Annotated in this window: 25 protein-coding genes, 1 tRNA gene, 1 rRNA gene, 1 other RNA gene and 1 pseudogene; 9 read left to right on the top strand and 20 right to left on the bottom strand. The window is 66.9% G+C overall.

Annotated elements, in window-relative coordinates; genetic code table 11:
• Positions 1–164: 164 nt before the first annotated feature.
• Positions 165–1,696, bottom strand: a 16S ribosomal RNA gene (locus tag H623_RS0101110).
• A gap of 611 nt (positions 1,697–2,307) precedes the next feature.
• Positions 2,308–3,360, bottom strand: a complete 1,053-nt coding sequence (locus tag H623_RS0101105) for a zinc-binding alcohol dehydrogenase family protein (protein ID WP_022899103.1) — start codon at positions 3,358–3,360, stop codon at positions 2,308–2,310.
• A gap of 61 nt (positions 3,361–3,421) precedes the next feature.
• Between H623_RS0101105 and H623_RS0101100 the strand changes: the two genes are divergently transcribed.
• Positions 3,422–4,015, top strand: a complete 594-nt coding sequence (locus H623_RS0101100; RefSeq protein WP_022899102.1) for a TetR/AcrR family transcriptional regulator — start codon at positions 3,422–3,424, stop codon at positions 4,013–4,015.
• Between the two features lie 380 nt (positions 4,016–4,395).
• On the opposite strand, the gene araA is transcribed toward H623_RS0101100, so the two are convergent.
• The 3 genes from araA to H623_RS0101085 form a co-directional block, all read right to left on the bottom strand.
• Positions 4,396–5,919: an L-arabinose isomerase gene (araA, locus tag H623_RS0101095; RefSeq protein WP_022899101.1), complete on the bottom strand. Its 1,524-nt coding sequence runs from the start codon at positions 5,917–5,919 to the stop codon at positions 4,396–4,398.
• A 136-nt stretch (positions 5,920–6,055) separates the two neighbouring features.
• Complete coding sequence (locus H623_RS0101090) at positions 6,056–7,822, bottom strand: xylulokinase (protein WP_051143035.1); 1,767 nt, start codon at positions 7,820–7,822, stop codon at positions 6,056–6,058.
• A gap of 14 nt (positions 7,823–7,836) precedes the next feature.
• Positions 7,837–8,571: an L-ribulose-5-phosphate 4-epimerase gene (locus tag H623_RS0101085; RefSeq protein WP_026939776.1), complete on the bottom strand. Its 735-nt coding sequence runs from the start codon at positions 8,569–8,571 to the stop codon at positions 7,837–7,839.
• A gap of 461 nt (positions 8,572–9,032) precedes the next feature.
• Between H623_RS0101085 and H623_RS0101080 the strand changes: the two genes are divergently transcribed.
• Positions 9,033–10,055, top strand: coding sequence for a LacI family DNA-binding transcriptional regulator (locus H623_RS0101080; RefSeq protein WP_022899098.1), 1,023 nt, complete (start codon positions 9,033–9,035; stop codon positions 10,053–10,055).
• Between the two features lie 85 nt (positions 10,056–10,140).
• Here H623_RS0101080 and H623_RS0101075 read toward each other — a convergent pair whose 3' ends face one another.
• The 3 genes from H623_RS0101075 to H623_RS0101065 are packed head-to-tail and all read right to left on the bottom strand — an operon-like array spanning position 10,141 to position 13,220.
• A complete protein-coding gene (locus H623_RS0101075; RefSeq protein ID WP_022899097.1) occupies positions 10,141–10,926 on the bottom strand; it encodes an ATP-binding cassette domain-containing protein in 786 nt (261 codons plus the stop codon).
• 60 nt (positions 10,927–10,986) lie between these two features.
• Positions 10,987–12,096 carry an ABC transporter permease gene (locus tag H623_RS17125; RefSeq protein WP_169514883.1) on the bottom strand — a complete coding sequence of 370 codons (1,110 nt, stop codon included), beginning with the start codon at positions 12,094–12,096 and terminating at the stop codon, positions 10,987–10,989.
• A 14-nt stretch (positions 12,097–12,110) separates the two neighbouring features.
• Positions 12,111–13,220, bottom strand: a complete 1,110-nt coding sequence (locus H623_RS0101065) for a substrate-binding domain-containing protein (RefSeq protein ID WP_022899095.1) — start codon at positions 13,218–13,220, stop codon at positions 12,111–12,113.
• Between the two features lie 286 nt (positions 13,221–13,506).
• Here H623_RS0101065 and H623_RS0101060 point away from each other — a divergent pair, with 286 nt between their 5' ends.
• The gene (locus H623_RS0101060; protein WP_022899094.1) at positions 13,507–14,526 is read left to right on the top strand and encodes a LacI family DNA-binding transcriptional regulator; all 1,020 of its coding nucleotides are present in this window, start codon (positions 13,507–13,509) and stop codon (positions 14,524–14,526) included.
• Positions 14,527–14,629: 103 nt separating this feature from the next.
• On the opposite strand, the gene H623_RS0101055 is transcribed toward H623_RS0101060, so the two are convergent.
• Positions 14,630–15,643 (bottom strand): LacI family DNA-binding transcriptional regulator, encoded by a 1,014-nt coding sequence (locus H623_RS0101055; RefSeq protein WP_026939774.1) that lies wholly within the window; start codon positions 15,641–15,643, stop codon positions 14,630–14,632.
• A 214-nt stretch (positions 15,644–15,857) separates the two neighbouring features.
• Here H623_RS0101055 and H623_RS0101050 point away from each other — a divergent pair, with 214 nt between their 5' ends.
• On the top strand, positions 15,858–17,753 hold the full coding sequence (locus H623_RS0101050) for a glycoside hydrolase family 127 protein (protein ID WP_022899092.1): 1,896 nt from the start codon (positions 15,858–15,860) through the stop codon (positions 17,751–17,753).
• A 34-nt stretch (positions 17,754–17,787) separates the two neighbouring features.
• Here the strand turns inward: H623_RS0101050 and H623_RS17120 are convergent, their stop codons facing one another.
• The 9 genes from H623_RS17120 to ffs all read right to left on the bottom strand — a co-directional run bounded on the left by H623_RS17120 (position 17,788) and on the right by ffs (position 35,663).
• Positions 17,788–18,972 carry a S1C family serine protease gene (locus tag H623_RS17120; RefSeq protein WP_022899091.1) on the bottom strand — a complete coding sequence of 395 codons (1,185 nt, stop codon included), beginning with the start codon at positions 18,970–18,972 and terminating at the stop codon, positions 17,788–17,790.
• 168 nt (positions 18,973–19,140) lie between these two features.
• Positions 19,141–19,737 carry a recombination mediator RecR gene (gene recR / locus H623_RS0101040; protein WP_022899090.1) on the bottom strand — a complete coding sequence of 199 codons (597 nt, stop codon included), beginning with the start codon at positions 19,735–19,737 and terminating at the stop codon, positions 19,141–19,143.
• Positions 19,738–19,743: 6 nt separating this feature from the next.
• Positions 19,744–22,713: a DNA polymerase III subunit gamma and tau gene (locus tag H623_RS17115; RefSeq protein WP_022899089.1), complete on the bottom strand. Its 2,970-nt coding sequence runs from the start codon at positions 22,711–22,713 to the stop codon at positions 19,744–19,746.
• Between the two features lie 194 nt (positions 22,714–22,907).
• A complete protein-coding gene (locus H623_RS20805; protein ID WP_022899088.1) occupies positions 22,908–28,301 on the bottom strand; it encodes an IPT/TIG domain-containing protein in 5,394 nt (1,797 codons plus the stop codon).
• A 527-nt stretch (positions 28,302–28,828) separates the two neighbouring features.
• Positions 28,829–30,016, bottom strand: coding sequence for an acetate/propionate family kinase (locus H623_RS0101025; protein WP_022899087.1), 1,188 nt, complete (start codon positions 30,014–30,016; stop codon positions 28,829–28,831).
• 16 nt (positions 30,017–30,032) lie between these two features.
• Positions 30,033–32,162 (bottom strand): phosphate acetyltransferase, encoded by a 2,130-nt coding sequence (pta, locus tag H623_RS0101020; RefSeq protein ID WP_022899086.1) that lies wholly within the window; start codon positions 32,160–32,162, stop codon positions 30,033–30,035.
• Positions 32,159–34,861 (bottom strand): phosphoketolase family protein, encoded by a 2,703-nt coding sequence (locus tag H623_RS17105; protein WP_022899085.1) that lies wholly within the window; start codon positions 34,859–34,861, stop codon positions 32,159–32,161. Before H623_RS17105 ends, pta begins: the two co-directional genes overlap by 4 nt.
• 279 nt (positions 34,862–35,140) lie before the next feature.
• The gene (locus H623_RS0101010; RefSeq protein WP_157560852.1) at positions 35,141–35,326 is read right to left on the bottom strand and encodes a hypothetical protein; all 186 of its coding nucleotides are present in this window, start codon (positions 35,324–35,326) and stop codon (positions 35,141–35,143) included.
• A 240-nt stretch (positions 35,327–35,566) separates the two neighbouring features.
• Positions 35,567–35,663, bottom strand: an RNA gene (gene ffs / locus H623_RS21325) — signal recognition particle sRNA small type.
• 282 nt (positions 35,664–35,945) lie between these two features.
• On the opposite strand from ffs, the gene H623_RS0101005 reads away from it, so the two are divergent.
• Entirely contained in the window at positions 35,946–36,401 is a 456-nt protein-coding gene (locus H623_RS0101005) for a MaoC/PaaZ C-terminal domain-containing protein (protein WP_022899083.1), read from the top strand.
• Between the two features lie 121 nt (positions 36,402–36,522).
• A tRNA-Ser gene (locus H623_RS0101000) sits at positions 36,523–36,610 on the top strand.
• 358 nt (positions 36,611–36,968) lie between these two features.
• Here H623_RS0101000 and H623_RS0100995 read toward each other — a convergent pair.
• The gene (locus H623_RS0100995; RefSeq protein WP_157560851.1) at positions 36,969–39,086 is read right to left on the bottom strand and encodes a restriction endonuclease; all 2,118 of its coding nucleotides are present in this window, start codon (positions 39,084–39,086) and stop codon (positions 36,969–36,971) included.
• Between the two features lie 329 nt (positions 39,087–39,415).
• Between H623_RS0100995 and H623_RS0100990 the strand changes: the two genes are divergently transcribed.
• Positions 39,416–41,449: a HEPN domain-containing protein gene (locus H623_RS0100990; protein WP_022899081.1), complete on the top strand. Its 2,034-nt coding sequence runs from the start codon at positions 39,416–39,418 to the stop codon at positions 41,447–41,449.
• A gap of 109 nt (positions 41,450–41,558) precedes the next feature.
• Here the strand turns inward: H623_RS0100990 and H623_RS0100985 are convergent.
• A pseudogene (locus H623_RS0100985) lies at positions 41,559–41,807 on the bottom strand (transposase); the annotation flags it as partial.
• 570 nt (positions 41,808–42,377) lie between these two features.
• Between H623_RS0100985 and H623_RS17100 the strand changes: the two are divergent.
• Positions 42,378–42,815 carry a DUF3039 domain-containing protein gene (locus H623_RS17100; RefSeq protein ID WP_022899079.1) on the top strand — a complete coding sequence of 146 codons (438 nt, stop codon included), beginning with the start codon at positions 42,378–42,380 and terminating at the stop codon, positions 42,813–42,815.
• A 384-nt stretch (positions 42,816–43,199) separates the two neighbouring features.
• Positions 43,200–44,468 carry an IS256 family transposase gene (locus H623_RS0100965; protein ID WP_022899078.1) on the top strand — a complete coding sequence of 423 codons (1,269 nt, stop codon included), beginning with the start codon at positions 43,200–43,202 and terminating at the stop codon, positions 44,466–44,468.
• The last annotated feature ends 56 nt before the right edge of the window (positions 44,469–44,524 follow it).

Raw genomic sequence — 44,524 nt, 5'->3', positions numbered from 1 at the left:
CCCCCCGACCCGAACCGTTCCAGATCCCCGAAGGGACCGTACTAGGTCGCGCGCCGTTCAGCTACGCACCAATGTCCATGTTCCACCCATGAGCAACCAGCCGAAGACATCCGCTCCGGAACTGGCCTCTGGACACCCCCAACGGGATGCCACATGCTCCTTAGAAAGGAGGTGATCCAGCCGCACCTTCCGGTACGGCTACCTTGTTACGACTTAGTCCTAATCACCGATCCCACCTTCGACGGCTCCCTCCACAAGGGTTGGGCCACCGGCTTCGGGTGTTACCGACTTTCATGACTTGACGGGCGGTGTGTACAAGGCCCGGGAACGTATTCACCGCAGCGTTGCTGATCTGCGATTACTAGCGACTCCGACTTCATGAGGTCGAGTTGCAGACCTCAATCCGAACTGAGACCGGCTTTTTGGGATTCGCTCCACCTTACGGCATCGCAGCCCTTTGTACCGGCCATTGTAGCATGCGTGAAGCCCAAGACATAAGGGGCATGATGATTTGACGTCATCCCCACCTTCCTCCGAGTTGACCCCGGCAGTCTCCTATGAGTTCCCACCATCACGTGCTGGCAACATAGAACGAGGGTTGCGCTCGTTGCGGGACTTAACCCAACATCTCACGACACGAGCTGACGACAACCATGCACCACCTGTTCACCAGTGTCCAAAGAGAACCCCATTTCTAGGGCGTTCTGGTGTATGTCAAGCCTTGGTAAGGTTCTTCGCGTTGCATCGAATTAATCCGCATGCTCCGCCGCTTGTGCGGGCCCCCGTCAATTCCTTTGAGTTTTAGCCTTGCGGCCGTACTCCCCAGGCGGGGCGCTTAATGCGTTAGCTGCGACACGGAAACCGTGGAATGGTCCCCACATCTAGCGCCCAACGTTTACGGCGTGGACTACCAGGGTATCTAATCCTGTTCGCTCCCCACGCTTTCGCTCCTCAGCGTCAGTTACGGCCCAGAGAACTGCCTTCGCCATCGGTGTTCTTCCTGATATCTGCGCATTCCACCGCTACACCAGGAGTTCCATTCTCCCCTACCGCACTCTAGCCTGCCCGTACCCACTGCAGACCCGAAGTTGAGCCTCGGGATTTCACAGCAGACGCGACAGACCGCCTACGAGCTCTTTACGCCCAATAATTCCGGACAACGCTCGCACCCTACGTATTACCGCGGCTGCTGGCACGTAGTTAGCCGGTGCTTTTTCTGCAGGTACCGTCACTTACGAAAAGCTTCTTCCCTACCAAAAGAGGTTTACAACCCGAAGGCCGTCATCCCTCACGCGGCGTTGCTGCATCAGGCTTGCGCCCATTGTGCAATATTCCCCACTGCTGCCTCCCGTAGGAGTCTGGGCCGTGTCTCAGTCCCAGTGTGGCCGGTCACCCTCTCAGGCCGGCTACCCGTCGTCGCCTTGGTAAGCCATTACCTCACCAACAAGCTGATAGGCCGCGAGTCCATCCCCCACCAAAAAATCTTTCCACCCACAACAGATGCCTGTGCGGGTCATATCCAGTATTAGACGCCGTTTCCAGCGCTTATCCCAGAGTGAAGGGCAGGTTACTCACGTGTTACTCACCCGTTCGCCACTAATCCCCCCAGAGCAAGCTCCAAGGATCATCGTTCGACTTGCATGTGTTAAGCACGCCGCCAGCGTTCGTCCTGAGCCAGGATCAAACTCTCCATAAAAAATGATTACCCCCAACCAAGCAAAACCTGGAAGAAGGCGAGTTTGTCTGACTAGATCGAATATCAAACTGACATTCAAAATATCTAACCAAAAGGAATCTCGCACCAACAACAACCAAAAAAGGCCGCCATCAGTGCCGAGGTTAATTGGCATTGAACATTGTGCACGCTGTTGAGTTCTCAAGGATCGGACACTCCCGACCATCGATCCGCAGATCTACTTGTCGGGGTAACTTTTCCGTGTCACCGAACGCAAGCATCCTGTCGAGCTCAAAGCCGACAGTGCTGTACGTTGAGGACGTTCGCCCTCAGACCAGTGGTTCTCTCCACGGAGTGGAGTAGCTCTTCGGCTGAGGAGCGGTCCCGCTTGAGGCCGGAAGCCCTTCGGACTTTCCGCACCTTTGGGGTGACAAGTAAGTACTTTACGGGTCGTGGCCGAGTGGTGCAAATCGGCCCCGGATCCCGGGCGTGGCGCCTTCTCGGGGCGCCGGCGCGGCCGGTTCTCGAGGCGGTCGCGGCGCCTTCTCCGGGGGTGGGGGTGGCACGTTCTCGGGGCCACTGCGACCCCTCCTCGGAGCCTGGGAGACGGTGCTTCCGCCGCCGCTCGTGACTCAGAGAGTGACGACGAGCTTCCTCGCCGAGACTCCGTTCTTCAGCACGCTCAGCGCCTCGGGAATCGCCTCGAGGCCCGTGCCGATGACCCGTGCCTCAGGCGCGCTCCGATAGCTGCCGGAGATCAAGGCGCGCGGCAGGAAGTCACCGTAGATCGCTTCCCCCACGCCGTTGTCCTTCAGCGTGCCGCCCCAGACGAGGCCGAGGCGCACGCCGCTGGCTCGACGCGCACGCAGTCGCTCCGCCAGGCCGAGGTTCACCGTGGCGACGCGACGGCGGCCGCGGGCCCCGGACGCGATGGCCAGCGCCGGTCGAAGCGAGCCGGCCCCGATGGCGAGGACACCGGCGAGACTGTCGCGACCGATGGCATCCAACGTCTCGTGTACCGCGGTGCGACTTCGGTAATCGGCCACCGCTGAGGCGCCGAGTGAGCGCACGTACTCGAAGTTGCGCGGCGACGCGGTGGTGACCACACGGTAGCCCGCGTTGCGTGCGAGTTGGATGCCATTGCTTCCCACACTCGTAGAGCCGCCCCAGATGACGACGACCTCGTCGCGCTCGGCAGCCGGCACATGCGGCAGCTCGAGGCCCAACTGGTCTTCCTGGAACAGACCGGATGCCGCAGTGGAAAGGGTCAGCGGCAACACGGCGGCCCGTTCGTAGGGCATGTCGTCGGGGATCGGCGAGACAAGATTCTGCATCAACACCACGTAGTGCTGAAAGGCCCCCTCGGCCGGCCGGTTCCGGTTCTTCTCGGTGCCGGCCGCCATGCCGAGCACCCGGTCGCCGACGCGCAACCGGGTGACGCCCGGGCCGACTGCCGCGATGTCGCCGGCGACATCTCCTCCGATGACCGTGGGGAAGGTCAGCCATGGCAGCGCGATGCGATAACCGAGCGCCGGAAGGTTGTCGACCGGATTGACCGCGACGGCACGGGCGCGGACGACGACTTCCCCGGGGCCGGGGCTCGTGTAGGGGGCGGCGCCCACGGTGAAGCGCCGGCCGGGCTTGAACAGCCACAGCGCACGGTTGGTGGGGGCGCGAGATTCCATGACTGCATGCTAGACACTGTCTAGTACCTAGTCAATGTCTAGTACTTGTTAGGATGCCCGCATGTCCGATCGCCCGGTCCATCACGGCAACCTGCGCGCCGTGCTCCTCGATCAGGCCGAGGTCAGGTTGCGCGAGCGTGGGGTCGCGGGACTCTCCCTGCGCGAACTCGCCCGCGAGGCCGGAGTGAGCCACGGCGCACCCCGCAGTCACTTCATCGACAGAGCCGCGCTACTCGATGCGCTGGCCGAGCGCGGATTCGTGCGGTTCGCGGAGGTGGTGGAGCAGGCATCCACTCGTCGATCGACGAGTTACAGGAGTCGGCTGCGCCGCACCGCCCACGCCGCTCTCGACTTCTCGATCGGCAACGCCGCTCTGCTCGAGGTGATGTTCACGGGCAAGGTGGGCGAGGCATCCGAGGCCATCGAACGGGCGGCCGGGCGGCTGTTCCTCGCGGTTCGCGGAGTGATCGACGCCGGCGTCGCCGCCGGGGCATTCGAGGAGGCGGATGTCGAGCGCATCTCGCTGTTGTGGTCCGCGACGGTGCAGGGCGCGGCCACGCTCGTCGCCTCGGGGCGAGCGACCCGAGCACAGGCGGACGCGATCGTCGACGACACCGTCGCGCTCGTGCTCTCGGGTTCGATCCGCGCGCTGTAGCCGCCACACCGCCTCCACCAGACCGCCGCCGCGGCCAGGCCACCGGCGCGCCACGCCACCGCTGCAGCCTCCGCCGGCATCCGGCCGGCGCGAAAACAGCAACTGTCGCCCGAAAGAGCAGAAATCCTGCTGTTTTCGCGGCGAGAGCGCGATCGCTGCTGTTTTCGCACGGGCCGGAGACGTAGAAGCACCGGCCGGAGACGCTGACGGGACGGCCGGAGTCGCAGACGCGCCGGCGGCCGACCGCGCCCAGAGTCGACGGCGGCCAGACACGCCGGCCGCCAGACACGCCGGAGCCCCGGACGCGCTGGCCACAGACGCAGACGCGCCAGCCGCCAGACACGACGAAGGGCGCCGTGCGGCGCCCTTCGTCGTCGGGCTCAGATCCCGCGGGCGAGCCGGTAGTACGCGGCGCTCCACTGCAGCTGCTGCTCGAACTCCCGGGGACGCGTGTGCTCGTCGATGACGACCAGCTCGGTGCCGGACATGCGTGCGAAGTCTTCCCAGGCATCCAGTCCCACGGTGCTGCACATGACGGTGTGGTGGGCGGCGCCGGCCTGCAGCCAGGCCCAGGCGGACGTGCGGAAGTCGGGCTCCGGCACCCAGACCGCGCGGCCCACCGGCAGCTTCGGCAACGGCTGCGTCGGCGGCACCACCTCGACCACGTTCGCCGTGAGGCGGAACCTGTCGCGCATGTCCGAGAGGGCGACGACCACGGCGGGGCCGGCATCCGCGTTGAAGACCAGACGCACCGGGTCGTCCTTGCCGCCGATTCCCAGCGGGTGGATCTCCAACGTGGGCTTCGCGGTGCTGAGCGACGGGCTCACCTCGAGCATGTGTGCTCCGAGGATGCGCTCCTGCCCAGGGGTCAGGTCGTACGTGTAGTCCTCCATCAGGGATGCCCCGCCCGGCAGCCCCGCGCCCATCACGTTCGCGATGCGCACGAGCACGGCGGTCTTCCAGTCGCCTTCGGCGCCGAAGCCATAGCCCTCGGCCATCAGCCGCTGCACCGCGAGGCCCGGCAGCTGCTTGAGCGCGCCGAGATCCTCGAAATTCGTGGTGAACGCCCCGAAGCCGCCCTCCTCGAGGAACGAGCGCAGCCCCAGCTCGATCGCGGCGCCGTCACGCAGCGACTGGTGCCGCTCCCCGCCCCGGCGCAGCTCGGGCACCACGTCGTAGAGCTCCTCGTACTCGGCCACGAGCGCGTCGATCTCTGCCTCGGATGCCTGCGCGACGGCATCCGCGAGCTCGTTCACGCCCCACGTGTTCACCTGCACGCCGAACACGTGCTCGGCCTCGGTCTTGTCGCCCTCGGTCACGGCGACGAACCGCATGTTGTCGCCGAACCGAGCCAGCTTGAGAGAGCGGGATGCCGCGAGCCCGGCGGCAGCGCGCGTCCAGGTGCCGATGCGGCCGCTCACCGCGGGATCGCTGACGTGTCCGACGACCGTGGTGCGCGGCACGCCCAGCCGGGACTGGATGTAGCCGAACTCGCGGTCGCCGTGCGCCGCCTGATTGAGATTCATGAAGTCGAAGTCGATCTCGGCCCACGGCAGCTCGACGTTCGCCTGCGTGTGCAGGTGCAGCAACGGCTTCTGCAGCGCGTCGAGGCCTGCGATCCACATCTTCGCGGGGCTGAAGGTGTGCATCCACGCGATGACGCCGATCACGGAGTCGTCCGCGTTCGCCTCGAGCATCACGCGGCGGATCTCGTCCGAGCCGGTCAGCACGGGCTTCCACACGACGCGCACCGGCACGTCGTCGGCGGCACCGAGGCGGTCGGCGATCGCGCGCGACTGATCGGCGACCTGCGCGAGGGTCTCGGGGCCGTAGAGGTGCTGGCTTCCGGTGAGGAACCAGACCTCATAAGAGTCAAGAGAGGTGGTCAGCGGTGTGCGAGTCATGGATCGTTCTTTCTGTACATGGTGTGGGCCCGAGTGCATGGTTCGGGCCGGTGGAGAAGCTGTCTGGTCGGATCGGGTCGTGGTGTGCGCCGAGACTTGATGCGACTGATGGTCAGGGGACGGGGACGGGAAGGGATCAGAGCGCGTCGATCGCGGCGCGCTCCACGGCCAGGCCGGATCGGTAGCGATCGAGGTAGGCGGCAAAGCCGGCGACGTCGGAGGTGACGGGCTCGGTGACCTGCACCGGGGCATCCCGGAACACACGATCGTCGAGGTAGCTCGCCAGCGACGGCGGCGCCGCTGCCTGAGCGCCCGACGCTGCGACAGTCCGTGCGCCCGACGCGGTCCCAGTCGATGCGCCGGACGCAGCACCAGTCGACGTGCCCGATGCGGCAGCGCTCGCAGCGGATGCCCCGCCGGACCCGATCACGGACGTCACCTCGCGCGCGTACGCCGCAAGCACGGCGATGCCCCACGCGCCGCCCTCGGCGGCGGACTCGCCGACGGCGACCGGGGCGTCGAGCGCAGCGGCGAGGAAACGCTGCGCGACGCCCGCCGTGCGGAACACGCCGCCGTGGGCGTGCATGCGGTCAAGGGCAACGCCCTCGTCGGCGAGCACGCGCATGCCGAGGCTGAGCGTGCCGAAGACGCCGTAGAGCTGCGCACGGATCGCGTTCGCGAGCGTGAAGGCACTGTCGGGCGTGCGCACGAACAGCGGGCGTCCCTCCTCAGTGCCGGTGATCGGCTCGCCCGCGAGGTAGTTGTAGGCGAGCAGGCCGCCGGCGTCGGCATCGCCGTTCAGCGCCTCGGTGAGCAGTGCTTCGTACACGGCGTCCGCGTCGAGGTGCATTCCGGCCACCTCGGCGAACCGCGCGAACATGCCCGCCCAGGCGGCGAACTCGCTCGCGCCGTTGTTGCAGTGCACCATGGCCACCGGATCGCCCGACGGCGTCGTGACCAGGTCGAGCTCCTCATGCGAGCGCTGCAGCGCGTGTTCGAGCACGACCATCGCGAAGATGCTCGTCCCCGCGCTGACATTGCCGGTGCGCGGGGCGACTGCGTTGGTCGCAACCATGCCTGTGCCCGCGTCGCCTTCGGGAGCGCAGAACGGCGCGCCCGGCTGCAGCGCGCCGCTCGTGTCGAGCAGCGCCGCGCCCTCCGCCGTGAGCTCGCCCGCGCGCTCTCCGGCGACGAGCACCTCCGGGAGCAGGTCCGCAAGATGGATGCCCGCCTCGCCCACGCGCTCATCGAATCGTGCGAGCAACTCGGCGTCGTAGCCGAGGGGGGAGGCGCCGATCGGGAACATACCGGAGGCATCCCCCACGCCCAGCACCTTGCGGCCGGTCAGTTGCCAGTGCACGTACCCGGCGAGCGTCGTGAGGAACGAGACGTACGGCACATGCGGCTCGCTGTCGAGCACCGCCTGATAGAGGTGTGCGACCGACCAGCGCAGCGGGATGTTCACACCGAACAACTCGCTCAGCTCGGCGGCGGCGCGGGCCGTGTTCGTGTTGCGCCAGGTGCGGAAAGGCACGAGCTGCTGGTCATTCTCGTCGAACGCGAGATAGCCGTGCATCATCGCTGAGACGCCCACCGCGCCGAGCTCGGTGAGCGGCACGTCGTAGCGCCGTCGCACGTCAACCACGAGATCGGCGTAGGCGGCCTGGATGCCCGTCCAGACATCCTCGAGCGAGTACGTCCAGAGGCGGTCGACGAACTCGTTCTCCCAGGCGTGGCTGCCGGCGGCGATGGTCGCCGCCGGGTCGTCGCCGATCAGGCACGCCTTGATGCGCGTAGAACCGAGTTCGATGCCGAGCACGGCGCGGCCGGAGCGGATGGCGTCGGCCGCGGCGGCCGCGGGAGAGGGTCGCCCTTCGGTTCTCTCCGCTCGCTCACCGGGCACCGTCCGAGCGGCCGTCACGACTCGCTCCTGCGGACATCCGTCGACTGGCCGTAGACGTTCTGGTAGCGGTCGTAGAGCTTGTCGATCGACTCCTGCGGAATCGGCACGAGCTCACCGCCCTGGCGCGCGATGTGCACCGTGCGGGCGACGTCTTCGACCATGACCGCGGCCTTGACGGCATCCTTGGCACTCACGCCGATCGTGAACGGGCCGTGGTTCTGCATCAGCACGGCCCGCGAGCGGTGACCGCGCAGCGTCTGGACGATGCCCCGGCCGATGGAGTCGTCGCCGATGATGGCGAACGGACCGACCGGAATCGGCCCGCCGAACTCGTCGGCCATGGCGGTGATGACGCAGGGGATCTCTTCGCCCCGCGCCGCCCAGGCCACGGCGTAGGTCGAGTGGGTGTGCACCACGCCGCCCACCTCCGGCATGTTCCGGTACACGTACGCGTGCGCCGCCGTGTCGCTCGACGGGGACCGGTCGCTGCCCGCCGTGCCCGCGATGACGTTGCCGTCGAGGTCGCACAGGATCATGTTCTCGGGCGCCAGGTCGTCGTACGACACCCCCGACGGCTTGATGACGAAGAGATCCTCGCTCGGATCGCCGCCGGTGCGCACGCGACCGGAGACGTTGCCGCCGGTCCACACGACAAGGCCGTTGCGCACGAGCTCGGAATGCAGGGATGCCACCTGAACGCGAATGCGCGCGATGGCGGTCTCGAGGTCGTCGCTCGGCGTCGACGGCACGGGGGGCTGTTCCGCGTTGTTCACGATGTGGGGTCACTCCTTGTTTCTGGGTTGTTCCTCGGGATCGGGCGTACCCGCTTCCCGTCCTATTACACGTGCACCGAATGCGACTTGCACGTGCACCGAATGCGACGGTGGAGACGACTCGCGCCTCTCACCGCCGCATCCGCTGGTCACGCCGTCGCCTTGGGCGGTGTCGCCCCCGGCGAGCCGACGATCGATTTCGGCAGTCGCCGCGGTCGCGGTTTGCCTCGGCGCAGGGCGCCTTTGTTGAGGTTGAGGTCAGTCATTGCGAACCGGTCACACAGTGTGCCGTTGTGACCGGTTCGTGTCGGAGCCTAGCCACGAGCCAGGCGGACCATAACACCGCGTTACCGGAATGTTATGAGCAATTTGCGAAACGGTCACAATTGTTCGCGGAAACTACTTTCCGGCCGCCGGAGGTGCATTACGCTCCCCTTATGGTGAACGACCCCGCGAGGCTCCGACCGGCGAGCATCCACGATGTCGCGAAACTCGCCGGCGTTTCATACCAGACGGTTTCGCGGGTTCTGAACGACCGCCCGAACATCCGCGAGACGACCAAGCAGAGGGTTCTCGACGCCATGGCGGAGTTGAGCTTCCGTCCGAACCGCGCCGCTCGCATGCTGGCGACTAGCCGCAGTCGCACCATCGGCGTGATCGCCGCGGTACACGGCTCGTACTACGGCCCGACGAGCATCGTGAGCGCGACCGAGGATGTCGCGCGGGAACACGGCTATTCGACGTTCCTCGCGAACCCGCGCAACGTCGACGCGTCGTCCCTCGCGGATGCCATGGAGCGGCTCATCGCCGAGGGCGTTGAGGGGATCGTGGCCGTTGCACCTCAGACGCAGTCGACCGAGGCGATCAAGTCGGTGCGGGTTCCCGTGCCGATCGCACTCGTGCAGAACCAGGCCGACTCCGATTCGGCCGGTCTCTCCGTCGACAACGCGCTCGGAGCATCCCTCGCCGTTCGGCATCTCGTGAGCCTGGGGCACCGGCGCATCGCCACGGTGCGCGGCCCCGAGGGCTGGGCCGAGGCGGACGGCCGCCTGCGCGGCTTTCTGGAGACGCTTGCCGATTCCGGACTCGACCCGGTCGCCGTCGAAACCGGCGATTGGACGGCGGAGGCGGGATACCTCGCCTATCAGCGCCTGCACTCGCTCGGCATGACGGCGGTGTACTGCGCGAACGACCAGATGGCGCTCGGCCTGATCCACGGGGCATCCGAACGCGGGGTGCGCGTTCCGGCGGATCTCTCGGTCGTCGGCTTCGACGACGTCCCCGAGGCGGCGCATTACCTTCCGCCGCTGACCACGATCCGTCAGGACTTCGAGGAGCTCGGACGCCGTGCCGTCACCGTTCTCATCGGGCGCCTCGGCGGAGAAGACACCCGATTCGACACCCCCGTCACGCCGCAGCTCGTCGTGCGAGCATCCACGATGCCTCCGCAGACTGCCTGAGCCCGCGGGCACCGTGCAAGACGGCCCGTGGAGGCGACGCCACGGCCGTCTCCACGGGGCCGCCTCCACGAGCCGTCCCGACGGCTCAGCCGTACTGCAGTTGCTGCTTGTACGAGGTGAGCATGAACTCGGTGAGCTCGCCCAGCGAGGTCTCCTCGACGCGCTTGTCGAGGGTGACCCGGCCCTGTTCGATGACGTTGATGCGGTCGCACAGCTCGAAGATGTGCGTGTAGTTGTGGTCGACGACGAGCATCGACACCCCGTGCTCACGCGCGAGGTTCTTGACGAGCGCGATGATCAGGGACGCCTCCCTCGCTCCCATCGCGGCGAGCGGCTCATCGAGCAACAGGATCTTCATTCCGGGCTGCCGGGTGGCACGCGCGACGGCGATGGCCTGCCGTTGCCCACCTGACAGCTTCTCGACCGGTGTGTCGACCGAGGGGATGCTCACCTGGATGTCTGACAGATACCGCCGCGCCTCTTCCTTCATCCGCTTGTTCCGCAGGAATCGGAGGCCGCGTCCGACGGTCAGCTCCCGGTTCAAGAAGAGGTTGTGGTAGACGGAGAGCTCGTCCACGAGCGCCAGGTCCTGGAACACGGTCTCGATGCCGTGCGCCCGGGCGTCGTCGACCGACTTGAACTCGACAGGTTCCCCGTCGACCCAGATGCGCCCGCCGTCGGGCTGGTAATACCCGGTGATGATCTTCACCAGCGTCGACTTGCCTGCACCGTTGGACCCCACGAGGCCGAGAACCTCCCCCGGCTCGAGGTGGAGTGTCACCCCCTCCAGCGCGGAGACGGGACCGAAGCTCTTCGAGATCTCTTCTATTCGCAGGACGCTGCCGCCCTGGTTCTTTGTCTGATCGGCCATTGCCAATATTCCCTTGTTCTGACGCCGTTCGCGCTCGCAGTGCGATTCGGCGTCGACGTTTCAGTGGGTGGAAGCGGATTCCGGAGACGAGTCGTCCTCGACGCTCGGAAGCGACTGTCCTGCTCCGGGATCGGCACCCCGAGCGGACTTCTTCCTGGCTCTGCCGCCGCCCCGACGTCCTGCCCGAAGCGAGTCCATCTGGATGTTGAGGATCATGGCGCCCAGGATGGCGAGGCCCAGCACGAGCTGGTAGGCGAACGCGTTGATGCCCATGATGTTGAACCCGTCCTCCAGCACGCCGAGGACGATGGCACCGATGGCCGCGCCGATGATCGTTCCCTTGCCACCGGTCAGCGCGGTGCCACCGACGACGGCCGCCGCGACTCCGTAGAACATCAGGGTCAGGCCGTCAGTGCCCGGATTCAGGCTGCCGATGCGGTATCCGTCGAGGATGCCGAGGAACGCGCCCAGCAAGGAGCAGATCGCGAAGCACGCGACGCGCACCCATCCGACCTTGACGCCGGACTCGGCGGAGGCCGTCACGTTGCCACCGGTCGCCGTGATGTGTAGACCGAAGCTCGTGTGCCGGAAGACGATGTGCAGAGCGACCGCGATGCCCAGCGCCCACAGGATCGATGAGAACTGCCAGGCGCCCAGGACCTGCGCGAGAGTATCGCCGCCGACGGGGTTGACCTGGATGCCGTTCGACGACAGCAGGACGATGCCCTCCAGAGCGAACACCGTACCGAGCGTGGTGATGAACGACGGTACGCGCAGATAGACGGTGATCAACCCGTTGATGATGCCGATCACGATGCCGATCACCAGCGTGATGATGATTCCGAGCAGCGGCGGAATGCCCGCATTGTTCAGATACACCACCAGGAAGGGCGAGAGCACGTAGACGCCACCGACCGACAGGTCGATCTCGCCCAGCGTCAGAACGGGCACCTCCGCCACCGCGAGGATCAGGATCGGGGCGATGTAACCCGACACGGTCGAGAGGTTGGATCCCGTCGCGAAGGCCGAGGTCGCGACGCTGAAGAAGATGATCAGCGCGATCCCGACGAGGGTGACGACGAGTTCCTGACCCTGGATGAGCCGCCGCCAGCGGCTGGGCCGGGTGGGCGCGGCCGGAATGCCGCGCCCCTCGGTTGAGGCAGTTGCCACGGGAGTTCCCACTTTCACTCCTGGATCGACGACGGCGCCGACAGCACCTTCTTGGTGCTCGATGCACCCTCGAAGCGGTTCTTGCTGTTGAGGTACGGACCGACGTTACTGCTGGTCACGAACTTCAGACCTGTGTTCGTCTCCACCGGAGCGACGAGCCCGCCGGAGACGTTGTACAGGAACAGCTGAAGGATCGAGAGGAACCCCTGCAGGTAGGCCTGCTGGTCGATGGTGAAGTCGAGGTTCTTGTCCTTGACCTGCTGCAGGGTCGGTGTGCCGACATCCCAGCCCGAGCCCTTCACGCCCGTCGAGGCGTACTTGGCCACGGTCTTCGCGACGGCGATTCCGCTGCCCGCATCGACGGCGTAGAGGAACTTGGCGTTCTGGTGCCCTTGGAACCACGCCTCGACCGCTGACAGCTCCGCGCCCTCGGCCGCACCCGTCGCCACCTGCACGAACTTCACGCCCGCATCTTCGAGCACCGCCTTCGCACCGTCGGCACGCGGCTGGATGTTGCCGGTACCGGGTGTCGCGATCATGCACGCGACGGTGTCGCCGGCCTTGACCTGCTGAAGAATGCGCTTGCCTGCCTCGGTGCCGGCCGCCGTCAGGTCCTGACCGATGTACGACATGACGGGAGTGTCGCTGCCGACAGGCGGGTTGGCGTTGTACGAGATGACCGGGATGCCCTCCGAGAGCGCCTTCTTGGTCGGCCCGGTGAACGCCGTCTTGTCGATGACCGGAACGCCGATTCCATCGACCTTCGACGTGATGGCGCTGTTCATCGCGTTGACCATCTCGGAGACGATGGAGTTCTCGGATCCGGTCCAGTTGTAGCTGCAGCCCAGAAGCTCGCACGCGTCATCGGCACCGAACCTCGTCGGGGTGAAGAACGAGTTCGTCGTCACGTGGTTGACGAGAGTGAACTTGTACTTCTTGTGTCCGGGGTACGGTCCACCGCCGGACGACGCGTCTGCGGTGGCGCCACCGGTACATGCCGCCAGAAGTGCGGAGAGCGCGGGAACCCCGACCCCGGCGATCCCGACGTTCCGGATCAATCGCCGCCGTGAGAACTCGCGTCGCGACTCGCCCGGTTCCGGCTCGATCTGGATGTCATCCGACATTGGTTCCTCCTTGAACTTTCACTGCTCTCTACGACCGGCCTCCCCTCGGCAGACCCCGGCACGGAGCCGTGGAGCCCGAGGCACACGTCACCGTCCCACTCGATCCGCCCCATCGCGGGCAGCCTGCTGGACGGTCGTATGTGACCGGTTCGCATTGAACATAGCCATGTGCCGCGGTCAGCACTGGCCCTCGTTACCAAACTGTGACGCCCGGCGCTCTGAAGCGGGTTCCGAGACGTTGAAAGAACCTCGCCAAGGTCTGAGTGGTCGGATAATCTCCGGTGCTATGCCCACGAGTCCACCACCGCAGAAGGCGGCGAGCATCCGCGACGTCGCGCGCGTGGCCGGCGTCTCGTACCAGACCGTCTCCCGCGTGCTCAACGATCACCCGAGCATCCGGCCGTCGACGCGCCAACGGGTGCTCGACGCGGTCGACCAACTCGACTTCCATCCCAACCGCGCGGCGCGCATCCTGGCGACCAGCCGAAGCCAGACCATCGGGGTCGTCGCCGCGGCTCAGGGCGCGCATTACGGGCCGACCAGCATCATCTCGGCGTTCGAGAACGCCGCCCGCGATCACGGCTACACCACGCTGCTCGCCAGCCCGCGCGGCCTCGACCCGGCCTCACTTCACGAAGCGGTTCTGCACCTCGTGCACCAGGGCGTCGACGGCATCGCGGCGCTCGCACCCGAGGCGAAGTCGGCCGAAGCGATCATGGTGACGCGCACGCGCATACCGATCGTCCTTCTTCAGTCCGATCATCTGCAGGATGCCGGTCTCTCGGTGGACAACGTGCTCGGCGCCCGTCTGGCGGCCGACCACCTGGTGGCGCTGGGCCACCGCAGACTGGCGATGCTGACGGGTCCCCTGTCGTGGACGGAGGCCCAAGCGCGTCGAAACGGGACCGATGAGAGCGTGGCGGATGCCCGTGCCGAGCTCACGTGCATCGTCGAGGGAGACTGGTCGGCAGAGTCGGGATACCTGGCATTCCGCCGCATCCACGAATCGCGGCCCACCGCCGTGTTCTGCTCGAACGACCAGATGGCGCTGGGCGTGATCCACGCGGCGAGCGAGGCCGGCGTGCGTGTTCCGGCGGATCTCTCGGTGGTCGGTTTCGACGACGTTCCCGAAGCGGCGCACTACCTCCCGCCGATCACGACGATCCGCCAGGACTTCGAGGAGCTCGGACGCCGCGCCGTCTCCGTGCTCGTCGGCAGACTCCGCGGTGAAGACACCCACTTCGACGCACCCGTCACACCCAAGCTCATCGTGCGCGCGTCGACGATGCCGCCGTCGACCGTGTGAGGCGCTGGCTCGCGGGCCGGCGTTCACCCTGCATCACAGGGGCGAACCCGATACATCGCTGCGCTCGCGGGCCGCGCGGCGATGACCGGGGCTCGGGCCCGGCTCAGACCGCGCCGAGCGTGGATCCTCGCGTGACCAGCCTCGGTTCGACCCGTTCCACCCCGGGGCGCGGAGCGCCGCCGATGGCCTCGAGCAGGAGTTCCGCAGACAGCCTGCCGATCTCGCCGAGGCGCGTGTTCACCGTCGTCAGGGGCGGCCGCGTGCCCTCGACCATGGCATCCCAGTCGTCGAACCCGGTCAGGGCGATGTCGTCGGGGATGCCGACCCCGCGTTCCCGAAGCCGCTCCGCCACGCCGCGCGCGATCTGGTCGCTGCCGCACGTGATGGCATCCGGCACCGTGTTCGCGTGATCGAGCAGGATGTCCGCTGCGGCACGGCCCCACGCCTCGCTCCACGCGCCGTACAGCGGCTCGTGCACGAGCGGATGGCCGCCCGCCTCCGCCACGTGCGCCATGGATTCCGCGCGCACGGTCGCGCTGAAATGATCCTTCGGACCCGTCACGTGCGCCAGCCCCGTGCGGCCGAGACTCGTCAGGTGCTTGAACACCAGTCGTGCGCCGGCCGCGTCGTCGGGCACGACGGAGGTGTTTGCGGGATCGAGCGACGAGGCGTGCGCGTAGACGACGGGCAGTCCGACATTGAGCGGAGGGCGCGGATCCGTACGGCGACCGGTGACGATCAGGCCGTCCACCCGCTGCTCGAGGAGCCGTCGGAGGTAGTACTGCTCGCGAAGCGCGTCATCGCGCGTGTCACAGAGCAGGACCATGATCTCGCCGACGCTCAGCGCGTTCTCCGCCCCGAGCATGATCGGAAGGCTGAAGCGCCCGACCGAGTCGCCGGTGAGCAGTGCCACGGTGACCGCGCGCTCCGCCCTCTCGCTTCGCATGCCGCGCTCGGCGAAACCGAGCCGCTCAGCCGCTCGGAGCACCCGATCTCTCGTCGAGTCGCGCAACTGGCCTGTGTTGTTGAGAGCCTTCGAGGCGGTCGCCGTCGACACGCCCGCCTCGGCCGCGACATCGGCGACGCGAACGAACATGCGCTCCGCATTCTGTGCCATCGTGCCCCTTCGTTCGCCGATCGGGTCCACTACGGAAACTCCATTCCGCGACGGATGCGCCTACAGTATCAGTCAATAGAGGGTTGACGGGAGCACCGAGATCTCGCTAGGTTCGCCTTGCATTCGGAACGTTTCGGAAACGTTTCTCGACCGATATACGCACGAGGCGGGCGTGGAACCCGCTGCGCCAACCCGCCACCCACGAGGACATCACGTGACGATCGACACCGACAACTCCCACCTCGCCGACGATGCCACAACGCCGACCGTCGCCGGCCCGGCGCATCCCCGCGCCACCACCACCCTGCGCCCGCTCGCGCTCAGCGACGTGCGCCTCGGCGACGGGTTCTGGCTCGAGCGCCAGCGCGCGAATCGCGACGTCTCCATTCCGGACGGCCTCCGACAGCTGCACGACGCCGGCAACCTGCACAACTTCGAGGTCGCGGCCGGTCGCGCCGACGGCGACGTGATCGGGCCGATCTTCGCGGACTCCGACGTCTACAAGTGGCTCGAGGCCGCGGCGTGGGAGTATGCGCGCGAACCGGATTCCTCCCTCCTCGACGACCAGCTGCGCGTGACCGAGCTCGTCGCCGCCGCCCAGGAGTCCGACGGATACCTCAACACCGTCGTGCCGCGGCGCGAGGGCGAGCGCTACGGACATCCGGAGCGGAACCACGAGCACTACTGCGCCGGCCACCTCATCCAGGCCGGCGTCGCCCAGAAGCGTGCCACCGGCCGCGACGACCTGCTGAACGTCGCCGTGAAGGTCGCCGACCACCTCGTGCGCGAGTTCGGGCCGCGATCCGCGACGGGATCCGCCGGCGACGTGGACGGGCATCCGGTTATCGAGACCGCGCTCGTGGAGCTCTACCGTGAGACCGGGACGCGCGACTACCTCGACCTGGCGGCGTGGTTCGTCGACGCACGCGGGCATGATTCGCTCGAGCGGTTTGGCGGCAACTCCACGTACCTCTCCGATCGTGTTCCGGTGCGCGAGGCCACCACGCTCGAGGGCCACGCCGTGCGCGCGGTCTACCTCACGACCGGTGCGACCGACGTGGCCATCGAGACGGGCGACGACGCGCTGCTGGCCGCGCTCGGCGCACAGTACGACCACATGTCCGCCACGAAGCAGTACGTGACCGGCGGACTCGGTGCACGCTGGGACGGGGAGGCGTTCGGCGACGAGTACGAGCTGCCCTCCGACCGCGCCTATGCCGAGACCTGCGCGGCGATCGGCGCCGTGCAGTGGGCGTGGCGCATGCTGCTCGCGACCGGCGAGGCATCCTACGGCGACCAGATCGAGCGTCTGCTGTTCAATGGTTTTCTCGCCGGCGTCTCGCTGCGCGGTGGCGACTACTTCTACGTCAACCCGCTGCAGGTGCGGCACGACGCGCACGCCGACGAGGAGCGCAACCCGAAGAACGGACGGCTGCGCTGGTTCGGATGCGCGTGCTGTCCACCCAACATCATGCGCACGCTCTCGAGCCTCGGCGGCTACCTCGCCACCAGCACCGGCGACGGCGTGCAGCTGCACCAGTACGCCTCCGGAACCCTGCGTGCCACCACGGACGCCGGTGACCTCGAACTGCGCGTCGAGACCGCCTACCCGTGGAACGGTCGCGTGCGCGTGACCGTCGTGGCCGCACCGGAGGCGCCCGTCACGCTCAGCCTGCGGATCCCGGCTTGGGCGGCCGGTGCGACGCTCGACGGCGCCGCGACTCAACCCGGCGGCTACGCGAGGATCACGCGATCCTTCGCGGCCGGCGACGCCCTGGTGCTCGAGCTGCCGCTCGCCCCACGCATCACACGACCGCACTCGCGAGTGGATGCCCTGCGCGGCACAGTCGCGGTCGAGCGCGGCCCGCTCGTGTACGCCTTCGAGGCGCAGGACCAGCCAGGGTTGGTGCTCGACGACGTCGCGGTGGACGCGGCGTCGCTGAGCGAGCAGGCAGAGGCATCCGTCGCCGAAGCGCGCGAGCTCGCACTTCCCGGACTCGTCACCGTCTCGTTGCGCACCCCGTGCGGCGACGCACTCACCGGCATCCCGTACTTCGCCTGGGCCAACCGCACGGTCGACGACATGAGGGTCTGGCTGCCCGAGGGCTGACCGGGCCAGCACCTGAACAAGGGGACTTCGGATGCTATGACGTCGGCCGGGCGACCAGCGTCGCGGTCACCGTGTGCTCCGTTCCGTTGCGCATGAACGTGATCTTCACCGTGTCACCCGCCTTGTGGGTGAGCAGGAACAACGTGACCACGTCGGTGCTGTCGACGGGATGCCCGGCGAGTTCGGTGATCACGTCGCCCGCTTGGATGCCTGCTGCAGCGACAGACCCGTCCGGGTCGACGCTGTTCACGTAGAGGCCGTCCTCGATGCCCCACTTCTCCGCCACCGCGTGCGGGATCGGCGTGAGCTGAGCACCGAAGTACGGGTACGACACGGTCCCCTTCTCGATCAGGTCGTCCGCGATGCGCGACGCGAGGTTCACCGGCACGGCGAACCCGATGCCGACCGATCCGCCGCCCGAGGCCCCCTCATCGTTCGGCACCGTGGCGATCGCGGTGTTCACGCCCACGAGGTGGCCCGAGCAATCTACGAGGGCGCCGCCCGAATTGCCCGGGTTGATGGAGGCATCCGTCTGGATCGCCCCCGCGAGGACCGTCGTCTGGCCGTCATCACTCGGTACCGGAACGTTGCGTCCGAGCGCACTGACAATGCCCGCGGTCACCGTGCTGGAGAGGCCGAGTGGAGCGCCGAGCGCCACGACGGGCTGGCCGACGACGACCTTCTCGCTGTCGCCGAGCGCGATCACGGGCAGGTCGGAATCGGCATCCACCTTGAGCACGGCGAGATCGGATGCAGGGTCGCGCCCGGTGATCGTCGCCTTCTCGGTGTGGCCGTTGGAGAAGGTCACCGTCACCTTGCCGTCGTTCGCGGCCGAGGAGACGACATGGTTGTTGGTGACGATGTAGCCGTCTTTGCGGATGATCTCCCCGCTGCCGACGCTGCCCCCAGCCGGTGCCGACACGTTGATCGTGACGATGGTGGGCAGCACCTCGTCGGCGATGTGCACGGCATCGCACGTGCCACCCGATGCCGAGGAGCCAGCGGAACCCGGGCCCGATCCAGCGCCGGATGCCGCACCCCGGCTGATCGACGCCCCGAGCCACCCCGCGCCGCCGCCGAACACGATCGCCACGACCGCGGCCACGACCCAGACCAGCCATACCGGCGCGCGGCCGCGACCGCGCGCCGCATCGTCCGTCGTGGTGCGGGCGTCGCCTTCATCCTGCGTCGGTCGCTCGCCGGCGTTCGGATCCGTCATCGTGCTTCCCCCGAAGTCTCGACCGCACCGTCGTCTCCGGCGACGCGTCGCGGGCTCCCGAACGCGCCCGCAAGAACGACTGTAGTGAGGCGGCGGCGCGCACGGCAGCGCCCGAAACGGGCTATTCGCCGAACGGATCGCGGTGACGATTCGGGCGGCAGTCCCTCCTCAGCCGACGAGTCGCCGTCCCTCGAAGGCACGACCAAGGGTGACCTCGTCGGCGTACTCGAGGTCGCCGCCGACGGGGAGTCCGGAGGCCAGCCGCGAGACGCGCACCTCCATGGCCTGCAGCATGCGGGTGAGGTAGGCGGCGGTCGCCTCGCCCTCCACGTTGGGATTGGTGGCGAGGATGATCTCGCGCACCGTGGCATCCGCGAGCCTTGTCATGAGCTGCCGGATGCGCAACTGGTCGGGTCCGACGCCCTGGATCGGGCTGATCGCCCCGCCGAGCACGTGGTACAGGCCGCGGAACTCGCGGGTGCGCTCGATCGCGACCACGTCCTTCGCGTCTTCGACCACGCAGATCAGCGACTGGTCACGACGCGGGTCGCGGCAGATGGAACACGTCTCCTGCTCGCTGACGTTGCCGCAGATCTCGCAGAACCGCACCTTGTCTCGCACGGTCGTGAGCACGTCGGCCAGGCGAGTCGGGTCGTAGCTCTCGGTCTGCAGAATGTAGAAAGCGATGCGCTGGGCAGACTTCGGCCCCACGCCGGGGAGCCGGCCGAGCTCATCGATCAGGTCTTGGACGACACCTTCGTACACGCGCCGCTACCTCGCCCATCCGCCCTGAGACGGGCTGCCCTGAGCGGATCCGCCTTGGCGCGGTTCCACCTCTTGCTCCTCGATGAACTTCGCGCCGAGAAGCTCACGAACCACTGCCTCACCGTACCGGGACGGTTCGCGGAAGCCGACGGATGTCTTCGGCCGAGCAGGAGCTTCGCTCGCCTTCGCTCCGCGCGGGCTGGTGCCCGGGGCCGCTCCGTTCGGGATGTCGGGGCTCGGGATGTCGGCGCTCGGCGCAGCCTGGACGGTACCAGCCGGTGCGCCAGGGCCTGGCGCTGTGAACGCACGATTCGACACCGGGGCCGCGGTCGAGCGGGGTGCCGCATCGTCTGCGTCGTCGTCAGGGTAGGGCGGTTCGTCGTCATCGGGAGCGTCGGCGTCCGTCAACTCGCGCATGCCGGGAGCAGGCTCAGTCGAGCCGCCAGCGGCTGTGCGTCCGTCGGTCGCGCCAGCGGCTGTGCGTCCGTCGGTCGCTCCACCACGCGCACCGGCCTCCGTCGAAGACGCCGCGGCCGGTGCCAGGACCGTCGGCGTCGCCGAGTCGGACTCGACGCGCGCAGGGTTGGACTCGACACGCGCAGTTTCGGGTTCGACGCGCACGTCACCGGCCGGCTCGCTCTCCGGGCGTTCGAGCACGGCAGTCGCCGAGGATCCCGGGATCGCCACGGTGGCCCAGGAGACCCCGGACGAAGGAACCGCCGCCGAGCCGGCGGAAGACGAGGGTGCCGACGATGAGCCTGTCGACGGCGCCCCTCCGGAGGAACTGCTCGAGCGCGAAGACGGGGAACCCGTCAGACGACCCGCCGAATTCGCCGGCGATGGCGCCGCCGACCGGTCGCGCTCCTGCGGCGTGGCTGATGTCCCGCCACCCGATGGGCGCGGCTCGGGCCGGGAAACGGACCCGCCGGGACCGTCCTGCATGCGGTCGGCGTCACCCTGACGCGCACTCCCACCGCTCGGGCCGGTGGGGCCTGCACGCCCTGGACCACCGGCTACCGGGCCGCCGGCTGCTGGGCCACCGGGTGCCGCGCCGCCTGCACCGCCTTCGGAGCCCGCGGGCTTCGCGAGGAACTTCACTCGCACGCCGAGCAGATCGACGATCGCGTTGCGCAAGACCTCGCTCGCGGCGTCTTTCGCTCCTGGTCGGCCGCGGAAACTCTCCACGTCGTTCGCGCTCGGGAACGACAGCGCGAGCACGTCCCCGTCGAGCGACCGCACGGTCGCCGTGTATACGACGGCCCACGCGTTACGGCTCAGTTCGGCGACGGCGTCGAGGATCTCGGGCCACGCGTCGCGCACCTGCTGCGTGGTCACCGGTCCGACCGGAGCCGCGGGCGCCTCATCGGTGACACCGGGGGTCGCCCAGCCGGATGCCTGCGAGCCACCCGACGCGCCCGTCGCGCTCGCGCCGCCCTTCTTCGCGGCCGCTGCCGCTGCGAATGCCGCTGCCTGGGCGACGGCCGGGTCGGCCGTGGACTCCGCGCCGGAATCGGCAGCCGGCGCCAGTCCGGACGACGCCGGAGCGGATGACGCAGGAATGGGAGAAGCAGGAACGGGAGAAGCAGGAACGGGAGAAGCAGGAACGGGAGAAGCAGGAGCAGAGGAGGCGGGCGCGGGGGACGCGCCGGGAGAAGCAGCCGGTGCGCCGACGCTCGACGACGATCCGGCAGCATCGCTCGATGCCGTGTGCGCCGGCGCCGGCGGAGAAGCGGGGCGCAGCGAAGCCGAAGCGGGAGAAGTCGGCATCGCAGCGGCCGGCGCCGCAGCGCCGGCCGGATCCACCGGCACCTCGACGCCGACTCGTCGCTCGAGACGCTCGACGCGGGCGAGGGCACCACGATCCGTCGCGTCGGAGGCTGGCACGAGCATCCGCGCGATCATCAGCTCGAGGTGCAGGCGCGGTGACGTGGCGCCGGTCATCTCGGTGAGAGCCGCGTTCACGATGTCAGCGCACCGCGAGAGGTCGGCAGCGCCGAACGAGGTGGCCTGCACCGACATGCGATCCAGTTCTTCCTGCGGGGTCCCGCGCAGCACGGCCGCCGCGGCTTCGGGCGAGGTGGCGGCCACGATGATGAGGTCGCGCAGGCGCTCGAGCAGGTCTTCGACGAATCGGCGCGGGTCCTGTCCCGTCTGGATCACCCGGTCCACGGCGGCGAAGGCGGTCGCGGCATCCACGGCGGCGATGGCATCCACGACTTCGTCGAGCAGAGCGGCGTGGGTGTAGCCGAGCAGCGCGACGGCACGCTCGTACTCGATGCTGTCGCCCTCACTACCGGCGATCAGCTGGTCGAGCAGCGACAGGGTGTCGCGGGGCGACCCGCCACCGGCGCGCACGACGAGCGGCAGAACGCCGGGAGCCACGGTCATGCCCTCGCGGTCGCACATCTGCTGCACGTAGTCGAGCATCTGCGCGGGCGGCACGAGCCGGAACGGATAGTGGTGCGTGCGCGAACGGATGGTGCCGATCACCTTGTCGGGCTCGGTGGTCGCGAAGATGAACTTCACGTGCTCCGGCGGCTCCTCCACGATCTTCAGCAGCGCGTTGAAGCCCTGCGGCGTGACCATGTGCGCCTCGTCGAGGATGAAGATCTTGTAGCGGTCGCGCGCCGGCGCGAAGATGGCCCGCTCGCGGATGTCGCGCGCATCGTCGACGCCGTTGTGGCTCGCCGCGTCGATCTCGACGACGTCGAGCGATCCCTGCCCGCCGCGACCGAGCTCGATGCAGCTCTCGCACTCGCCGCACGGGGTGTCGGTGGGGCCCTGCACGCAGTTCAGGCAACGGGCGAGGATGCGCGCGCTCGTCGTCTTGCCGCAGCCACGCGGACCGCTGAACAGATAGGCGTGATTGACCCGGTTCGTGCGCAGCGCCGTCATCAGCGGCTCGGTCACCTGTGACTGGCCGATCATCTCGGCGAACGTCTCGGGCCGATAGCGGCGATACAGGGCGGTGACCACGGCTCAATCGTAGTCGGGACGGCTGTCATTCGGAGGGGCAGGCGGATGCCTGTGGGCAGGCATCCGGAGTCCTCTCGCTGGGACGCCAAGACACCGCGCTGCACGCCGCTGCGCCCGACGAATCACGGGGCGTGACCCGAATTCATCGGATCACGCCCCGCGCCGTCAAGCGATGGACTCAGCGTCCCCGTTCATCACGCTTCTCGACGGCGCCGACGTGTGACCAGCAGCGACAGTCCACCTGCCAGGAGGCCGAGGGCGAGAAGCAGACCCGTCAATCCAAGGGCGTCCACGCCGGTCGCCGCCAGTGACTGCACCGGTGTCATGTACCTGTAGCCGTTCGCGAGCGTCGAGGTGCCGCAGTCGCCGGCGCCGACCACCGTGACGTCGACCGCTCCGGCGCCTGCCGGCACGACCGCCTTGATCGTGGTGTCATCGACCACCGTGAAGGTCGTCGCCTTCGCCGAGCCGAACAGCACCTGCGTCGCACCGGTGAAGCACTTGCCAGAGATGGTCACGGTGTTGCCGCCTCCGGCCGGCCCGGATCCCGGATCCACGCCGTCCACATCACTGACGGCGTAGTACGTGAACGCTCCCGCGTTCGACTGGGCCGAGGGCGCCGCCAGAAGGAGCATCACCGGATGGATCGGTCCGCTCGGGCCGGTGGGGCCTGTCGAGCTCACCGGCGCAGCCGCGCCGTCGACGATCACATCGACCGTCGAAGGCTTGTGCGCGGGCGACGTCACCGTGATCTGCGTGTCGCTGTCCACCGTGAACGACGTACCGGGGATGCCGTCGAACGTGGCCCCCGTCGCGCCGGTGAAGTTCGTTCCGGTGATCGTCACCACGGTGCCGCCCGTCTCCGGGCCGCGTACCGGAGTGAGCCCGGTGATGACCGGGTTCGTGTTCGGCAGATACGTGAAGCCACCGGGATCGGTCGCCGTGCCACAGGTACCCGCACCGATCACCGTCACGTCGACCGTCCCCACGCCGGCGGGCGAGACCGCGGTGATCTCGGTGTCGCTGACGACGGTGAAGCTCGTCGCCGGCGTCGCGCCGAAGAACACCTGCGTCGCAGCCGCGAAGCAATGGCCGGTGATGGTCACCGAAGTGCCACCGTCTTCCGGGCCCTCGCCTGGCTGGGTTCCGGTGATCGTGGTCACCGGCGTGTAGGTGAACGTGCCGGCCGCGCCGTTGCCGTAGGGGCTGTCCACGACCACGTCCACGTCACCGACCGCATGCGGCGGCGTCAACACCGTGATCTGCGTATCGCTGACCACGACGAAGCTGCCACCGTCGACGCCGTCGAATGTGACCGCCGTCGCGTTCGTGAAACCGCTACCCGTCACCGTCACCGGCGTGCCACCCGTCTCCGGGCCCGTGACCGGGTCGAGGGATGTGACCGCCGCCGGCGGAACGAACGTGAAGGCACCCGCTTGCGAGGTCCCGCCCACGGTGTTCACCGTCACATCCACGTGCCCCGCGTCGTGCGCCGGAGTCGTCGCCGTGATCTGCGTGTCACTGTCCACGGTGTAGGCCGCCGCTGCGGCTCCGCCGAACTGCACCGCGCCGGCTCCGGCGAAACCGGTGCCCGTGATCGTCACCGTCGTGCCACCGGCGGTCGGTCCCTGCTCGGGCGACACCGAGGCGATCGTCGGAGCCGCCACGTAGGTGAAGGCATCCGCTGACGTGCCGTTCCCGTAGGGACTCAGCACGGCTACATCCACCGCACCGGCAACGTGCGCCGGCGTCGTCACCGTGATGTGGCTGTCATCGACCACGGTGAAGGCGGTGCCAGCATCGCCGTCGAAGGTCACGCCGGTGGCGGCAGTGAACTCCGAGCCCGTGATCGTCACCGTCGTGCCGCCTGAGGTCGGCCCTTCAGCCGGAGTGAGGGACTGGATGGACGCGGCCGGCTTGTACGTGTATGCGCCGTCGTCCGTCGCCGTGCCGCACCCGGCCGCACCGACCACCGTCACATCGACTGTGCCGGTGCCCGCGGGGGCGATCGCGGTGATCTGCGTGTCACCGTCCACCGTGAAGTGGGCCGACGTACCGCCGAACTGCACCTCCGTGGCGCCGGTGAAGCACTGACCTGTGATCGTCACCGCGTTGCCGCCCGCCTCGGGCCCGGTCGCCGGCTGCACACCCGTGATCTGCGTCACCGGAGTGTACGTGAACGTGGCCGGATCGGAGTTGCCGTTCGGGCTGTCCACGACCACGGCGGCGTCGCCCGGGTCGTGCTCCGGTGTCGTCACCGTGATGCGGGTGTCGTTGACCACTGTGAAGTCAGTGCCGGCCGTACCGTCGAACGTGACCCCGCTCGCTCCGGTGAACCCGGAGCCCGTGATCGTGACCGCCGTTCCACCGGTCTGCGGACCCGATGTCGGAGCCAGCGACGAGATCGACGGTGGTGCGATGTACTCGTAACCACCCGGCGCCGTACCTGTGCCGCAGCTGCCGCCCCCTGCCACCGAGACGTCGACCGTTCCCACACCCGCGGGCACCACTGCGGTGATCTCGGTGTCGCTGACGACGGTGAAGCTCGTCGCCGGCGTCGCGCCGAAGAACACCTGCGTCGCAGCCGCGAAGCAGTGGCCCGTGATGGTCACCGTGTTGCCACCGGCCTCGGGGCCGCTGCCGGGGTCGACTGCCGTGATCGTGGTCACCGGCGTGTAAGTGAACGTGCCGGCCGGGCTGTTGCCGTACGGGCTGTCCACCACGACATCCACGTCGCCCACCGCGTGCGGCGGCGTCGTCACCGTGATCTGCGTATCGCTGACCACAGTGAAGCTGCCGCCGTCGGTGCCGTCGAACGTGACCGCCGTCGCGTTCGTGAAACCACTGCCCGTGAGAGTCACCGTCGTCCCACCCGTCTCCGGGCCCGTGGCCGGGTCGAGCGACGTGATCGCCGCCGGCGGAACGAACGTGAACGGACCGAGGTGAGAAACACCGCCCGGCGTCGTCACTGTCACGTCTACCTGACCCGCGTCATGCGCCGGGGTCACCGCCGTGATCTCGTTATCGTTCTCCACGCTGAAGGAGGCCGCGGCCGACCCGCCGAATGCGACCGCGGTCGTCCCGGTGAGGTTGTCACCGGAGATCGTCACCGTGGTGCCGCCCGCGGTGGGGCCCTGCACGGGAGAGAAGGTCCCGACTGTCGGGGCGGCGATGTACGTGTAGGCCTGTGGGGCGGTGGCGTCACCGTACGGGCTCAGCACGATCACGTCCACCGTGCCCGCGTCGTGCGCGGGGGTGACCACCGTGATCTGCGTCGGCGAGTCCACTGAGAAGCCGGTAGCGGTTTCACCGCCGAACGTGACCGCCGTCGCTCCGGTGAAGCCGGTGCCGGTGATCGTCACCGTCGTGCCGCCGGCGACCGGACCCTCGGACGGCGTCAGGCTCTGGATGGTCGGGGCCGCCTCATATGTGTACGCGTCGGCGTCCGTGCCCGTGCCGCAGTCGGATGACCCGATCACTGTCACGTCGACCGTGCCGGTCCCGGCCGGAGCGGTCGCGGTGATCTGCGTGTCGCCGTCCACCGTGAAGGCGGCGGCGGAGACGCCGCCGAAGAGCACGTCGTCGGCGCCCGTGAAGCACTGGCCCGTGATCGTGACCACGGTGCCACCCGCCTCAGGACCAGTCGCCGGGTCGACGCCGGTGACCGCGGTGCCGGGAGTGTAGGTGAAGGTCACGGGCGCGCTGTCGCCGTCGGGGCTGTCCACCACGACATCGACGGCGCCCGGGTCGTGCGCCGGCGTCGCCACCGTGATGTGGCTGTCATCGACCACGGTGAAGGCGGTGCCGTCGGTGCCGTCGAACGTGGCCGCGGTCGCCTTCGTGAAGCCGGAGCCGGTGATCGTGACGTTCGTTCCACCGTCCTGCGGGCCGTGATCCGGTGAGATGCCCGTTACCGATGCCGCAGGATCGAACGTGAAAGTGCCCGGGCCGGAGGAGCCGCCGGGTCCCTGCACGACGACGTCCACGGCGCCCGGGTCGTGCGCCGGCGAGGTCACCGTGATGTGACTGTCGTCGACGACGGTGTAGGCAGCGCTCGTGCCGCCGAAGGTCACGCCGGTCGCGCCGGTGAAACCCGTGCCGGTGATCGTGACCGACGTTCCGCCGGCCTGCGGCCCGTGCGTCGGATCCAGCGACGTGATCGACGGTGTGGCGACCGCGTTCGGACCGACTTCGGCACGGCCGAGGTCGACGGTGGCGGCGCTGCTGCCGAGAACGGACACCCGTACCGCGACCTCGCGGAACGAGCCGGCGGTCGAACCCGCCTCCTGAACGTTCAGGTTCGCACCGACGACAGTGCCGATCGCGCTCAGGACAGGGTCGAGGTTCTTGTTGAGCGAGGTGACCTGGGTGCTCACGGTCGACGCGACACCGCTGATCGCATTGCTCAGAACGGGGCTGGCGGCGTCGCCGAGAACGGTTGCGAGCGTCGTGCTGAGCGGGGTGACGAGAAGCTGGAGCAAGCCCGGAACGAGTCCGGTTCCCGTCACCGAGATGGCAGCCGTTTTCGAGGCGAGGTCTTGAAGGGTTCCGTTGTACCCGATGGTCAGCTGGCCGCTCGTCACGCCGGGGTCGCACCCGCCGATGCCGCAGAACGTCGCGTTGATGCCGACGGTGGCACCATTGAGCGCTGTCGACACCGTCGAGTTGACGTTCGTCTGCAGCTGGGTCAGAATCCCGCCGAGGTCGGAGACGATCGAGTTCATCACCGTGACGCTCAGCAGCGGAGTGTCGGGCGCCTGGCCGTTGAGGCCGCCGATGACCGTGGCGAGATCGACGGTGATGGCCCCGTTCGACAGGTCGAGCGTCACGCCCCCTTGCGACAGCGTTCCGGAGAGCACTGTGGACAGCGCCGATCGCAGGTCCACATTGAGGGTCACAGCCACGTTCGATGGACCGGTCAGCGTGGACAGGAGATTGCTCACCTGAGTGATGATCGAGTTCTGCAGCGTGGCAGCGAGATCGTTGACGGTGCTGCTCGTCGAATCGAGCGTCGAGTTGATCTCACCCACGGCATTGCCCACGAGCGGCGACGACAGGTTGAGACCGGCGCTTGCGACGTTGTAGTCGCGGCAGCCGGCCGGGCTGCTCAGATCTGCACACGCCGTCGCCGGCGTCGCGGTCGGCGCGTTCAGCGCCGCCACGCCCGTCACCGCGCCGATGTTGAGCTTGCCGGTATCCAAGACCCCGTTCGCAGTCGACCCGAGCAGATCAACGAGGTCGATCGAGGCATTCGCGGGGAAGCCGGCGCTCCCGCTGAGCGACACGGCACCGTCGTCGCTCACCGCTCCGGATGCCGCGCGCGAGACGCCGAGGTTGGAGGCCTGCGCGTACTGGTTCACGGCGCCGAGCTGGAGGAATTCGCCGAGCGGCACATCGACGCCGCTCGGCAGGGAGACGTTCAGCGAGTTGAGAACGCTGAGGTCGAGCGAGCCCGTCTCGGTGTCCGGCGTGGTGCTTCCGCTGTTCGAAGCGGAGACCCCCTGCAGCGTGGCCACATCATCCAGCAGTCCGCCGCTGGTCAGCAGGGAGCCGGAGAGGAAGCGCGCCGACGACGCGGATTCAGTCATCGGCGCGGCCTGCGCAGCCGCCAGTGAACCGCCAGTGATCAGGGCAGAAGTGCCGATGATCGCGGTCCATCTCAGAAGGCGTCGTCGCCATTGTGGCCGGCGGTGCCGCGGTGCATCCCCCCGCTGCCTGCGAACAGGCCCGCGGCCCGCCGAATTGCCATCAGTACCGAATGTCAGCCACGACGCCACAGCGCGCAGTTCCCCCCTCCAGACAGCACCGACTTCGCCCGAATCGAAGTCAATCTGCTGTGCGCTGCCTGGACGCCGTCAGGCTATCGGGCGCCACGCGAGGGGGCGAAGCATTCCGGGCAGAATCACCCCTCTACTGGGGAGTATGTATTAATGAGCAATCATCATATTATTTTGTCTTCACTCGGCTCGGGGTTGTCATCCCGGCGGGGCCCTGCTCGGAGCCGGCTGCCGTCCCCTGTAGCGGCTCCCCCTGGCGACGTTCTCAGCGCCGCACTCCCCGGCCTTCTCGCACCTCACGGCGTCGCGCACCTGGCGTCACCATGTCCTCGGAACGATCACTCGGCCACGCGCAGCGTCTGCCGGGCGATCTCGAGTTCCTCGTTCGTGGGCACGACGAGAACGGTCACCACGGAGGCATCCGTCGAGATGATCCGCGGACCGTCGTTCGGCATCGCGTTGCGGTTCGAGTCGATCTCGATGCCAAGGCTCTGCATGCCCGCCAACGACCGCTCGCGAACGACGGAGGAGTTCTCCCCGATCCCGGCGGTGAACACGATGAGGTCGGCCCCGCCGAGTTCGGCGAGGTAGGCACCGACGTACCGCTTGACCCGCCGCACGTACACGCCGAGCGCCAGGCGCGAGGTCTCGTCCCCGCTCGCCGCCGCGCGCGTCAGGTCGCGCATGTCCCGATGTCCGGAGAGGCCGAGGATGCCCGACTTCTTGTTCAGCAGATCGTCCAAGTCGTCGACGCCGATGCGGGTCTTGCGCTGCAGGTAGAGCAGCACCGCGGGGTCGATGTCACCGGTGCGGGTGCCCATCACGAGTCCCTCCAACGGCGTGAACCCCATGCTGGTGTCCACGGACCGGCCGCCGTCGACGGCGCACACCGATGCTCCATTGCCCAGGTGCAGCACGATCTGCTTCAGCTCCGCGAGAGGCCGTCCGACGAAATCGGCGGCGGCGCGTGAGACGAACTCGTGGCTGGTGCCGTGGAACCCGTAGCGGCGAATGCGGAGACGCTCTGCGAGGGATGCCTCGAGGCCGTAGGTGTAGGCATCCGCCGGCATCGTCTGATGGAACGCGGTGTCGAACACGGCCACGTGCGGCAGATCGGGGAACGCCGCCTGCGCGGCCCGGATGCCCTCCACGTTCGCGGGGTTGTGCAGCGGTGCCAGTTCGGAGAGGTCCTCGATGTTGATGAGGACGAGCGGTGTGATCAGGGTCGGCTCGAAGAAGCGTGCGCCACCGTGCACGACGCGGTGGCCGACCGCGACAGGCGGATGCTCCTCGAGGCTCGGGCCGTGCTCGGCGAACGCATCGATCATCACGCCGAAGCCGGCGGTGTGGTCGGGAATGCCGAGCGATCGCTCCCAGTGCCCGTCGGAGGTGTCGTGGGTGGCGTGGCCGGTCGTCTCGCCGATGCGCTCGACGAGACCCGACGCGAGCCGCTGCTCCGAGTCGGCGTCGATCAGCTGGTACTTGAACGACGACGAGCCGCTGTTGATGACCAATACCGATGCCATGCTGTGCTCCTCGCCGTCAGCTCGCCTGCGCCTGGATCGCCGTGATGGCGATCGTGTTCACGATGTCCTCCACGAGCGCGCCGCGCGAGAGGTCGTTGATCGGCTTGTTGAGGCCCTGCAGCACGGGTCCGATGGCGACGGCGCCCGCCGATCGCTGCACCGCCTTGTACGTGTTGTTGCCGGTGTTGAGGTCGGGAAAGATGAACACCGTCGCGCGACCGGCCACGCTGGAACCGGGCATCTTCGCCGCAGCAACCGCGGAATCCGCGGCCGCGTCGTACTGGATCGGACCCTCGACGAGCAGCTGCGGCGCCCGCGAGCGCACGAGGGATGTCGCCTCCCGCACCTTCTCCACGTCGGCCCCGCTTCCCGACTCCCCCGTCGAGTACGACAGCATCGCCACGCGGGGCTCGATGCCGAACTGCTGCGCGGTCGCCGAGGACGAGATGGCGATGTCGGCCAGCTGGTCCGCGGTCGGATCGGGGATCACCGCGCAGTCGCCGTAGACGAGCACACGATCGGCGAGCGCCATCAGGAACACGCTGGAGACGACGGAGACTCCCTCTCTCGTCTTGATGATCTCGAACGCCGGACGGATGGTGTGCGCCGTGGTGTGGGCGGCGCCGGAGACCATGCCGTCGGCCAGTCCCGAGTGCACCATGAGCGTGCCGAAGTACGACGGATCGGTCACGGTATCGCCCGCTTGGTCGAGCGTGATGCCCTTGTGAGCGCGCAGCCTCGCGTACTCGGCGGCGAACCTGCGTCGAAGCACGTCGTCGAAGGGACTCAGCACATCGGCCTCGCGGATGTCGACACCGAGCTCGATCGCTCGCGAGCGCACCTCGAACGGCTCTCCCAGGATCGTGAGGTCGGCGATCCCGCGCGTCAGAACGATACCGGCCGCCCGCAGGATGCGGTCGTCCCCGCCCTCGGGTAGCACGATGCGTTTTCGCGCCGATCGTGCCCGCTCGATGAGCTCGTAGCCGAACGCCAGTGGCGTGATCACGGGCGCGCGAGGCACATCGAGGAGCCGCAGCAGCACATCCCCGTCGACGTTCTGCTCGAACAGGGCGAGCGCGCGCTCGCGCTTGCGCTCCGAGTCGGCCGCCAGCCGGCCATGCGTGTGCGTGATGCGCACGGTCGTCTCGTAGCTGCCGTAGGCGGTACCGATGATCGGAAGGTTGGTGCGGATGCCCTTGAGCAGCCGTTCGATCGGCTCGCTGAGCTCGAACCCTCCGTTCAAGACGATCCCCGCGATGGACGGGAAGGTGCCCGACGCGTTGGCCATCAGAACGGCGAGCAGCACCTCGGTACGGTCGCCGGGCACGACGACGACCGAGCCCTCGATCAGCCGGGTGAGCACGTTCTCCATGCCCATGGCGGCGACCACGACGCCGAGCGCTTCGCGGTCGAGCAACTCGGGGTCGCCGGAGACGAGCGCACCGTCGACGGAGGCCATGATCGAGGCGACCGAGGGCGCGACGAGCATGGGGTCCTCGGGCAGCACCCAGACCCCGGGCTCGTCGTCTCGTCGCGGCAGGTTCTCGGGCGCGACGACGTCGCCGACCGCGATCGCGATGCCGTCGAGCCTCTCGGTGTCGGCGCGATTGACCACGACGGCGATGAGGTCGGCGTGCTCCGCGCGGAGCGACGACACGGCCACCTCGGTGAGCTGGCGGACTTCTGACGCGCTGCGGGCATCCGCCTGCCCCAAGCGCTCGTCGGCCCCCTGTGCGACGCGGCCGCCCAGCACGAGCAGCACGGGCGCGCCGAGGTTGGCGGCGATGCGCGCGTTGTATCCCAGTTCGGTGGGCGACCCGACGTCGGTGTAGTCGCTGCCGACGATGACGACGACATCACTGGTCGCCTCGACCACCTTGTACCTGTCGATGATGCGGGACAGTGCGGCGTCCGGGTCCGCGTGCACGTCGTCGTAGGTGACGCCGATGGCCTGGTCGTATCCCGTCTGCACGCCGTCGAAGCCCAGCAGCAGGTCGAGCACGTAATCGCGCTCGGTCGTCGATCGCGCGATCGGACGGAACACGCCGACCGTGCGCCCCTGCCGCAGCAGCAGGTCGACGACGCCGAGCGCGACCGTCGACTTGCCGCTGCGCCCTTCGGCCGAGGTGACGTAGATCGACTTCATGCATTGTCTCCGCCCGTATCGGTGGACTCGTTCACGGTCTCCTCTGCGCTGTCCTGGGAGAGTCCGGTGGAGTCGTGGTCCCACGCCCAGTTCGCGACCTCCGGAATGTCCTCCCCGTGTTCGCGTGTGTACACGCGTGCGGCGAGGCGGGCATCCTGCATGCGCTGCCGCAGTTCGGCGTAGCGCTCACGGAGCTCGGGCACCCGGTCGATCACGTCGATGACGAGGTGGTACCGGTCGAGGTCGTTCAGCATCACCATGTCGAACGGCGTCGTCGTCGTGCCGTTCTCCTTGTACCCACGAGCGTGGATGTTGTCGTGCCCGTGCCGACGGTAGGTGAGCCGATGGATGAGCCATGGATACCCGTGGTACGCGAACACGATCGGCTTGTCGGTCGTGAAGATGGCGTCGAACTCCCGATCGGAGAGCCCGTGGGGATGCTCCGACTCGGACTGCAGCCGCATGAGATCGACCACGTTGACGACGCGCACCTTGAGCTCGGGGATCTCCTCGCGCAGCAGGCGCGCCGCCGCGAGCACCTCGAGGGTAGGGATGTCTCCTGCGGCCGCCAGCACGACATCCGGCGACTGCCCCTCCACCTCCGCGCCCGCCCACTCGAAGATGCCGAGACCGCGCGTGCAGTGCGCGATCGCCTGGTCCATGGTGAGCCAGTTCGCTGTCGGTTGTTTGCCGGCGACCACGACGTTGACGTAGTCGACGGTGCGCAGACAGTGGTCGTAGGTGGAGAGCAGCGTGTTGGCGTCGAACGGCAGGTAGACGCGCACCACGTCGGCGCTCTTGTTGACGACGTGGTCGATGAAGCCGGGATCCTGATGGCTGAACCCGTTGTGATCCTGCCGCCAGACGTGAGAGGAGAGCAGATAGTTCAAGCTCGAGATCGGTCGCCGCCACGGTATCTCGCGCGTCACCTTCAGCCACTTGGCGTGCTGATTGAACATCGAGTCGATGATGTGGATGAACGCCTCGTAGCAGTTGAAGAGCCCGTGTCGCCCGGTGAGCAGATAGCCCTCGAGCCACCCCTCGCACTGGTGCTCGCTGAGCATCTCCATCACGCGGCCGGCACGCTCCAGATGGTCGTCGGTCGACCACACCTCCGCGTTCCACTGCTTCTCGGTGTGTTCGTAGACGGCGGGTGCCAGCCGATTGGATGCCGTCTCATCCGGCCCGAAGAGACGGAACGTGTGCGAGTTGTCCTCGATCACCGTCGCCAGCCAGCGCCCGAGTACCTTCGTGGCCTCGGCCGTCGTCGCGCCCGGTGACGGCACGTCGACCGCGAAGTCGCGGAAGTCGCGCAGCGACAGCTCCTTGCGCAGGAGGCCGCCGTTGGTGACGGGGTTGGCGCTCATGCGCCGATCACCCTTCGGCGCTAGGGCGATCGAAAGCGGCACGGGTGCACCGCTCTCATCGAACAGTTCCTCGGGCCGGTACGACTTCAGCCAGCCTTCGAGAATGCGAGTGTGCTCCTCGGTGTCGCGCGCGTTGGCGAGCGGCACCTGATGAGCGCGGTACGTCCCCTCGATCTGCACGCCGTCGATCTCGTGGGGACACGTCCAGCCCTTGGGCGTGCGCAGAACGATCATCGGCCACGCGGGCGTGAAGCCGCCCTCCTCGTCACCGGGAGAGGCGTCGTAGAGGCCGGCACGGGCATCCGCCTTGATGGTCGCGATGTCGTTGAGCACCGTGTCGAGCGTGGCGGCCAAACGCTTGTGCACCTCTCGTGGATCCTCGCCGTCGAAACCGCCGCTGACCAGATAGGGCTTGTGGCCGTAGCCGCGGAGCAACTCCATCAGTTCGTCTTCGGGGATGCGCGCGAGCACACTCGGGTTGGCGATCTTGTACCCGTTGAGGTGCAGGATCGGCAGTACGACGCCGTCCTGCTTCGGATCGATGAACTTGTTCGAGTGCCAGCTGGTGGCCAAGGGACCGGTCTCGGCCTCGCCGTCACCGACCACGCAGGCCACCAGCAGGTCCGGGTTGTCGAACGCGGCACCGTACGCGTGGCTCAGCGAGTAGCCGAGTTCGCCCCCTTCATGGATCGACCCGGGCGTCTCCGGTGCGACGTGACTGGGAATGCCGCCGGGGAACGAGAACTGCCGGAACAGCTTGCGCATGCCCTCTTCGTCGCGCGTGATGTGCGAGTAGATCTCGGAGTACGTGCCGTCGAGATAGCCGTTGGCCACCATTCCGGGGCCGCCGTGGCCGGGTCCGGTGATGTAGATCGCGTTCAGGTCGCGCTCGCGGATGACCCGATTCAGGTGGGCGTACAGAAAGTTGAGTCCCGGCGTGGTTCCCCAGTGACCGAGAAGCCGCGGCTTGATGTCGTCCTTGGTCAGAGGACGCCGCAGGAGCGGATTGTCGAGCAGATAGATCTGCCCGACGCTGAGGTAGTTGGCGGCGCGCCACCAGGCATCCAGCGCGTCGAGCGTCTCGGGTTCGAGGTCGCGTGTCGGCCGGTGCGGGAACGACGGGTCATCATCGCTGCGTCCCTCGTCGTGCACGAGCCGTTTCGCCGTTTCGGATGCCACGACCTGCGGTCCCTGCGCGTCCTCGCCCGCGTCGCGGCCCCCTCGCCTTCGTGCGTGCGCCCTTCCCTTTCGGGTCCGTTCTTCCTGCGCCCGCTCCTTCTGGGGTTGCCCCGTGACGCGCTGTCTCTTCGCGGCGACGGTCTCGCTCGTCATACTGCGCTGCTCGTCGCGAGCGGTTTCGTCCTCGGATGTTGTTGGAGCCGACGTGGATCGCACGGCAATCCCCTCCCGTCCGGTCGCAGAGGCGACCGTCGGTTCCATCCTTGTCGAGCGGCCGCCGGACGCGCCACCCCACCCCTCGACATCGAGACAACCGCGCGGCGCCACGCCTGGGGACGGAAAGACGGATGCCAGGAGTGCGACGGTGGACGCAGAGTCGGGTGCCCGGAATGGACGAGCCCGGCGTTCTGCTGCCGTGGCGGATGCCCGGCGCTAACTGCCTGCGACTCTGCAGCGGGTGAGGACGCGCGTGCGGCTCAGGACGATCACGATGCCCGCACCGGCGAGCGGAATTCCGATGAGCGGCAGCAGCGAACCTGCCATGAACGCGAGAGCGATCACAAGGCCGAGCACGAATGCGAGGCCGGCCAACAGGCCGACGGCCAGGGAACGAGTCATGATGTACGCCTCCTCGCGAACCACGATAGTCATCGGCTACGGCACGACGCCATCCGCCACGACCGCCGCGGCGCGACGGGTCATCGGCGCGCAGCCACCATGTCAAAGCACAACACGCTCTCCGAGGCGGCGGCAGGCGTGCCGGGCGGGGACCGGCACGCAACAAGCACGCCGTCGGCGCCCGACGGGACCACCTGTCACAGCCGACCACGGCGCGGCGGATTACCGACGCGCAAGGCAAAAGGGGACCCCCCGCGCACCCGCCAGAGCCCGGTTACCCTTGCTACGTTTCCGTCCTGGGGGAATTGGCCTGGATGGCGCCACGCGGGGAGCCTCACCCAGTGTACCGGCTCGCGGGGCTCCTTATTCGCCCCGCGCGTTCCGACCGCGCCGCGAGCCAGCTCTCCGTTGCCAAGCCAGGTTGTTCTGGTGTCGAGCCACCCGGTTGTTGCCGGGCCACCCCGCAATTCGCGCGAATCCGATGCGGGCTCGACGACAAAAGGGTGGCTCGACGGTGGGCACCGTGGTCGCCTCGACCGGGCTGCGGATGGTGAGCGGCGCGGATGGTGGGCGGCGCGGCGTACGCTCGTGGCGGCATCCATCGATGGGAAGGAAACGCATGGCCCTGTACCTGGACGACCTGCACGAGGGTCAGTCGTTCGTCTCTCCGGGACGCACGATCACCGAGGCGGACGTGGTGTCGTTCGCGGCGTGGACCGGCGACAACAACCAGGTGCACACCGACGCCGAGTTCGCGAAGAACACCCGGTACGGACAGCGGATCGTGCACGGGATGCTCGGCGCATCCCTCTGCCTCGGCCTCATCGCTCGCACCGGGGTGTTCGAGGGCAGCGCTGTCGCGCTGCTCGGTATCGACCAATGGAGGTTCAGCGCACCGGTCTTCATCGGCGACACGGTCACCTGCACCGTCGATATCCTGTCGACGCGTCGCACATCATCGGGCGAGTTCGGCATCGTGGAGCGTCAGGTCACGTTGCGCAATCAGCATGGCGAGGTCGTGCAGGGTGGCCGAATGGATGTCATGGTGGCGGTCGCGCCGATTGCGGCCGGCTGAGCGAGGCTCGCAGCGTCGAGTCAAACCGGCCGGAGCGCTGTCGCGGGAGGAGCCGGCCACGCGGTCGGAGGCACCCCGGGCGTCGGGTAGGATTCTCTGAGGCCGTTTCGCACGGCCGCCCGGAGGATTCGCCTAGTGGCCTATGGCGCACGCTTGGAAAGCGTGTTGGGTGAAAGCCCTCGGGGGTTCGAATCCCCCATCCTCCGCCAATACGCTTCTGACCAGGGATTTTCTTCGCGCGTTTAGCGGGTGGCACAGTTGCGTCATGTTCTTTGCCGCGCTTCCGCGCGATTGCGGGTCTTTGAGCGGCACAGTTGCGAGTCGTTCTGTGTCGGTTCGAGCCACGGCTCGCCACTAGCTGCCACGCTGGGCCCCGGAGGCTGGGCCTTCCGTGAGAATTGATGGAGCGGTCTACCGCCAGGGCCTGATGGAGCTGTGGCCACGAGCCGTCGTGCCAGCGAACCCTCGCTCAGGCACGCGGCAATTGCCGTACCCGCCCGGGCAATCTCCTGGCGCGGGTCATCCAGGGTCGACGAACACTTTGAACTCGTCAAGAGCGATCGAGTGCTAGGTCGTAATGGGCGTCATCCCTCTTTCGAGGGCAGTCGCCAGCGCGCGGAGTCTGTTTGCAGCCGACCGAACGTCGCCGATCTGATAGGTCTCGTGCTTCGGGTCCTGATTTGCGTCGATGATCCTGGCTATGTCCATGTCCAAGCTGATCAGCAGTCCGAACGTCGAGATCAACTCGTCAATGCTCGGTGCCAGTTCCGAGCGGCGTTCAATAAGAGAAATGTCTCGCGGGGAGACCGCTTCCTCGTTATCCCCTTCGTCCCTCAGCCGGGAGACGACCAGGGAGACCATGTCCATCTGTCTCTGACGAGAGTCGATCAGGTGAGCCACTCGTGATGGTCCGTCGGGAGTTTCGAAGAGCGCACCAACGTCGGCGGGGCGGAGCCCGAGAGACTCGGCCGCTCCGACGATCTCACCCAACTCTGATGCCGTCACAAGTGCCCAGTTCTTCTTGGCGGCCATCTCCTTGATGGTGTCGCCGGAAAACGATGGTGCGACGATGGCGACGAAGTCGGCAGCGTGCTTCTCCTTGTGGGCGCTGATCGCGACGTCGCTGACGTTGGTGTGCGCGATTTGTCCCGAGGATGTGGATTTCGCCTCCACGATCGCCGTTCGAAGCTGTTGATTGTGGTCGTACCACTGAATGAGGACATCGGTATCACCCGATCCGCTGATGCGTTGGGCTCTGAATCCCAGGAGTTTGAATGCGCTCTCGATGCTCATTTCGAAGGCAACCCCTGAGCCTCTTTCATCGGCACCCGGGTCGCTTGCCGTCCGCACAAGTTGCTCCGCGATCTGCGTTGACCTCGATTCACCTTCGCGAGACAGTGTCGATGACTCGGGCCGGTCGGGGGCTGAAGGTCGGTGGAGTCCTATCGCGCTGGTGTCGGAGACGTCCGCGAGCGGAAGCTGTTCGACTAATGATCGGCCGGCAGCTGTAGCTTGCACCGACGACCATGAGGTGTCGATGAGCAGCCCCGCATCGACCATGAACGCGATCAGCCATCGAATCTTCTCCTTGTTCAGGCCGTATCGCGAGCCTTCCCGATATACCTCGCTTCGAGCGACATTCTCATGCGCTGTCCGGATCAGTTCACCGACGTACCGCATATGGACGTGGAGAATGCGGATGAAGTCAACATCGACGCCGGACCGAAGCCACGCCTTCGCCGCCGGTGTTGCGACGAACACGCCGCGACGTACCTCCTGCAAGAAGCCTCCGGCCCGCATGAACGGCATCATCGATTCGACGCTGCTCCGTTTCAACCCGAATCTGTTGGCGATGAACGCCAGGAGTTCTTCTTTGTCAATCGGATCAACAGCGGCTGAGATCGATATCCGCATGTTCTCGATCTTGTTCGGATCGGAGGCTGGGCTCGGCACCCAGATGTTGTACGTATTTCTGGAGTCCTGGGCTGCGGTGCTTCCTCCCAGCTCCTCAAGCAGCATTGCGATCTCCGCGGGTGCGTTAGGCAGATTCACCTCTTCGGCTGCGTCTTGCAGCACGACGGCTGCCGGTGTTACCAATTCCCACGTCCGAAGGATCTCGTGTCCTGCCTGCGTCGCGGTGAGCTTCCGGTCTCCAAGCCACTCAACGAGACCAAGAACCTCGAGCCAGGTCAGCCGTTGCCGCGTGCTGCTCAAGGTCGCCCAGCCGAGGTTGTAATCACGAACGAGATCGGAGTTAATCTCCTCCACGGTGAGTGGTCGATCGGCTACCAGCGCCAACGCCTCAGCGAATAGTCGAACTCGAGCAGCCATAAGCGTCGCGAGGAGAGAGGGTGACTTGTCTGCAAGGAACTCCTCGCCGTGTGGTGTGAGCGCGAGGGTTCCGCGCCGACTTTCCACGACGCCCATCCCCCGCAACGCGTAGGAGTACTGCCGCCACGTCAGTGTCGACTCAGTTCCCTGAATTGTCGGCTGAGCGCTCAGGTCTACCGCGCCCGCAGAAAAAATCGCCTCAAGCAGCTCGACCGTGCGGGGAACCATCTCTTCTTTTCCACATTGCAGGTTTGGCGGCGTGGCCGCCTGCGCTAGCCATCGGGCTCGCTGCTGGATGACCGTGAATCCGTGAGCCGTCGCTCCAACGACTCCATCCTCCGGTGTCTCGCTCACGATTGGGCCTCCTCCATGCACGTCCTCCCTGAGAATACTGTTCGCCTTCGACCCGCTTGCGGGCGGTCCGGTTTGGAGCTTGGCGCTTCAAGAGGGACCGGACAATACGCGCTCAGGTTTGCCAGATGCGCCGTCCGTGGAGGCGACCTGGCCTGCCTGCGACTGGCTTCAGGGGCAGGGGTTCCTGCGTTACAGCGCAGCGTGGAGCGGCGACATCATCGTGATGGGCGTCGAGCCGCTCGGGTGCCGCCGCGCACGTCCGCAAGCTGCGAGCTGAGATCCGGCGCGGTTCGCCTGCGATTCAACAGCTGGACGCTACCGTCGCGACCGTGATCGAAGGCGAGTTGACTCAGAAGCAGGCGCTTGAGCTCATCTGGGAATGGACGAGCGCGCGCTACTTGCTGCGTGGATCGGTCAAGCTGATCAGAACGACGACGAACATTGACCTGAATGTGCATCCGATACTCACGATTTCATCGATCGGCGTCGAGAAGCTGCTGAAGCTGGCGCTCGGGCTGAGGGCGGTCAAGGACTCGGGTTCATTCCCGCGAAAGCGGACGATGCAGCGCGAGTTCGGCCATGGGTCGCGTGGCATGTTCGACAAGCTCCTGGAGACGCTCGGTCCCGATCTCGAACGCGATGCGCTTGACGGAACCCCCGTGAAAACAGCGCTCGACGAGCTTTCGGGCGATCCTCTCTTCGCGCCCCTTCTGGACCTACTCACCGACTACGGGATGAGCGCCCGGTTCTTCCACTTGGACGCCATCGCCGAGGAGCCGCAAGACGGCTATGCGCCAGAGAGGCGTGGCGGCTGGCGTCTACCGAGTGAGCGGCGGCGAGTCGATCTGGCATGCCCCAAAGACTTGCCTCGCGACATCGAACGCGGCCCCATGGCGCATGATTTCAATATGCGATTCGCCCTGAACTCAAACGACTGGCCGACTCACGATCGATCCTTTCGCGGTGATTGGCACCTTGGATCTGAGCCGGATGTGAAGCAACCAGGAATCCTCACGATTTCCCCATCGCGAGCTCCGGCGCTCACCCTCGGAGGCACCCTTCTCGGGGAAGTTCCGGACTACTCGCCTCGCTCAGTGATTGGCATAACTCATGATGCGGCAGATATCACCCTTATTCGAGGCATGTTTCGTTCGCAGAGCGCGCCGTGGCATCGTCGTATCGATTACGGCGGTCAACGACCGCCCGTAACCGAGGAGGTCTGGGACGGTTTCGCCGTTGCGCTCGGAGCCAGGCTGCCCTTGGGAGGAAACACCGCAGTGAAAGAGATGGTGTTCCGTTCACGGCGGCTGCGCGATTGGGCGCGTGGCCTCGCGCCGCGATTCGTGGAAGCTGATCGGGAACGTACGATCGGAGGGACAATCGAGCTTCCAGCCGACGTCGTGATTTCCACGGTGTGGGGCAAAGTCGCCCTTCGTTGGGAAGCTGTTGGGTCACTCTCCGGCAGCGGTGCCGATATGCGTTGCTTCCCGGAAATCCACATTGAGTTCGACGAGGCTCCGACAATCGATGAGACCTGGGCACTGGTCATCACGCCGCTTCTACAGTTCTTTAGCCTCGCGACGGGCGAAGGAGACTATCTTGAATGCGTCCGATACCGAACCGACTTCGACGACGAGGATGAGTTCGGATCGCCGGGCCAGGACAGTTGCGGACAGGGGTTTTGGGGAGGCTGGTTCGAGTGGGTCACGGCTTCGTGGTTCGCCCGACCCAACGACAAACCCGATGTTTGGGATTTCGGCCACGTATTGCCAGCTGCCGCGACTGCTCCGGAATTGGAGGGTGTCATGGGCCGATGGATTGACCTTCAGTCACGCGCATCGGAGCCGCTCGCGGACTACTTCGCGACTTTGATGTGGGCCTCAATGACGTTCGAAGAAAGCTTCGCGCACATAGTCCGCGCGCTCGAGGTTCTGCACTCCGTTCTGGAGCCGGGGACGCGTATCCCGAAGGGCGAATTCAGAGCAGTCCGAAAGAAGATCAAGCAAGCTTTGGAAGAGGATCCGCACCGCGACTTGGTATTGTCGCGCCTGAAGCACGCGGACGCGTACAGCTTATTTGACCGATTGAAGGCGTTGCTTTCGATGGTGGGACAGCAGCTCCAGTCTTACGCTGGTGACATTGATAGCTTCGCGCGGAACGTCCGGGATGCTCGGGACAGGTTCACTCACGCCTCGGATCTCGGGGCTATGGGAAACGAGGAACTACAAAACGCTCACACAATACTCGACCTTGTTATGCGCTCAGTTCTGCTACTTCAGCTTGGGTTGACTCGCGAGGAGACAGACGATCGCGTAATGAAAACCGAAACTGCCCGGAGTCTTCTATATCCGGCCCACAGCTGAGAACCTGTCGGCCCGAAGATAATCGCTGCACGGAAGCAAAGGCGACCACCGCGGGGTCGAAGGAGTCGGGGACTTCGACGCCTGTCCTGGATCGTGTCACTTTGTGGGCTCATCGCAATGCAGGGTGTAAGTGGGGTCTGAATCCTCTGGCTTCGAGCAGTGATCTGGCGACATAGTGCGTCAGGTTGCGGAAGCCGCGGGCGGTGCCGCGGAGGTGTTCGAGGCGGCCGTTGATGGCCTCTGTCGGCCCGTTGGATGTGCCGGGCCGGTCGAAGAACGCGAGGATGTCGACGACGCGTTGCTTCATGGTGCGTCCGAGCCTGCGGATCTCGGTCAGCGCGGCTGGGACGCTGGCGCTGATGTCGGTGATCAGCTGCTACATCAGCTTTGTCGGTGCTCAACCGATGTGCCCGTCCGACGCTGCGTGTACTGCGTGAAGACCTTGGCCTCGATCTCAGCGGTGCTGACTCACTTGATGCCCATTCACCGCTGAGCGGTATCGATCTTCCGATCGTGCGCAAGGCGGCCGAGAGTTTCGGAATCGACCCGGCATCCGACCATCACGAAGGCTTTATCAGAAGCAGCGGCCGACACCGGCTCTTGGAGATCAAGTCTGCACAATGGCGGTGGCGTCTGGATCGACGATGACGATGTTCCGTGGCTGATCGTCGCTGGCCTTGCCAAAGGCGGTCACCTGGACCACGACGACTTCTACGTAGCCCTTGACCGTGCAACTAACTCCGGCACCATCGGCCAATGGCTCCCAGCTGAGGCCGACTACAGGCATCTCAAGCGCGAACAAGCCTCCCGCCGGTACGCGGACTGGCAGCTAGGGATCCAGCGCACCGTACTCAAGGCCCTCACATCGGTCGCCCGCGGCGGAACAACGCGGTTCTGCCTGGCACACCCAGGCGATCCGGACACGGCGATGGGGACTGCGGAGCTCACGGTCGAGCGCTTCGATGAGCCCGACTACATGCACGAAGAACTCGTTGTCGAGATCGCTCTGGACGATCAGTTCAAATCATCCGAGCTCGGCTGGGCAGCCACGACCCGAGTCCTGATCGCAATCAACCCTCCCGAGACCGGATGGGATGCCGCCGGCGACATCTACTCCACCCTCAGCGAGATCGGTGACACCGAAGCGCGAGTATTCCAACTCCAAGCCAGCTGCGATCTCGGCGAACTCGCGCAGTCCCGCACGAACGAAATCGCGCACTATTGCCACCGCGGCAACCTCTCCGACGCGACCATCAACGGCAAAGGCGTCCGCTCACTCTGCGGCGTCTACTTCGTACCTACCCGAGACCACCAGGCCCTCCCGGTCTGCGAAACGTGCGAGCAGCTCTACAACCAACTGCCGTGACATCCGACAAACCCCCGAGCGCCGGATCGGTGAGCCGCACCATCGACCGACTGCGGTGAGCAAGAATCGGAACCCCGAACTGGAGCGACAATCCAACACGAATCTCGCACCGAATCGGCCTGAAACGGCACCGAGCGGCTCGCACATACATGGCCTGCCGGTGGCACAGTAGGTGGCACAAATCCCGATGTTTCTACATGTCAGCGCATGCGTTCTTGCGTCAGCGACCTTAGGCAGCGCTGCCCGAAAACGCCGGAATCAAGCGGAACGGGTGCGTCTCGTAGCGTGGTGTCACTTCCCGCGGGGTTCTCGTCGTCGTTGACGTAGGAGGGCCATCGTGGGATGACCAGTTGTTTCCGGCAAGAAGCAAAGCGAGATCCCACGATGACCGATAACCAGTCTGCCTTGACGACCCTGATCGGCGAAGTCCTCGCCGATCCCGACCTGGCCCACTCGGACGTGTTCCGGCGGATGCTGCAGGCCGGCCTGCAGGACCTGATCAACGCGGAAGCGACCGCACGGATCGGAGCCGCCCCGCACGAGCGCACCCCGGAGCGGACAACGCGCCGCAACGGCACCAGGCCGAAGACCCTCGCGACCCCGGCCGGCGAAGTCGACCTTCAGATCCCGAAGTTGCGGGAGGGGTCGTTCTTCCCGTCGCTGCTGTCGCCGCGCCGGCGGGTCGATAAGGCCCTCTACGCGGTGATCTGCCAAGCGTGGATCGACGGTGTCTCCACCCGCAAGGTCGAGCAGCTGGTCCGGGCTCTGGGCAACGACACCGGCATCAGCCGGTCCACGGTCTCGCGGATCTGCTCCGAGATCGACGAGGCGGTTCAGGAGTTCCTGCACCGCCGGATCGACCACACCTGGTTCCCGTATCTGTTCCTGGACGCCACCTACCTCGACGTGCGCCACCGCGGCCGCGTCGTCTCCCAGGCCCTCGTCGTGGCCACCGGCGTCTCCGGCGAAGGTCGGCGGGAGATCCTTGGCATGGCACTGGGCGACGCGGAGACCACCGACTTCTGGACCGAGTTCCTCCGCGGCCTGCGTGACCGGGGGTTGAAGGTTCCCACCAACGCCGACCCGCTCGGCGTCGCCCTGGTCACTTCCGACGCGCACGCCGGCCTCAAGGCCGCGGTCAAGGCGATCCTGCCCGGATCGAGCTGGCAGAGATGCCGGGTGCATTTCGCGCGGAACGTGACCCAGCGGCTCGGCTCGGCACGGTCAAAGCCCGTCAACGCGCTGATCTCGACGATCTTCGCGCAGACCACCCGCGAAGCGGTGACGGCCCAGTACCACCAAGTCGCCGACAGCCTCCGCGGCTCGTTCCCCGAGATCGCGGCCATGCTCGAGAACGCCGAGCCAGACCTGACCGCGTTCGCGACGTTGCCCCGTGAGCACTGGCAGAAGGTCTGGTCGAACAACCCGATCGAGCGCCTGAACAGGGAGATCAAACGTCGCGCCGACGTGGTCCAGATCTTCCCCGACCGCGACTCCGTCACCCGTCTTATCGGAGCCGTCCTCCAAGAGCAGCACGAGGAATGGCAATACGGGGAACGCCGCTACTTCTCCGAGACCTCAATGCGAGCACTGATCCACGTCCTCCACGAGACCACCGAGCCCGCCCACCCCGAACTGCTCCTCACCGCCTAACCATCACCCACCCACAGGAAACAACAGCAGTAACACCACATCACGGGACTTGACCA

The sequence above is a fragment of the Humibacter albus DSM 18994 genome (assembly GCF_000421825.1).
GTDB classification, from domain to species: Bacteria; Actinomycetota; Actinomycetes; order Actinomycetales; family Microbacteriaceae; genus Humibacter; species Humibacter albus.
This window is presented reverse-complemented; position numbering and strand designations above follow the sequence as displayed.

Excerpts from the sequence above, each read along its gene's own strand:
- H623_RS17120 (WP_022899091.1), bottom strand. The coding sequence starts at position 18,972 with ATGACGGATCCGAACGCCGGCGAGCGACCGACGCAGGATGAAGGCGAC.
- H623_RS0101075 (WP_022899097.1), bottom strand. The coding sequence starts at position 10,926 with ATGGCCGATCAGACAAAGAACCAGGGCGGCAGCGTCCTGCGAATAGAA.
- H623_RS0101105 (WP_022899103.1), bottom strand. The coding sequence starts at position 3,360 with ATGGAATCTCGCGCCCCCACCAACCGTGCGCTGTGGCTGTTCAAGCCC.
- H623_RS17105 (WP_022899085.1), bottom strand. The coding sequence starts at position 34,861 with ATGACGAGCGAGACCGTCGCCGCGAAGAGACAGCGCGTCACGGGGCAA.
- H623_RS0101080 (WP_022899098.1), top strand. The coding sequence starts at position 9,033 with ATGGTGAACGACCCCGCGAGGCTCCGACCGGCGAGCATCCACGATGTC.
- H623_RS0101025 (WP_022899087.1), bottom strand. The coding sequence starts at position 30,016 with ATGGCATCGGTATTGGTCATCAACAGCGGCTCGTCGTCGTTCAAGTAC.
- H623_RS0101065 (WP_022899095.1), bottom strand. The coding sequence starts at position 13,220 with ATGTCGGATGACATCCAGATCGAGCCGGAACCGGGCGAGTCGCGACGC.
- araA (WP_022899101.1), bottom strand. The coding sequence starts at position 5,919 with ATGACTCGCACACCGCTGACCACCTCTCTTGACTCTTATGAGGTCTGG.
- H623_RS0101060 (WP_022899094.1), top strand. The coding sequence starts at position 13,507 with ATGCCCACGAGTCCACCACCGCAGAAGGCGGCGAGCATCCGCGACGTC.
- H623_RS0100965 (WP_022899078.1), top strand. The coding sequence starts at position 43,200 with ATGACCGATAACCAGTCTGCCTTGACGACCCTGATCGGCGAAGTCCTC.
- H623_RS0101005 (WP_022899083.1), top strand. The coding sequence starts at position 35,946 with ATGGCCCTGTACCTGGACGACCTGCACGAGGGTCAGTCGTTCGTCTCT.
- H623_RS0101010 (WP_157560852.1), bottom strand. The coding sequence starts at position 35,326 with ATGACTCGTTCCCTGGCCGTCGGCCTGTTGGCCGGCCTCGCATTCGTG.
- H623_RS0101100 (WP_022899102.1), top strand. The coding sequence starts at position 3,422 with ATGTCCGATCGCCCGGTCCATCACGGCAACCTGCGCGCCGTGCTCCTC.
- H623_RS17100 (WP_022899079.1), top strand. The coding sequence starts at position 42,378 with ATGGGGACTGCGGAGCTCACGGTCGAGCGCTTCGATGAGCCCGACTAC.
- H623_RS0101055 (WP_026939774.1), bottom strand. The coding sequence starts at position 15,643 with ATGGCACAGAATGCGGAGCGCATGTTCGTTCGCGTCGCCGATGTCGCG.
- pta (WP_022899086.1), bottom strand. The coding sequence starts at position 32,162 with ATGAAGTCGATCTACGTCACCTCGGCCGAAGGGCGCAGCGGCAAGTCG.
- H623_RS20805 (WP_022899088.1), bottom strand. The coding sequence starts at position 28,301 with ATGACTGAATCCGCGTCGTCGGCGCGCTTCCTCTCCGGCTCCCTGCTG.